Here is a 48,253-nt window from a genome sequence, read left to right as displayed (position 1 = left end):
AGTTCTGGTAGAACGCAGGTAATTGAGGCATTCATTCTGTATTGCCCGATATAAATAGGCGTTTAAAGACGTGTGAATATCTATCTCTTCCCGCTTTTCCCAGAAACGGAGGAAGACGTTCTGTAAAATATCTTTAGCGTCTTCCGGGTTGGGGATAAATTTCCGGCAGTGTATATAGAGTTGGAGGTAAACAGACTTAAACAGGGCATTAAAGGTGGCTATATCTCCTTGTTTGATCAATTCGATTATTTTATTATCAGATGCCATTTTATTCCCATGTATGTTTTAAAAGGGTGGAGCGTATAAGCGAGGAGAACACTCCTAGAGCTTATACGCCTACTACCTGTTGATTAATGCTAATCCCTATTATAAAATCTCATTTGTAATTTTATTAAAATATTGTATGCATTCTCTTATATCTGGAACGGAGTTTTCCCAATTATATTCATACTCGATAGAGAATACTCCTTTGAAATCCTGGGCTTTTAGTTCTTTCAACATACCTTTTACATCAAGGATACCTGTACCCCAGATTACGTCGTGTTGTTCTTTCTCCCCTGATTCCTTCAGAGCTATATCCTTGAAATGCAGGGAGATGATCCGGCCTTTGAGTTGCTTTAAACAATCAATCTGATTTAATCCTTCCCGGCGCCAGTGTCCCACATCGGAACAAGAACCTAATAAGTGGCTACGTCCGGAGATGGCTTTCAATAGATTCTCAGGTTTCCAATATTCGGAAGGTTGTGGATGGTTGTGTACGGAGATCTTGATATTGTATTGTTTAGACAATTTTTCTACCAAGTCCCAATCACTTAAAGCCGGTTCGCAAGTAATGAATTCCATATCCATCGCTTTGGCGAACTTGAACATCTTTTCCCAATCAGAAGATTTTTCGGCTACATACACTCCGGTTCCTATAATCTTGATGCCTTTTGAGGCAGCTAGTTCCTTGATCTCTTTTTGGGTTTGTGTGTCAAGGTTGAAGTCGAATACCTTATCTCCCCATTTTCCACCGAGTTTATGACCGGGGTAAATCTCTATATATTTTAATCCGAGTTCTTGTGTCTTATCAAGAGCTACCGTTAAAGGATATAAGTGGAAACTATAGGATTGCATGCCCAGACGCCATCCATTCTTCTCTGCTTTCGTTTGTGCCTCGGTTGGAATAACCAGCAGGCAGCAAGCAAGGGCTATCATTATTTTATAGATATATTTTATCATATTCGAATTCTATTAAAAAGGTTTATCTTGGCATATCCGGTAAAGAGAAACCATTGTTATATGTATGCTTGATCCATTCATTGGCCATCTCTGCGGCATTAAATTCGGCAAAGCGACGATCGAAACGGGGATCTCCATCGATTACTTTGAAATCATCCACTGTAACGATCTTGATCTTATCGTTCGGGGAGATATTCGTAAACCGCATATTCTCTCCATCCCATTTTAACTCACGATGCAAGCCTTGCAATCCGGAGAGGCGAACGGCTAAAACTCCCATTACCACCATCTCGTTGAAGGGGCCAGAGAACTGGAAATTGGAAGAGGCTTCTTTACGGTTTTCCGGAGATTCCTTGCAAGCGCGTATCCAGTCTTGTTCATGGGCGTTAGTAGACCATATGTCGCCATTTCCACCTTTCACTCTTGGAATTGTCGGTTTAGGCTGGTTGAAATGCTCCATATCGGAAACAGGTAATAAGGTCGGATTCATTCCGTAACAGCCCGTCATGATCTTTCCTTTCGTACCGATGAAGATGATACCACCATTCTCATCACCCATCATCTGCCCATCTTTCAATTCTTCCGGGCGGGGAGGCATCAGGCCTCCATCATACCAATATACTTTTACTTCCGGCATTTTGACATTTCCTTTTGGTGGACGTGCAGGGAATCTATACGTTACGATCTGTGCATGAGGAGGCGAGTACAGATTACTCAGGGTGGAGCTCCCGATTACGCTGGTCGGATATTTCAGGTCGAGTGCCCAATACAGAGGGTCCATAATATGGCAGGCCATATCCCCCAAAGCTCCGGTTCCGAAATCCCACCATCCGCGCCAGTTCCAAGGTGTGTAGACCGGATTATATGGTCGCTTTTGGGCCGGTCCGATCCACAAATCCCAATCCAATGTTTTGGGGCATTTCGGGGCATCACTCGGTTTCATCAAGCCTTGGGGCCAGATAGGACGGTCTGTCCAACAATGTACCTCATATACGTCGCCGATTACTCCAGACTGTATCCACTCTGAGATTTGCCGACACCAGTCGAATGAGTTTCCTTGGTTACCCATCTGGGTAGCTACTTTGTATTTCTTCGCCAGTTTGGTAAGTAAACGTGATTCGTAAACGGAATGGGTAAGCGGTTTCTGTGTATAGCAATGCTTACCTAGGGTAATCGCATGGGCGGTTACGCCGGCATGTGTATGGTCTGGGGTGGCTACCATGATTGCATCAATGGATTTTCCCATTTCATCGAACATGACACGCCAGTCTTTAAAACGTTTAGCCTTTGGATAATCCTTGAAGGTTTTATCTGCATAATGCCAATCTACGTCACATAAGGCTACGATATTCTCTGTGCTCATATTGGCCAGATTTCGACGTCCCATACCTCCGACACCGATACCCGCTATATTTAGTTTGTCACTAGGCGCAGTATAACCGAAGGATTTACCGAGTACGGAACCCGGAACAATTGTCAGTCCGGCTGCCGCTACGGCTCCGGTCTTCAGGAAACTTCTTCTCGAAATGTTTTTCATAACTATTAAATTTTAAGAAAACGATATGCTATAATGTTCTTAAATGGAGATTGCGCCAAAGAACCTTGATGCCTCCACCATCATGTATTTGTAATGCGATACGTCCTTGTCCGGCTCCGATTTTCTCGTCCCGTATGTTTACCATCTCTTCTCCGTTGAGCCAAGTCTGTACACTATCTCCTTGTACCCGGATACGCATTATATTCCATTCTCCTTGTTTCAATATATTCTCTTTCTCGTCCGGGATCTGTATCAACCATCCTCGGCCATACGATTCATAGATACCGCCTGTATCAAAACCCTTGGGGGCAACTTCTACTTGCCAGCCGTTTACTTTTACATCTTTTTCTTCTACAAAGGAACGAATAAATACACCTGAATTGCCATCCGCTTCTTGCTTAAATTCTACGGTAAGGTCAAAATCATCGTAATATTCCCGGGTGGCTAGATATCCGTATTGCTTATCCGGACCACTTTCGCAAATTAACAAACCGTCTTTTACATACCATAATTCTGTTCCGTATTTATCCCAGTTTGTAATGTCCTCACCGTTGAATAAATGAACCTCTCGTGATTTACGGGGGAGTTCCTTTATCTTAATATTGCGGAACCATGCGGGGTAACCATGATCTTGCAGGCAGATCAAACCTTTATGAGCCAATCCGTATTCGGGTGCGTCAGCCCATTTGCCACTGTTCTTGCGGGCAAACCAATCATCGGACCATGTGTCGAACTCAATGGTTTTATGCCCGTTCATAAAATAGGAAACATGCCCGTTGTCGAAAATAATCTTAGAATTGTTCCATTCTCCGGCTGGATGTACTTTTATCGTGTTGAAGTCCGGTAAATACATTGCGTAATCCACTCCGCAACGTTGCCAATCTTCCAATGGCTCTGCGAAATTGATATCATCGATCAATTGATACTCTGGACCGGTAATGTAGGGAACCGGGAATTGAGGACGTTCCACTACATGATACAATAAGCCGCTATTACCCCCTTTTGAGATTTTCCAGTCCCACGAAAGTTCGAAATTCTCATAGGCTTTATCGGTGACGATGTATCCGCTGGCATCACTGCCTCGCCCGTCTGCTTGGATGGTTCCGTTCACGACTTCCCAAGGTCCGGTTAATGCGGTTCCGTTATAGTCTCGCCATCCATTCAAGGTTTCCCCATCGAATAGTAATTCCCAGCCTTCTGCTTTTTCTTGTTCGGTCAATGTGTTATGCTTCGTATTATCACAGGCGATCAAACCGAAAACAGTAGCCATTGCGAACGATACGATTGTTATTTTCATGTACGTATAGCTTTATTGTTAATACAAATTTGTCGGTGTTTTTATATGAGACAACCAAAAGGCGAGGTTTACGTAAGCCCTTTCCCCTTATTTTATTTATTTTAACGGAAATACAGGATAATCGAAGTTATACTTTCAAGTGTAGAAACTTTTTGGTGATTTCAAGTGGTATTTATCTTCATTGAAGAGAATATGCTGGAAAGTGATAGCAAAAGGCTTTTGGGTACCTTGATGAATTTACTACCACTATTCTATATCTGCGCTGTAAGTCAGTGCTATATATGGAATAGTGGTAGTAATGGAATAAATGAGAGTAAAAATGTTAGTTGTTTTTTGCCTGCTTATTTGATTTGCTTAAACGCTTTTCCCAGCATATCCGTGATATCGCTAGCTATCATGCTTTCTTCAGAGTGGAAGGTGGCGGCTAAATCACCGGCTGTACCGTGCAAGAACACTCCGACTGCGGCAGCGGTTTCCGGGGAATAGCCTTGTGCTAATAAGCCGAGGATGATACCTGTCAGTACATCTCCGCTACCTGCGGTCGCCATGCCTGGATTTCCGCAACTATTAAAATAGATGTTTCCCGTAGGGGAACAGATAGCGGTATAAGCACCTTTCAATACAATGCAAATCTTATGTTCGACAGCGAAAGATTGCGCTTTCATCAAACGATCGTATGAGTTCGTGCTCTCACCCGCGATACGATCGAATTCTTTCGGATGGGGAGTAAGGATACTTCGTGGTGGTATCTTATTGAATAAATCCTTGTTTGATGCCATTATATTAATAGCATCCGCATCGATAACGACCGGTTTTGCGCTGGATTGCAGGATACGCTCGATTGCGGCGGCAGATTCCAAGTGCTGTCCGAGGCCCGGCCCCATACCTACAGCGGAATAATTACCGATCTCTGGAACCGTAGAGAAGTAATCCTGATTTGCGTCTAAACTTATCATTGCTTCCGGGAAAGCGGTCTGAAAGATTGATTCGCCCCGGGTCGGGATATGTACGGTCAATAATCCGGCTCCGCTACGTAAACAAGCCCTAGCTGATAATAGGGCGGCTCCCATCTTTCCTTTGCTTCCCGCAATTAGTAAGGCATGCCCGAAGGTTCCTTTATGAGAGAAACGTTCACGAGGCATAAGAGACATGGATATGTCTTCCTCTGTGACTAATGAATAAGGAGAAGCTGTCTCGTAAATCGCGTCTGGATGGATTCCGATGTCTAGTATTTTCCATTCGCCTACGTATTTCCCGTTCTCAGGAAAAAGAAACGCCAGCTTAGGGAAACCGAATGTCAAGGTTAGGTTTGCCCTAATGATTGCTCCGGAGTCATTCTTACGATTATCTTCCCCGAACAAGCCGGAAGGGATATCGATCGCTACGACTTCCGCTTCAGACTGGTTGATGTAATTGACCATAGCGGCGAAACCTCCGGTAAGAGGACGGTTTAATCCCGAACCGAACAATCCGTCGATCACTACGTCCCGGTCTGTTAACGTTGGTGGCTCAAAGTCGTGGACGACTTCTGTAAACTCGATCCGTTCCATATTAAGCAGTCGCTGTTTGTTTTGCTCACATTCCACGGACAAATGCTCTGTCGGATTGAACAAATATGTCTCTACCCGGTATGATTCCTCGTTTAGAAGGCGAGCGATAGCCAGAGCGTCAGCGCCGTTGTTGCCTTGACCGGCAAAAATCACGATACGGATCTGTTTAGAGTAGCGTCGACAAAACTCATGGACGAACATCGTAGCGGCACGTTCCACTAGGTCGATCGAACTAATTGGCTCGTGTTGAATCGTATACTGGTCGAGCTCCTTTACCTTGTCTGTAGCGAATATCTTAATCATAATTCTAGATATCTGAGGGTTTATTCTGCTTACAAATGTATAACAAACTTTGGTATGTTACTACACTTTTTTGTGCATCGCCGAAAAAGTTGTACATTTGTCCCTTCGAAAACCGAAAGATTTATGGACAGGATTCGTCTAAAAGACAAAGAATTTGAGCTGTTTATTCCGGAGTCGGATATTCAGGCGGCTATCGCTAGAATGGCCGTTCAGATTAAAGCGGATGTGGAGGGGAAGAATCCGCTATTCGTGGGTGTGCTAAACGGAGCTTTTATGTTTGTCGCGGAACTGATGCGTGAGCTGGATGCGCCGTATGAGCTGACATTCGCTCGTTATTCCTCCTATCAAGGGACTTCCAGTACGGGTATATTGAATGAGATCATGCCTGTGCAGGCCGGTTTTCGAGGACGTATGGTGATCTTGCTGGAAGATATTATCGATACGGGCTTTACGATGAGTTACGTGATGGAGAAGCTTCGGAGCGAGGGGGCTGCCGATGTGAGATTGGCAACGATGCTTTTCAAACCGGAATCCTTGAAATGTGAGCTGGCTCCGGATTATGTGGGCTTACGGATTCCTGCTGATTTTATCGTAGGGCATGGTTTGGATTATGATGAATTGGGGCGTTCGTATAAAGATATTTATAAGGTCGTTGAGAATTTATAGGGTGAGATTGGTTGTTTATTTTTGATATATATATATTTAATGTATAATGATACTGGTAGTTGATGAGTGATAGATGATGGGAAATAACTGTCGGCTGTCAATTATCGGCTATCAACTAAAAATGAAGTTTTATGTTGAACGTGGTTATTTTTGGTGCTCCCGGTTCAGGAAAGGGAACACAAAGTGAGTTGATTATTAAAGAATACGGTTTGGATCATATCTCTACAGGCGATGTTTTGCGTGGAGAGATGAAGGCTGAGACCGAGCTAGGTAAGATCGCTAAGGATTATATTGAGAAAGGGCAATTAGTACCGGACGAATTGATCGTTGATATGTTGGCGAATGTGTTGGATAGCAAGAAACCGGCTAAAGGTGTAATCTTCGATGGTTTCCCTCGTACGATCCCTCAAGCGAAGGCTTTGAAAAAGATGTTGAACGAGCGCGGCACAGACGTTTCCGTTATGTTAAACCTTCAAGTGGAAGAAGAGGAGTTGATCAAACGTCTATTGGAACGTGGTAAAGTGTCCGGACGTTCAGATGATAATTTGGAGACCATCAAATCGAGACTAGATGTTTACCATACTCAAACAGCTCCTTTGGCCGACTATTATGTAGGTGAGGGTAAGCATGTAGCCATCAAAGGTATGGGAACAATCGAGGAAATCTTCGATCGTGTCAAGGAAGCGATTAATAACGTAAAATAATTGAAATAAACCAATATGGCTGAATCGAACTTTGTAGATTATGTCAAGATCTATTGCCGCTCGGGAAAGGGTGGAAGAGGATCTTCTCATTTCCGTCGTGAGAAATACATTCCGAAAGGAGGTCCTGACGGAGGCGATGGAGGGAGAGGAGGTCATGTGTATCTCCGTGGAAACCGGAATTACTGGACTCTCCTTCACCTGAAATACGAGCGTCATATCATGGCTACCAATGGAGAGAGTGGTGGAGCGAAGCGTAGCTCGGGTAAAGATGGGGAAGATCGGGTAATCGAGGTTCCTTGCGGTACGGTTGTTTACGATGCGGAGACCGGTGAGTTCATTTGCGATGTTACGGAAGACGGGCAGCAGGTGATGTTGCTGAAAGGTGGTCGCGGCGGTCTGGGTAATTTCAATTTCAAGACAGCCACTAACCAAGCGCCCCGTTATTCGCAACCGGGTGAGCCGGCTGTGGAACGTACGGTGATTCTTCAATTGAAGTTGCTGGCCGATGTTGGCTTGGTAGGTTTCCCGAACGCTGGTAAATCTACTTTGCTGTCTGTCGTATCTGCCGCTAAACCTAAGATCGCCAACTATCCTTTTACCACGCTGGAACCTAATTTAGGTATCGTGAGTTATCGGGATAACCGTTCTTTCGTGATGGCCGATATTCCGGGTATTATTGAAGGGGCGAGCGAGGGTAAAGGACTGGGGCTTCGTTTCTTGCGTCATATCGAACGTAATTCGTTGTTATTGTTTATGGTTCCTTCCGATGCGGATGATATCAAGAAAGAGTACGAGATCTTGCATAATGAGTTGGTGAAGTATAATCCGGAGCTACTGGATAAGCGCCGTGTGTTGGCGATCACCAAAAGCGATATGTTGGATGAGGAATTAATCGAGGCTTTGTCGCAAGACCTGCCGGAAGGAATACCGTATGTCTTTATATCTTCCATCACGGGGCAAGGAATCGTCGAGCTGAAAGATCTTTTGTGGAAGGAATTGAATAAAGAGAATTTCCATGAGGCAGAACGAATTGTCCACAAGAATATAGATGTAAGTACGTTGGACTTTGAGGAGGACGATGATGAATATATTTTCCCTGTGGATGAAGACGAGGATGACCCGGACGAGGAATATGAGGAATACTGGGACGATGATGATACCGAAAAATAAACAAATAGAGGTGTCGCGGTTCTCTGGATTAAGCGGATACCGCGGCATTTCTCATTTTATGACAACACGCCATGGTGGTGTAAGTTCGGGGGCATTCGCTTCTATGAATCCGGGTATTTATACCGAGGATAATCCGGATTCCATCCGGAAAAACCTCCAGCTTCTCTCGGATGCGGTTGGAATTTCCTTAATGAATATTGTTATGCCTCACCAGACCCACGAAGATAGGGTGTTGACGATCGATGCGCCTTTTTTCTCGCTGGATGATAAAGAGCGAAAAGCACGCTTAGAAGGTGTAGACGCTTTGGTGACGGATGTGCCGGACGTATGTGTGGCGATATCTACGGCCGATTGTGTTCCGATCTTATTATATGCGCCGGATCGTAGGGTGGTCGCCGCGGTTCATGCTGGTTGGCGGGGGACGGTTTTACGTATAGCCCATAAAGTAGCAAGTCTGATGGTTGATACATACAATTGTGATCCCGCTCAATTAACTGCCGGAATAGGCCCTTCGATCAGCAAGGCAGCGTTCGAGGTAGGCGAGGAAGTCGTAGAAGCTTTTCAAGCAGCGGGTTTACCAATGGAACGGATACTTTCGCATAATGTAGAGACCCGGAAAGCGCATATAGATCTATGGGAAGCCAATCGTTTGCAATTGTTGGACGCAGGATTACTTGCGGAGCATATAGAAGTTGCCGGTATTTGTACTTATATGCGGCATGAGGATTATTTTTCCACCCGTCGCCTCGGTGTTAAAAGTGGCCGGATTCTTACCGGGATATGCTTGATAAATTCTTAGTTATATTTCTCAAACTCATAATAAACATGATTTCAATCACTCTTTCATCTGATATATCGGAGGTTTGCCCCGATCTTCATGTGTTGGCCATCGCTTGTCGAGTAAAAAATACGGAATCCGACGAGCGCCTTTGGGAAGAAATAGCCCGTATCGAGGAAGACATCCGTTCTACCGTTAAGATAGAAGATATTAATAAGTGGACTCCAATTTTCGCGACCCGCCAAGCTTATAAACGGTTGGGAAAAGATCCGAACCGGTATCGCCCTTCTGCCGAAGCGTTAAGACGGAGAATACTTCGAGGGCTTCCTTTATACAAGATAGATACCTTGGTGGATATTATTAATCTGGTTTCTATCCGTAGCGGTTATTCCATCGGAGGGTTCGATGCGGATAAGATAGTCGGAGGATTGGAACTTGGTGTCGGGAAAGAGGGAGAGATTTATCACGGTATCGGACGAGGTGAGTTGAATATAGCGGGGCTTCCTGTCTACCGGGATGAGGTTGCGGGTGTCGGTACACCCACCAGCGATGAGGAACGTACCAAGATTGAAATGTCGACCGCTTCATTGTTAATGATCCTGAACGGTTATTCCGGTAAAGAGGGGTTATTGGAGGCGGGTGGTTATTCTGTCGATTTATTAAGAAGATATGTTTCAGCGATAAACGTGGAGGCAGAGTTGATTTGCCGGGAAGGTAGAGAGGAAATAACATTATAGCTATGTTAATTTTGTTTATAAAGCAAAAAATGCCTTCTTCTTATGCTAAAAAACATCTATAATCTTTTGTTTTAATCATTTAATCTATAAATTTGTCCCCTGTAATCAAATGTTATCATAAAATGATCGAATTAATTGGTACAAACGCCGGCCTTGTGTGGAATGTATTAAATGAAGGCGGTAAAATGAGTTTTAAGGCAGTGAAGAAAGCCACGAAGATTAAAGCGGAAAAAGATATGTATGCCGCTTTTGGCTGGTTGGCAAAAGAAGGTAAATTAGCTTTCGAGGAGATTGAAGGTGAAATGTATGTTTCTTTAGTGTAAACGAGAGAAGCGTTTACATGAATTAGGGAGGGCTGTTCGATTTTTTTTGGACGGCCTTTTATTTATCCGTACGTTTTCTATCAAAATAATTAAGTCTACAGTTGGTTAATTCAATTCTAAAACTTACTTTTGTATAGAATTTGGTGTGAAATGACCGAAGATCATAAGAGATTGTTAGCTGTATTTGAGGTTAGAGTTCGTGATTTGATGGCGTTATGCGATCAGCAAAGACGTAGGATAGACGAACTTACAGATGTTTTGAGCCTAAAAGACGAGGAGTTGCGGCAGGCGAAAGAGATGATCGACGGACTGAATGCCAAATGTGATAACATGTTGACGGCGCGCATTGTTTCCACGAACGAGGAAGAGATGAAGAACGCCCGGATGCGGTTATCGAAATTAGTGCGGGAAGTAGATAAGTGCATCGCACTTTTAAATGAATAGAAGCGATGGACGAAGATTTTCTTATAAATATAGTAATAGCCGGAAAGAAATATCCGCTTACGATCAAACGTCATGAGGAAGAGTTGGCACGTGCTGCCGCTGAACAGATTAACAGCAAGATTCTTCAGTATAGGCAGCATTTCGCGATCGAGGTAGATACAAAAGATTTGTTAGCGATGGTGGCTTTTCAGCTCTCGATGCATAATCTGGAGTTGGAGAAACGGAATGATACAAATCCTTTTACGGATAAGATACAGGAACTTACAACCGAGTTGGAAGGATATCTGAGGAAATAACATACAATATTGTAAGAGAGAGAGTTTCCGCACTGCTTCGCACGGAATGACCGTGTGGTGGTAGTGCTTTTTTTGTATATATATAAATGAATCTTAAATTATTTGTTAAATGGTTGGAATGTATATAATCATACCGATAGTAACCTTCATCATTGGTGGGTTGCTTGCGTGGCTGGGCATGCGTTTCCTTCTGAAGTCGAAGTACGATTCCGTGCTTCAAGAGGCAGAGAAGGAGGCCGAGGTGATAAAGAAGAACAAGATGTTGGAAGTGAAGGAGAAATTCCTTCATTTAAAAGCGGACTTGGAAAAGCAAGTATCACAGCGTAACGCTAAGATCCAGTCTGTCGAGGCAAAATTGAAACAAAGAGAACTGACGATGAATCAACGTCAGGAGGAGTTACAGCGTAAAAACAACGAGGTAGAAGCTGTAAAGGAGAATTTATCTTCTCAATTGGAGTTGGTAGAGAAGAAGAAACAAGATTTGGATAAGCTTCACCAAAAAGAGGTGGAGCATTTGGAGGCAATCTCCGGATTGTCTGCGGAAGAGGCAAAAGAGCGCTTGATCGAGTCCTTGAAGGATGAGGCAAAAACTCAGGCTGCTTCTTACATCAACGAGATCGTCGAGGAGGCGAAGATGACGGCCAATAAGGAAGCGAAGAAGATCGTGATCCAATCTATCCAACGGGTAGCTACAGAGACGGCAATCGAGAATTCCATTACCGTGTTCCATATAGAATCGGACGAGATCAAAGGCCGTATTATTGGTCGTGAGGGACGTAATATCCGTGCGTTGGAGGCCGCTACCGGTATAGAGATCGTGGTGGATGATACGCCAGAGGCTATCGTTCTTTCCGGATTCGACCCGGTTCGCCGTGAGATCGCTCGTTTGGCCTTGCATCAATTGGTACAAGACGGACGTATTCACCCGGCTCGTATCGAGGAGGTGGTAACGAAGGTGAAGAAACAAGTGGAAGACGAGGTGGTAGAGACCGGTAAGCGTACCGTGATCGATTTGGGTGTACATGGTTTGCATCCGGAATTGATCCGTATGATCGGTAAGATGAAATACCGTTCTTCTTATGGACAGAACTTATTGCAACACGCCCGTGAGACGGCCAATCTTTGTGCTGTGATGGCTTCTGAGCTAGGCTTGAATCCGAAGAAGGCGAAACGTGCCGGATTGTTGCACGATATAGGTAAAGTACCTGATGATGAGCCGGAATTGCCACACGCAATCTTGGGTATGAAGCTTTGTGAGAAATATAAGGAGAAACCGGATATTTGCAACGCTGTAGGCGCCCACCACGATGAGGTGGAGATGCAGACGTTGCTGGCTCCGATCGTACAGGTTTGCGATGCTATATCCGGCGCTCGTCCGGGCGCACGCCGTGAGATCGTAGAGGCTTATATCAAACGTTTGAATGATTTGGAACAATTGGCTTTATCGTATCCGGGTGTTGTCAAGACTTACGCTATCCAAGCGGGTAGAGAGTTGCGCGTAATTGTTGGCGCTGATAAGATTGACGATAAAGACACAGAGAGCTTGTCTGTGGAGATCGCCAAGAAGATTCAGGATGAGATGACTTACCCGGGACAGGTTAAGATCACGGTGATCCGTGAGACACGTGCGGTAAGCTACGCTAAGTAAAACATATTCTTGAAATGTAAATAAAAAGGCCGGCTTATGCGAGTCGGCCTTTTATTATTATGTGGTTATCGATTACCCAGATCATCGTATAAAGTTTGCAGCAGTACTTTTCCTTTCTCTAGCCGGGTTTCATTTCCGTTTTGGGGCTCTTCCACTAAGATATTGTTCCCTTCATTGTCGTATACGGAAACACCGGATTCATCGATGAAGCCGAAGCCGTTGTTGAACGTATAAAAGGCGTAATGCGGGACACAAGGATTCAAGATATCTTTGCTGAACAAGAACTCATCTGCCGAAAGGTCCATTTGATTTAATAAGGTAGCTGCCAGATCCGTCTGGTTCGCGTACGTATCGATTACCATAGGCTTGGCGATCGCACCGCCTATCCATAACATAGGTATGTGAAAACGAAGAGGGCCATACTCCTGCATATTTTCAGGATAGCGGTATCCGTGGTCGGACACCAAGATGACTACCGTATTTTTCCATGCCGGCAGTTCCTTGAACTTATCGATGAAATTGCCGATACAGCTATCCGTAAACGCGACGGAGTTTAGATAAGGATGTTCCAAATGATGAAACGGAACCTCGAATGGCTCATGACTGCTCAGGGTCAGGAATGTGCTTAACCAAGGTTTACCGTCGGCAGGTCTTTGTTTGATATCCTCGTAAAGATGCGAGAAAGTGATATCGTCGTTTGCTCCCCATTTACTCAGACGGCTACTCAGCGGAAAATCACGGTCTGCCGTTATCTTGCTATAGCCGGAACTATAGAAATAACTTTGCATATTCGTGAAATTGATATCACCTCCATAGAGCATATCCGCTGTATATCCTTCTTTGTTGAGGCTCTTCGCTATGGATGGAAGAGTCTGGCTTTTTACCGGATATTTCATGATGGAGGTGGTAGGTTGGGCCAGATAGCCATTCAATACGGATACCAGGCCTCGGTCGGTACGGAACGAGTTGGCGTATAGGTTCGTGAATAATACGCCTTCTTTGCTCAGTCGGTTCAAGTTCGGGGTGATTCCCGGTTCGCCACCAACGGTTTCGATAGCGTTTGCCGTGAAACTCTCCATGAGAATGATGAGAATATTGGGACGAGTCGTTGTTAATAGCTTGACAGGCTCTGCCGGGATGGAATCTTCCGGACATAAAGAGCTTTGGGCTTGAATGAGCGTATCGAATAAGGCTTTTCGCTTTTCCTCTGGATAAAAGTCGAACTGGGAGGCAAAATCCTGTTGTTTGCTCAATGAGGCTACCAGACTGAAACACGGGTTGATCGCCGAATGGTTCAAGAACTGGTTCTGGCTGAAATAAACCATGCCGACATTCGCCGTAGACGTGGTCACGCCTCCCCGAATCGGTATAAACAATATTCCCCCTGCTAAGAGGATAGCGAATGTATTTCCCAACTGTTCCAGTCCCGTGGGAGGAAAACTGGGCTTTACGGGTACGAAGCGTAAGATACGGCTGAACCAAGCGTAGATACCGAGCGTATATGCCACGAATACCAACAATTGGATGAAAAGCATTCCGAGCGGGACACTCGCCATCGCGTTGGCAGGCGATTGCAAGTAGAAGAATAAGGTAGCGTCTAACCTAAATCCCCAAAAGCAATATAAAGCTACATCTACGGAGAAGATCGCGGATACCAGGATTCCCATGATCAGAAAATAACCTCTCAATGCCTTCTTCAACCAAACTCCCGGAAGCCAGACAGATACTAGAGTCAATAGGAGAGGAATGGCCGTGAGATATCCCGCTATCGTACAATCCAGTTTCAATCCATGAAGCATGACTTGAAGGAAGTCCGTGAAGGTACAAGCCTCGGACAGCGTATGCTGATAAAACATAAATACCGGTTTTTGGATAACAAAAACCGGTAGCCATGCGATAAAAACGATTAATATGAATAATAGTCTTTTCTTCATTTCGAATATAACTTTTCCCGTAACTCAGCGATAGCCGGATCTGTGATGTAATCATCGTAATCCATCATCTTATCGATGATACCGTTAGGAGTCAACTCAATGATACGGTTCGCCACGGTCTGTATGAACTCGTGGTCATGGCTGGAGAATAAGATATTTCCCTTGAATGTCTTCAGCGTATTATTGAACGCTTGAATGGATTCCAAATCCAGGTGGTTGGTCGGGGTATCCAAAATCAAGCAGTTTGCGTCGATAAGCATCATGCGTGAAATCATGCAACGCATCTTCTCTCCTCCGGACAGCACGCAGACTTTTTTCGAAAGCTCCTCGCCCGAGAACAACATACGTCCGAGGAAACCTTTCAAGAATACTTCATTGGTATCTGGCGAGAATTGGCATAACCAATCAAGCAGATTGAGGTCGGAGTTGAAATATTTCGTGTTGTCTAGCGGAAGGTAAGAGGTCGTGATGGTCTGTCCCCATTGGTAAGAACCAGCGTCGGCATTCTCTTCTCCGTTAATGATCTGGAAAAGAGCGGTCATCGCACGAGGGTCGCGGCTGATGAATACGATCTTATCTTCTTTCTCGACATTGAAGTTTAAGTCTTGGAATAAGACTTGCCCGTCAATACTTTTCGATAATCCCTTTACCTCGAGGATCTGGTTACCCGGCTCGCGGTTAGGCGTGAACAAGATTCCCGGATAGCGGCGCGAAGACGGCTTGATTTCCTCGATATTCAGTTTCTCCAACATCTTCTTGCGACTGGTGGTCTGTTTAGATTTCGCTACGTTGGCGCTGAAACGGCGGATAAATTCTTCCAGCTCTTTCTTCTTCTCCTCGGCCTTCTTATTCTGGTTCTGTTGTTGACGGAGCGCTAACTGGCTAGACTCGTACCAGAAGCTGTAATTCCCGGCGAATAGCTGCAATTTGCCAAAGTCGATATCCACGGTATGCGTACAAACGGAGTCGAGGAAGTGACGGTCGTGACTAACGACTAGTACGGTATGCTCGAAGTTAGAGAGATAATTCTCCAACCAAGAAACCGTCTCAAGGTCCAAGTCATTTGTCGGCTCGTCCAGTAATAGATTGTCTGGCTGTCCGAACAAGGCACGGGCCAGTAAGACACGGACTTTTTGCTTACCGCTCAAGTCCTTCATATACATATAGTGTAAATCTTCCTTGATACCTAATCCGCTCAATAGGTTGGCGGCGTCGCTCTCTGCGTTCCAGCCTTCCATCTCGGCGAATTTCTCTTCCAGTTCTGATACGCGGATACCGTCGGCGTCGCTGAAATCAGGTTTCTCGTAAAGGGCGTTTTTTTCGCTCATCACTTCCCACAAGGTCGTGTGTCCCATCAATACGGTATCCATTACCGTATATTCATCGAATGCGAAGTGATCTTGGCTCAATACGGAAAGACGCTCGCCCGGCCCAAGGTTAACGCTACCTCTGGTAGGGTCCAATTGCTTGCTGATTACACGGAGAAACGTAGATTTTCCGGCCCCGTTAGCACCGATAATACCGTAGCAATTGCCCGGTGTAAACTTCATGTTCACATCCTGAAAAAGGATGCGTTTTCCAAACTGTACGTCCAGATTGTTAACTGTTATCATATTTCGTATACCTATTAAATTGCGATTGAGGATGCAAAGGTACGAAAAATATTGTTTATCTTTACATTATACATTAATATCCGGTTATGTTATGAATAAGCGATCTGTCATGTCTCTTCTCAGGAAAGAGAAGGGGTCTTCGTGGTGGAGAATTGTGGTGTACAATATGGCGGGTATGAGGGATTGGTTGATTCATGATTATAATGGGTGTTAATTATCGGGCTTTCAGTGTTCATGATTTAGTAGGCAGTCTGTTATTGTCTGAGAATATCTTGCTGGCTTTTAGTGGACTGTGTCTTGTTGGTATCAATCTGGCTGCGATGCGCAAAATAATTCGGAAGATAGGCCGGTGAATTTATTGTTTCTTGAGGCCTATTTGTCGGTCAAAGAAACCTATCCATGACAATTTGATCAAGATACCCCCTTTGTGCTGACACTCTCCTCTGACGGGAAGTGCCGGATAGTACGGTCGCAGGGGTGAAAAGCCCCGATTAAAGGTGTTTTCGGGTATAAAAAGGTGAGTTTTGCCACACATATATAGGCATTGCTAGATGCTTACGGTAGTGTTATAGCTTACTTACGGTAGTATTGTTAGTTACTTACGGAAGTGATCGGCGTTAAATACGGATAAAGAGCCTCTCGTTTCCCAATGAAAAACGTGATTCTGCGTGTTCGGAAGCGAAAAAGAAGGGTAATCTCGTCTGGAATAAAAGCCTGAAAAACGATATCTCTTTGTAATATAGCTTATTGCTGATTTTTATTCTCAAATTTGGAAGCCACCTGTACTTGGGTGCGAGATATTTGATCCTTTGGGGCTTTAGAATACAAAATGTCAGAATGTCAAATTGAGCGATCTTCCATATTAACCAAGGAAATCTCTTTTATCTTCAAGCAATTTTATTATGTTGTAGAGACGGGGCGTGCCCCGTCTCATCCCCTCAAAATAGTAACTTTAAAAAAATATCATCAGTCAAAAAGAACATACATCATGCTAGATCTAAATCTTCTCAAAATAGCAATTTAGGGTTACTTCTTGTCTGTGGGGAGACGGGGCACGCCCCGTCTCTACAACGTGTACAATGGATTCGTATTTGTTTAGCAATGGATTCATATTTGTCTAGTTATCGATTCGTGTTTGTTTAGTAATGGATTCGTATTTGCTTAATTATGGATTCATATTTGTGTAATTATGAATTCATGTTTATTTAGCTATGGATGAAATTTGGTATGATTACCCTGTTTTTATCTGAATAATAAGGATGATTTGGAAATAAATATCTACTTTTGTGCTCTAAAACATTAAAGTAAACGAAGAATAAGAAGATGGCTGCAACGAAACGAATGAAACGTGCCTTGGTCTCTGTGTTCCACAAAGACGGGCTGGACGAAATCTTAAAAAAATTGCATAGCGAAGGTGTGAGCTTTGTGTCAACAGGTGGAACTCAGTCATTTATCGAGTCGTTGGGTTTGCCTTGCGATGCGGTGGAAGACTTGACTTCTTACCCCTCTATCTTGGGTGGTCGTGTGAAGACACTTCATCCGAAGGTATTCGGTGGCATCTTGGCTCGCCGTGAGAACGAAAATGACCAGAAGCAATTAGCTGAATATGAAATCCCGGAAATCGACTTGGTTATCGTTGACCTGTATCCTTTTGAGGAAACCGTCGCTTCCGGCGCTGATGAACAAGCGATTATTGAGAAAATAGATATAGGCGGTATTTCTTTGATACGTGCCGCCGCGAAGAACTTCAAGGATGTGGTAATCGTAGCTTCCAAGGCTCAATATCAACCGTTGATGGATCTTTTGAACGAGAAGGGCGCTGAGACAACTATCGAGGACCGTAAATGGTTCGCTAAAGAGGCATTCGCCGTTTCCTCGGGTTACGACTCCGCTATCTTCAATTATTTTGATGGTCGCGAAGGTTCCCATTTCCGTGCCACGGTGGATAGCCCTATGCATTTGCGTTATGGAGAGAATCCTCATCAGGCCGCTAAGTTCTATGGCAAGTTCAACGATATGTTCGAGCAAATCCATGGAAAAGAGATTTCTTACAACAACTTGTTAGATATCGACGCAGCCGTAAACTTGATCGATGAGTTCGACGAATTGACGTTCGCTATCTTGAAGCATAATAACGCTTGCGGTATCGCTTCCCGCGGCAACGTGGTTGAGGCTTGGAAAGAGGCTTTGGCCGGTGACCCTGTTTCTGCTTTCGGTGGAATCTTGATCACGAATACTACGATTAACAAGGAGGTGGCCGAGGAGATCCATAAGATTTTCTTCGAGGTGATCATTGCCCCGGCTTACGACGCTGACGCGTTGGAAGTACTTCAACAGAAGAAGAACCGTATCATCTTGATCCGTAAAGATTGCAAGACTTGCCCGATGCAGTTCCGTTCCTTGTTGAATGGTGTCTTGATGCAAGAGAAAGACTTGAGCATCCAAGCTGAGGCGGATTTGGAGCCTATGACAGATAAGCAGCCGACAGCCTCGGAGGTGGAGGATTTATTGTTCGCCAACAAGATCGTGAAGAACAGTAAGTCTAACGCGATCACTTTGGTGAAGAACAAGCAGCTTTGCGCTAGCGGTATCGGACAGACCTCTCGCGTAGACTCTTTGAGACAAGCTATAGAGAAGGCAAAGTCGTTCGGTTTCGACTTGAACGGCGCGGTGATGGCTTCCGATGCTTTCTTCCCCTTCCCCGATTGTGTTGAGATCGCTGACCAAGCAGGAGTCACGGCCGTGATCCAGCCGGGAGGCTCTATCAATGATAAGTTGTCTGTCGAGTATTGTAACCAACATGGCTTGGCTATGGTGAAGACAGGTGTTCGTCATTTTAAACATTAATAATTAAGACTAATGGGATTGTTTTCTTTCACACAAGAAGTCGCCATAGATTTGGGTACCGCCAATACCATTATCACGTGTAATGATAAGATGGTGGTAGACGAGCCTTCGGTGATTGCTTTGGATGCCCGCTCGGACAAAGTGCTGGCTGTCGGTAAGGTAGCCCGCGAGATGTACGAGAAGACACATCCGAATATTCGTACCGTACGACCGCTTCGTGAGGGAGTTATCGCGGATTTCTACGCTGCCGAGCAAATGATTCGCGGCTTTATCAAGATGGCGAGCGGAAGGAAGCGCTGGTTCGCTCCATCCTTGCGTATGGTGATCGGTATCCCTTCTGGTAGTACGGAGGTAGAGATACGTGCCGTGCGAGACTCTGCCGAGCATGCCGGTGGACGTGATGTGTACATGGTTTTTGAGCCGATGGCTGCCGCTATCGGTGTCGGTATAGATGTCTTAGCGCCCGAGGGTAATATGATCGTGGATATAGGAGGTGGTACTACCGAGATCGCCGTTATCTCTTTAGGGGGTATCGTGTCGAATAAATCAATCCGTATGGCGGGCGATGATTTGACTGCTGATATCGTGGAATATATGCGTCGGCAACACAACGTGAAGGTGAGTGAGCGCATGGCCGAACGTATCAAGATCAACGTGGGTTCCGCGCTTACGGTATTGGAAGACGCTCCGGAGGATTACGTGGTTCATGGCCCGAATCAGATGACAGCCTTACCTATGGAGGTGCCCGTCTCTTATCAAGAGATCGCCCATTGCCTGGACAAGTCTATCTCGAAGATCGAGGCGGCTATCTTGAGTGCCTTGGAGCAAACCCCTCCCGAGCTATATGCCGATATCGTGAAAAACGGTATCTATTTGGCTGGTGGTGGCGCTATGCTTCGCGGTTTGGATAAGCGCTTGCGGGATAAGATGAATATACAGTTCCATATCGCCGAGGACCCGTTGCATGCCGTCGCTAAAGGTACGGGAGTCGCTTTGAAGAACATTGAGAAGTTTAATTTCTTAATCCGATAAGAGTAAATGATTGAAAACTGAGAATTGAAAACTAGCGAGCCGATAGGTCTGGTTCTTTTCAATTCTCAACTTTCAATTCTCAATTCCTATGCGTAAGTTACTAGAGTTCCTGATCGGGAAGAGGCATTGGTTCTTGTTCATTTTGCTAGAGGCTGTGTCGTTGGTGCTGGTCTATCGTAATAACGCATACCAGCGGAATATCATGTTCAGCTCAGCGAATGTCGTGACAGGGTATATCGCCTCGATATCCGGTTCCGTCACTTCTTATCTGAACCTCCGGGATATCAATAAGGAGCTATTGGAGCGTAACGGGCAGTTGGAATTACAAATGCTGGATCTGCAAGATCAATTAGATGCGTTGATTGCGGATACGGTTAGTTTTAAGGGATTTGCGCCGGATTCTGCGGAGCAATTTCCTTATTCGTTTGTTGTGGCGGATGTGGTGAACAACAGTGTCACGCATTTGTCCAATTATATTACCGTGAATAAGGGGAAGCTAGATGGGATCGTGCCCGATATGGGAGTTGTATCGGAGCGAGGTGTGGTTGGTATCGTATCGACCGTTTCCGATCATTTTTCCGTGATTATCCCACTGCTGAATCCTAAGTTCCGGTTGAGTTGTAAGGTATTAGGTAGTAGTTATTTCGGATCATTAAGCTGGAATGGGCGTAATACATTGTATGCCAACCTGGATGAGTTGCCGCGCCATGTGGAGTTCCAGAAAGGTGATACGATCGTGACGAGTGGTTACTCGGCTGTTTTCCCCTCGGGGATTATCGTGGGTACGGTAGCTGATTTTGAGAAACAGCACGATGATAATTTCTATTCGTTGCAGGTGAAATTGGCTACGGATTTTCAGGCGTTGAACAACGTGCGCATTATCAAGAATTTCCGTCAGGCAGAACAAATAGGTGTAGAACAAGAGGCGAAGAGAAATGATTAATAATTTACTGCGTAGTTTCATATATTTCGTGGTGTTTGTATTGATTCAAGTCTTGATCTTGAACAATATTCATTTCTTACGGATCGCTACTCCGTTTCTGTATCTCTATTTTATTATTAAGATGCCGGTCGGTAGTTCCCGGACGCAAGTTGTTTTCTTCTCCTTCATAGCCGGGGTGGTTATCGATATGTTCAGCAATACGCCGGGTATGCATGCGGCCGCCTGTACGTTGGCGGGATTTTGCCGGGAGCCGTTAATCCGTGTATTCATGGGGAAAGACCTGCCGGAAGGTATTTTCCCTTCTTATAAGACCTTTGGTTTCGGAGGCTTTTTCCGGTATGTGTTATCGTTTGTGTTGATACAACATACGGCTCTTTTCATGATTGAGTCGTTGACTTTATTCGATCCATTGTTTTTGGTTGTCCGTATCCTATCGAGCGTGGTGATGACAACCTTGTTGATTTGTACCGTAGAAGCGTTCAATATAGAGTCTCAGAAAAGTGGAGAATAATACCAAGTATGAGTTTGAGAACAGGCGCTATGTCTTAGGAGGGGCGGTGATCCTGTTGATAATCATCTTTATTATCCGTTTGTTCATCCTTCAGGTGGTCGACAACGATTATAAAGCTTGGGCAGATAGTAACGCTTTCTTGAAAAAAACGCTGTATCCTTCCCGGGGCATGATGTATGATCGTAACGGTAAGTTATTGGTTTATAACCAGCCCGCTTACGACGTGATGTTAATCATGCGTGAGATACAGCCTTTCGATACCCTTGATTTCTGCGAAGTGCTGGGTATCACGAAAGAGCAATTCCTCAAACGTATAGCGGATATTAAGAACCGACGGTTAAATCCCGGCTATTCCTCTTATGTACCTCAGGTTTTTATGAACCAGCTTTCTGCGCAAGAGTATGGCGTGTTGCAGGAGAAGTTATATAAGTTCCCCGGTTTCTACATTCAAAACCGTACGATCCGTCAATATGAATACCCCAATGCCGCCCTTGTGCTGGGAAATATAGGCGAGGTGAACCGGAAGGATATAGAGAATGATTCTTATTATACGCAAGGCGATTATTCCGGCAGGACCGGGATCGAGCAATCGTACGAGAAATATTTGCGGGGCGTGAAAGGTGTCGAGATACTGTTGCGCGACGCTCATGGACGCATCAAAGGACGATACGAGGAAGGTAGGCACGATATCCAGCCGGAGTCTGGCAAGAACTTGAAATTGTCCTTGGATATGGAATTACAGGCTTATGGAGAGAAGTTAATGCAGAATAAATTAGGTGGTATCGTGATGATAGAGCCGGAGACGGGGGAAGTACTTTGCATGGTCTCCGCTCCTACGTATGATCCGAGTATCTTGATCGGTCGTCAGCGGGGAAAGAATTACGTGGCTTTGCAGAAAGACCCGTTGAAACCTCTGTTCAACCGTCCGCTCATGGCGCAATATCCTCCCGGATCTACTTTTAAGCCGACTCAAGGTCTGATTTTCTTGCAAGAAGGGGTGATTACTCCGGAAACTCAATATACCTGTGCGCATGGATACACCTTCCGGGGCGGTAAGCCGGCTTGCCACGGGCATCCGTCTCCCCTTAATCTGGTCGGGGCGCTGGCGACCTCTTGTAACTCTTTCTTCCCTTGGGGGCTGCATGACATGATCGACAGCCGTAAACGGTATCCCACGGTACAAGAGGCCTTCGAGGTCTGGAAAAATCATATGGTTTCTATGGGGTATGGCTATAAGCTGGGAATCGATCTGCCGGGCGAGAAACGGGGCTTCATCCCGAATAGTAAATTTTACGATAAGGTGTACCGGGGACGTTGGAATTCCAGTACGGTTATCTCGATCGCTATCGGTCAAGGTGAGATATTGGCTACGCCTTTGCAGATCTGTAATTTGGCGGCCACTGTCGCCAACCGGGGATATTACGTTACCCCGCATGTCGTGAAAGAGATTCAAGATACTCCGCTGGATACGTTATATAGCCAGAGGCATTATACGTCTGTAGATACTCATTATTATAATTATATTGCCGAGGGTATGCGGGGAGCTGTTACGGGAACCGCTTATGGAGGAACCTGTCGCGGAGCGGCTTTACCGGATATCGAGGTTTGCGGGAAGACGGGGACGTCGGAGAATCCGCATGGTAAGGACCATTCTATCTTTATGGGATTTGCCCCTTATCAGAAGCCCAAGGTCGCCATCGCCGTGTTTGTGGAAAACGCCGGTTTCGGTGCTACCTATGCGGTGCCTATCGGTAAATTGATGTTGGAGAAATATTTGAAAAGAGAGATATCCGAGGCTAACAAGCCAACGGAGGAATATATTATGAATGCCGTAATATTACCGAACAATGCGTTATAGGAAGACGGAAATATGGAGGTCGGTCGACTGGGTTACGATCTTGTTGTACTTGATTATGGTAATTGCTGGTTGGTTTAGTATTTGTGGGGCAAGCTACGAGTTTGATAACGTCGGCTTGTTCGATCCGTCGGGTCGTCCGGGAATGCAGATGATTTGGATCGGCAGCTCGCTCATACTTATTTTCGTTATATTGATGCTGGAGAGCGATTTCTTCGATATATTCGCCTATCTGATCTATGCGTTCGTGATCGTGTTGTTGATCGCCACTATATTTTTAGCGCCAAATATCAAGGGCTCGCATTCTTGGCTCGTATTGGGACCTATCCGTTTGCAGCCTGCGGAGTTGGCTAAATTCGCTACCGCCTTGGCCGTGGCGAAGTTTATGAATAGCTATGGCTTTAAGTTGACGACGGCCAAGAATTTCTCGATCACCTTGTTATTGATCTTCTTTCCGATGGTTTGTATTCTTCTGCAGAGAGAGACGGGATCGGCATTGGTTTATTTGGCATTCTTCCTGATGCTGTACCGGGAAGGAATGACCGGATATATTTTGTTGACAGGAGTTTGCGCGGTCGTCTTTTTCGTTACGGGAATGAAATATTCCGAGGTGATGGTTGGTATTACCCCATTGGGCGAATTAATCGTGTCTTGCCTCGTCTTGTTGATAACCATGGGATTGGTGGGGAGTGTCCGTAAGGATTATATAAGCGTAAAGATCATATTTGGAGGTATCGTTTCGACATTCTTGATCGGATATGTCGTTTCTTTATTTGTCCCGGTCAATTTCGCTTGGATATCGATTGGTTTGGTTGGTGCCGCTTCTGTTTACTTATTTTATTTATCTGTCCGAAACTGGGTATGGCATTATGCGTTAATCGCTTTGTTCGCTTTAGGTTCCATCGGCTTCTTGTTTTCGGTGGATTATGTTTTTAATGACATACTGGAACCTCACCAACAAATTCGTATTAAAGTCTCTTTGGGGTTGGAGGATGATCCGAGCGGGGCGGGTTACAATGTAAATCAATCCAAGATCGCTATCGGTTCCGGTGGATTATTGGGGAAGGGATTCTTGAATGGGACACAGACCAAATTGAAATATGTGCCGGAACAGGATACGGATTTTATCTTTTGTACGGTGGGCGAGGAGCAGGGCTTTTTGGGGGCTTCTGCCGTATTGATCGTATTCGGGCTTTTTATTCTTCGCCTGATTGTATTGGCAGAGCGGCAAGATAATGCTTTCGGGCGAGTCTACGGCTATAGTGTAGCTTCCATATTCTTTTTCCATCTGGCGATTAATGTTGGAATGGTGACGGGATTGACTCCGGTTATCGGTATCCCTTTGCCTTTCTTTAGCTATGGAGGTTCCTCGCTCTGGGGATTTACGATCTTATTGTTTATTTTTCTTCGTTTGGACGCCTCCCGGAAGGAGCGTTGACGGAAGAAGGGAATACCCGTAAGCCGATTTCTTGAATACCCGGGAGCTGGTCGTTACGCATCCCTTGCCGGAAACTAAAGGTATATTGTCCTTTGAAAGGAAAATAATAGCCGGTCCGTACCGGAAAACTGGATTGGAACAGGGAAATCCCGTGCCCATACCATTTTCCGAACTCATCCGCTAGCATACATTCAATCGTATCCCTCTTTAAGGGACCTATTGGAAGTTCCTCGCTACAAAATACCCATAGGTTCTGATACGGATACATATTATTGTTCCGTACTTCCAAGGTAAGGTCGTACGGAACGGATATATCCTCGATCTGGAAAGTGAAATAATACTCCTTATTCTTCTCCCACGAGGTGTTTTGGATAGCTTGATACTGATCGTATACAGCTTGATTCTCGCAAGAGAAGCATAAGAAGCATGCGCAAGCGGCAATGATTTTTTTAAGCTTCAGGCTTTGCCTCTGGCTTGTTCTCCATTTTATCAGGTCTGGCCTGTTTGTTCGGTTGCTGAGGTTTGTCATTATTCGCAGGCTTATCATTGTTGGATTGCTTATCGTTATTGACTCTCGGCCTTTGCTTCGGGCGATTGTTTCGGTTGTTCTCCCGGTTGTTCTCCCGATTATCTCGGTTTTCCCGACTGTTTTCCCGGTTATTATCTTTATTATTCTCCCGGTTGTTATTTCTGTCTCGGTTATTCTCACGATTACCGTTACGATTATTGCCTCCGTTGCGGCGATTGTTTCCACCCGCTCCATTACCTCCGTTGTTCTTATTCTCTGAGGTGGGAACTTCAGGGTTAGTGGTTGTTGCCGCGTTAACAGCTCCGTTTCCACCTCCATTGTTCTCCCCGTTATTCTTGTTGGCGGGACGTTTTTTCTTTTTCTTTTTAACAGAGTCGAAACGTGTGACACTTTCTTGGCCAAGAATATCCTGAGCGTCTCGTTTCGGCGGTTGTGGCTTTGTATCTGCCTCTAGAGATATCGGTTTCATGCCTTTCTTATTCATGTTAATGACATCGAAAGCACGGTTTGCCGGAATCGTAATGAGATTGGCCGCAAATGATTTGTCCGTAGAATAAGTAATTTCCCGTTTGAAAATATCCGTCTTGAAATGATAATAGGTATTATCCTGGGTCTCCAAGACAATCTCCCTGGAAGGAAGGCGTTTTTGAGCTTCCACATACGTATCTACTTCGTAGTTGATGCAACATTTCAATTTAGCGCATTGTCCGGCCAGTTTCTGGGGATTCATGGATATATCTTGATAACGGGCGGCTCCGGTAGCAACTGATACGAAGCTTGTCATCCAACTGGAACAGCAAAGTTCCCTTCCGCACGGTCCGATTCCTCCGATACGTCCAGCTTCTTGGCGAGCGCCGATCTGTTTCATCTCGATACGAACACGAAAGGCCTCTGCCAGTACTTTAATTAGTTGGCGGAAATCTACACGCTCGTCCGCTATATAATAAAAGATCGCCTTATTACCATCACCCTGATATTCGACATCACCGATTTTCATGTTCAACCCTAAGTCGGCTGCGATTTGCCGGGAGCGAATCATTGTGGCATGTTCCTTAGCTTTTGCCTCCTCGTATTTCTCGATGTCAGTCTGTTTTGCCTTCCTGTAAATCCGTTTAGGCTCGGCTTCCGTGCGCACATTGTTCTTCTTCATCTGCAGAAGAACCAGTTTACCCGTTAAAGAAACCGTACCGATATCATGACCGGGACTTGCTTCCACGGCTACTATATCTCCTTTTTCCAAAGGTATTTTAGAACTGTTCAAGTAATACCCCTTGCGAGTATTTTTAAATTGAACCTCTACGAAATCAGTCGAGCCTTCCGCGTCGGGTACATCGCACAACCAATCATAGGTGTTCAGTTTATTGTTTTGCCTTTTGCTGCAACCTTTGCAGCCCATATGGGCACTTCCTTTATCTAATATGAAATCCATTTATTTTTAATTTGTAAGAGGGCCATCGACATAACCGCCCAATTTATCTAAATATGCAAAAATAGTGATTTATTCCCATTCGAAATCATACTTATGACTTTTTCAGTTATAAAAAAAAGCCCGAAGATAGGTGTTATTCCTAACTTCGAGCTTTTATTTTATATATTTATGATATTAGTCTACCAATCCATGACTTTTGAATACCTTATGGATTGTCTCCAAGGCGTAATCAAGTTGCTCTTTTGTGTGGGTAGCCATTAGGGAGAAGCGGATCAGTGTATCCTCGGAAGCTACCGCGGGAGCAACTACGGGATTTACGAAGATTCCGGCCTCGAATAATTCTTTTACGATAAGGAATGTCAAGTCGTTATCACGGATAAACAATGGGATGATCGGGGTAGAAGTATGTCCGATCTCACAACCCATGTTACGGAAACCGTCCAATGCGTAGTGAGTTAAATCCCATAAATGCTGGATACGTTCCGGTTCGCTTAACATGATATCTAACGCAGCATTCGCTGCGGCGGTAGCTGCGGGAGTATTGCTTGCGCTAAAGATGTAAGAACGGGAGTGATGGCGTAAATAATTGATAACCGGCTCGTCGGACGCGATAAAACCACCGATAGAAGCGAAAGACTTACTGAAGGTTCCCATAATCAAATCAACATCGTCCGTAACACCGAAGTGGTTACAAGTACCGCGGCCATGATCTCCGAATACACCGATACCATGTGCCTCGTCAACCATTACGCTTGCGTTGTATTTCTTTGCGAGAGCTACGATTTCCGGCAATTTAGCGACATCTCCTTCCATGCTGAAAACACCGTCAATAACGATAAGTTTCACCTTGTCCGGCTCGCATTTCTGGAGTTGTTTCTCCAAAGAATCCATGTCGTTATGCTTGAATTTCAGTTTTGTGGAGAAAGAAAGACGGTGTCCTTCGATAATGGATGCGTGGTCTAGCTCATCCCAAAGGATATAGTCTTCACGTCCGGTAATACAGGATACAACGCCTAAATTAACTTGGAAACCTGTAGAGTATACGATGGCATCTTCCTTACCAACAAATTCTGCTAAACGTTTTTCCAACTGGAGATGTAAGTCCAACGTCCCATTTAAGAAACGTGAGCCGGCACAACCTGTGCCATACTTCTTGACGGCCTCGATCGCTGCTTCTTTTACTTTAGGATGGTTTGTTAATCCTAAGTATGCGTTAGAGCCAAACATCAAGACTTTCTTCCCGCTGATTAAAACTTCCGTGTCCTGATCACTCTGGATTTCCCGGAAGTAAGGATAGATTCCCATTGCCATGGCTCTTTGAGGAGCGTCGTACTTTGCTAGTTTCTCTTGTAAAAGTTTCATATTATTATAAAAGAGAATGATTTATCTCGCTATTTGTTTATTCTAATAAAGAACACAGGTTCGCCATATACATAATCCTATGTTTCGGCAAATCCAGCCGCAAAAGTAGTAAAAAAATAACTTATAGTAGTCGAAATGCTTTAAAAGTTTTATAAAAGCATTATTTTTGTCCTCTCAAAATAAAAAAGAAGAAGTGAGGATGAGCGAGCGGGATATAAAAGTACAAGCTATCATAAACCCTATATCGGGTGTAGGGTCGAAGCGCAAGATACCCAAGATGATCGAGGGGATCTGTTCGAAAAAGAACTGTTCGTTAAGCATTTCTTTTACAGAATATGCGGGTCATGCCAGCGAGCTGACCCGGCAAGCCCTAAAAGACGGCGCCGAGTATATTTTGGCGGTGGGTGGCGATGGGACGGTGAATGAGATAGCGAGAGCTATGATTCATTCGAATGCGATTTTAGGCATAATCCCGAAAGGCTCGGGTAATGGCTTAGCCAGGGAATTGCATATACCGATGGACGTGAAAAAGGCTATCGATCTGATCGCGAAAGGACATGTTACGACAATAGATTGCTGCCGGGCAAACGGACAGGTCTTTTTCTGTACGTGTGGTGTTGGGTTTGATGCCGCTGTTAGTCAAAAATTCGCGAATGAGAAACGACGCGGGTCTCTCACTTATATAAAGAATACGGTAGAGGAGTATTTGAGTTATAAACCTGAGCCTTACGAGTTGTTAGTGGATAATCAGACGATCAAGGAAAAGGCGTTTTTGGTCGCTTGCGCGAACGCTTCGCAATATGGCAATAATGCGTTTATCGCTCCACATGCGAATATACAGGACGGGAGGATGGACATTACGATCTTATCTCCTTTTACGCCGTTGGATATCGCGCCATTGGCGATTCAATTGTTTACGAAACAGATTGATCGGAATAGTAAGATTAAGACGATGAAAGCCCGGCAAGTCACGATTGTCCGCCAGCATCCGGGCGTGATGCACTTGGATGGAGAGCCGATCATGGCGGATTCCCGCATTGATATTACGGTAGAGCCAAAGGCTTTACATGTGTTGACCCCAGAGGTTGTGTCTTTCACCAAGGAGGTACATAATCTATTTGATGAGGTAACTCGTTTCTTTGATAAAAAGCTTCCTTACATTTTCAGATAAAAGTCTTTAGCCAAAGCGGTGAATTCATCGGTATACCGGTGTCGCTCGATTTCCAAGGTCAGATGGGATAACTGGGGTTCTGCTGCCGGTTCTGTTGAGAGTTCTATTAGTAGGCGTTTGGGGGCGGTGCCTGGTACGGGAGAAACATAGGTTTCTCTCGATGGGTACAAAGACTCTTTTCGGGCGAAGTCTATCAAGGAATCCCGTTGCTCGAAGGGTAGGACCAAAGCGATGTTCCCTTTGGGCACCAGCAATTTGTGGCTGTCGCGTAATAGATCCGGAAGAGATAAGGTATCCGTATGCCGGGCTAGGTTGCGTTTATTATCCGGACATTTCAGGGAATCAATAAAATAGGGTGGATTGGATACGATTAGGTCATACTTGATGTCCCCGTCCGGCACATATTCGGAAAGCGGGGTTTGATAGACATGTATCCGGTTGGCGAAAGGAGATGTGGCGATGTTTTCCCGGGCTTGTAAGCATGCGTCCGGATCTATGTCGATAGCGTCTAGGATCGCCGTGCTACGCTGGGCTAGCATAAGGGCGATCAACCCGGTTCCGGTTCCCACGTCTAGAATCCTTTTACATTTCTCTGTCTTAGCCCATGCGCCAAGCAAAACACCATCCGTTCCGACTTTCATAGCACATTTATCGTGCCATACCGTAAATTTCTTGAATTGAAAATAAGGATTTGACATATCTCTATCGATTGTATGCCGCGAAATTAGTAAGAATTGAATGAAAAGCCGTAACTTTGGCACGTTTATTGTATTAACATATACAATGATGAATTATATGAAAGATAAAACGAGAGTATTTTGCCAGAATTCGTTCGATGACTTGGATGATAATATTGGTATCGTAATGCCAATTCTAACAGAATGCGATGTGGATGAAGATTTCGCTGAGGGAATAGAGAAAGTAGGAGATTCTATTCCCATTCTTCCTTTAAGGAATATGGTACTTTTTCCGGGTGTGGCTATGCCGGTGATTATCGGGCGTCCTAAATCTATGCGCCTGATCAAAGAGGCCATACATAAAAAGTGCCTGATCGGGGTTGTTTGCCAGAAAGAAATGGATACGGAGGATCCTGTTTTAGAGGATTTATATACTACCGGGGTAATCGCGGACATTGTTCGTGTCTTAGAGATGCCAGACGGTAATACTACTGTTATTCTCCAGGGTAAGAAACGCTTTGAGCTGAACGAGTTGTCCGAGACGGACCCCTTTCTTTCCGGAAGGATCACCGTATTAGAGGATACGAAGCCGGATAAGAGCGACCGGGAGTTTGAAGCTTTGATCTCTACGATCAAGGATCTGACGATTAAGATGCTTGGAGCCGTGACGGAACCTCCCCGGGATTTGATCTTCTCGATCAAGAATAATAAGAATGTCTTGTATCTGGTTAATTTCTCGTGCAGTAATATACCGAGCGGATCGGCTGAGAAACAGCAATTGCTGTTGATCGGGGATTTGAAGGAACGTGCGTATCGGTTACTTTTCATATTGAATCGCGAGTACCAGTTGGTGGAGCTAAAAGCTTCCATCCAGATGAAGACACACGAGGATATCAACCAGCAGCAAAAAGAATATTTCCTCCAACAGCAGATCAAGACTATTCAAGAGGAACTTGGTGGAAACATCAACGAGTTGGAGATAAAAGAATTGCGTGAGAAAGCCAGCCATAAGAAATGGTCTGCCGAGGTAGCGCAGATCTTTGAGAAGGAATTGCGGAAACTGGAACGATTGCATCCGCAATCGCCGGATTATTCCGTGCAGACGCAATATGTCCAGACGATCGTCAACTTGCCGTGGAACGAGTATAGCAAGGATAATTTTAACTTGTCGCATGCCCAGAAGGTTTTAGATCGAGACCATTATGGCTTGGAGAAAGTGAAAGAACGTATTATCGAGCATCTGGCCGTATTGAAACTGAAAGGGGACATGAAGTCGCCGATCATCTGTTTGTATGGCCCTCCGGGTGTAGGAAAGACTTCTTTGGGGCGTTCTATCGCTGAGGCCTTGCATCGGAAATATGTCCGTGTCTCTTTAGGTGGATTGCATGATGAGGCAGAGATCCGCGGGCATCGTCGTACCTATATCGGTGCTATGTGTGGACGTATCATCCAGAATATACAGAAGGCGGGAACGTCGAACCCCATTTTTATCTTAGATGAGATCGATAAGATTACGAATGATTTCAAGGGGGACCCTGCGTCTGCTTTGTTGGAGGTATTGGACCCGGAGCAGAACAATGCGTTCCACGATAATTATTTGGATATCGATTACGATTTAAGCAAGGTGATGTTTATCGCTACCGCTAACAATTTGAATACGATTTCCCAACCATTACTGGATCGTATGGAGCTGATCGAGGTGAGTGGCTACATCATGGAGGAAAAGGTAGAGATTGCCGCGAAGCATCTTGTTCCTAAGCAGATGGATATACATGGCTTGAAAAAAGGTTCCGTGAAATTCCCGAAGAAGACCTTGCAAGCGATCGTGGAATCCTATACGCGTGAGAGCGGTGTCCGGGAATTGGATAAGAAAATCGCCAAGATTATGCGCAAGTTGGCCCGTAAGGTCGCTAGCGACGAACCTATCCCGACAAGCATTAAGCCGGAGGATTTGCATGAGTATCTAGGAGCGGTCGAATATACCCGTGATAAATATCAAGGAAATGAGTATGCCGGTGTCGTGACAGGGTTAGCTTGGACGGCTGTTGGCGGTGAGATTCTTTTCGTGGAGTCGAGTTTAAGTAAAGGTAAAGGATCGAAACTTACTTTGACCGGAAATCTGGGAGATGTGATGAAAGAGTCTGCCATGTTGGCACTTGAGTATATTCATGCGCATGCGGCCCAGTTTAATATCAGCGAAGAGTTGTTCGAGAACTGGAATGTGCATGTGCACGTACCGGAAGGGGCGATCCCGAAAGACGGACCGAGTGCCGGAATAACGATGGTGACTTCTCTTGTCTCTGCTTTTACCCAGCGTAAGGTGAAGAAGAACCTGGCTATGACGGGCGAGATCACGTTACGTGGTAAAGTGCTTCCCGTGGGAGGTATCAAGGAGAAGATCTTGGCGGCTAAACGTGCCGGGATTAAAGAATTGATTCTTTGCAAGGAGAATGAGAAAGATATTAACGAGATCAAACCGGAGTATTTGAAAGGTTTGGTATTCCACTATGTGAACGACATTCAACAAGTGGTGGATTTGGCCTTGTTGAGGGAAAAAGTGGATAATCCATTGTTTTAATAACAATCTTTTTATACATATATCGATATGGGTCTATACGTATATACGTGTGGGCCCATATTTGTATCGGCGCAACCCCATGCATATATACACATGGGGTTACGCCGATACAGATGTTTTAAAAAAATGAGTATACTCTTATTTAGAGCATTTCTGCAGGAATTCCAAACTGTTGCGTATCTCTTGGATATCAGATTTGAAATCATCGTACTCAATGGAAATAAGCCCGTTGAAATGTTGACGTTTCAGCTCGTTGACAAATGCTTTTACCGGTAAGATCCCGGTTCCCCATGTGGCATCTTCCATCTTGTCGGTGAGGTCTTTCAAATGTGCGACCTTGATGCGTCCGGATAATTTCTGGAGATTCTTGAGAGGATCTTCGCCCACCCGTTTCCAATGACCGATATCGGCGCATACTCCCATCAGGGGAGAACGGCCTTTCAACGCTTTTTCTACCACTTCGGCGCTTGCGTAAATGCATGGGCTCGGATGGTTATGGATGGCTACTTCCATATCGTATTTCTTGGCGAGAGACTCGATATAGTCCAACTGGTTTAACTCCGGTTCGACTGTCACGATATGCGCGCCTATTTTGTGGGCGAAGGCGAAGAACTTATCCCATTCCTCGTTGGTTCCATAAGAGGCTACACCAAAAGCGATCGGTTTGACTCCTCTTTTCTTGAACTCATGGCGTAATAAGGCACAATTGTCATCGCTTAGGTCGTAATTTAGGTAAGTCTCTTTGGGGAATGGGGTACCCAATTCTTGGAAAAAGAACGCTTCCGCATAGCCCAGTCCTAATTGCTTGGCCTTGTCCAAGGTCTCCATTAAGGTGAGGTTATGGAATGTCCATGTTTGTATGCCCACCTTCCAGTCTGCTTTTTGCGCCGCCAGTTGTACGGCCTGCCCGAGGAGCATGACCGTACATAGTGCTAATATAATATACCGTTTCATACTTATGTCGGCATTTCCGGAAGGCTCCAGCCTTCACGATAAGTATGTTTGATATATTCGGAGGCAGCCTCTAGCGCATTGAACTCTGCGTATTTCGTATCGAAATAGGGGTGACCGTCTATCACTTTGAAATCATCGCTAGTTACGATCTTCAATACGTCGGAAGAGGATATGTTGGTGAAACGCATATTCTGGGCATCCCACATCAATTTCTTGTTCAAACTTTGTAGGCGGATTGCCAATACGCCTAATAATACCATCTCGTTGAACGGCCCGGAATAAGCGAAGTTGGAGGTTCCTTCCACACGGTTCTCCGGAGATTCTTTACAAGCGCGAATCCAGTCTTGCTCATGGAAACCGTCGAAGTATCCGGTTGCGTTCGGGATACGGCGCAAATAAGGGGTTACTTGAGGAACACGACCAGATAATAGTCTGGAGTTGAAACCTCCGCAATCGCAAATCAGCGTATCTTTTGAACCGACAAAGATACATCCACCTAAGCCGTCGCGCATCATATCCACGCCATCTGGTAATAAATCAGGGCGTTGGGGAAGCATACCACCATCGTACCAATAGACCTTTACTTCCGGTAGAGCGACCTTTGGAAGATTATCGCGGGCCGGGAAACGGAATTCTACCACTTCCGATTGAGGTGCGGATTCTGTATTGATCTGGGTAGACCGGCCTTGTACTCGGTCTGGATAACCTAACTTCAAGGATTGGTATACCGGGTCGAGTACGTGGCAAGCCATGTCTCCGAAAGCCCCGGTTCCGAAATCCCACCATCCGCGCCAATTCCAAGGAGTATAGATCTCGTGGAATGGACGCATGGCAGCCGGACCGATAAATAAATCCCAGTTCATTGTCTTCGGGCAACGTTGTTTTTCGGTCGGACGTTGTAACCCTTGCGGCCAGATCGGGCGGTTCGTCCATGCGTGTACTTCCTTTACTTCGCCGATCTCTCCGTTCCAGATCCATTCGCATAATTGACGGACACCGTCACCGGAGTTTCCTTGATTTCCCATCTGGGTAGCTACCTTGTACTTAGCGGCGAGTTTGGTCAACAAACGGCTTTCGTAAATGGAGTGGGTGAGCGGTTTTTGGCAATAGACGTGCTTACCCATTGTCAGGGCAGTGGCGGCTATCGTGGCATGGGTATGGTCTGGGGTGGCTACCATTACACCGTCGATCTGGTCGCCTAATTCATCGAACATCTTTCGCCAATCCCAGTAACGTTTTGCGTCGGGGAATTCCTCGAAGCAGTTCTTTGCGTATTTCCAGTCAATGTCGCAAAGTCCGATGATATTCTCGGTTTTCATACCAACCAGGTTCGGGTGTCCTTTGCCCCCTATACCGATACCGACGATATTCATTGTATCACTTGGAGCCTTATGGCCTAATCCGGCGATCGTTTTAGAGGGGACGATCGTTAGACCGGCTACCGCTACGGCTGTTTTTTTCAGAAAATCTCTTCTTGATTCCATATTGTATAATTTGTTTTTTAGTAGTTACATCATTAGAATTTGAAACAGGAGGTTACCATTCTGTGATCAGAAGGGTAAGGAGAGACTACCACGTCCGAGGTGGTCTCGCTTTCTCCTGTAATAAATGAGTCTGTTACCTCACATCCGGAATATAGCACGAAATCCAGGCGGTCGAGTACTTCTTGTTCGCCGGGGACGGGAGTCCATGTATAACCGGGTGTGGAAACCTCGTCCGGATGGATCGTCCGGTAAGAATCGTTCATCCCGATCTCCGAGAAGGCCCTGGTTGCCGGCCATTCCACCTTGATCTTGTGGATACCGGCATCGGCGGCCTGCTGTGTCCAGTCTAAGAAGGAAGGCTCGTTAAAATCTCCTGTCAAAAAGACAGGATAACCTTCTTTCATGGCTTTCAGTATCTCTTTTTGATAAAGAGTTACTTCCTTACGCCGGGTTTCGTTGGCGAACCGGACTGCTTCTTCCTCGGTATCGATAAATGGATAATCGCCGTAGGGAATCCCATTCAATTGATAGGGTTGATACGGGATATAATATAGGTGGCAATTAAACATCCAGCAGAACTTGTCTTTGTCTACTTGTATCTTTACCCCGTAACGGGAGGCCGTACTATCGACAACCGGATAACGAGATAAGATATAACGCCCCTCTCCCTGATTGAAAAGATGGAAACCTAGAGACTCCGCTATTTCCGGCACATGGTCGTGCCTGATACCGTCTTTCTCATAGATATGTCCCTCTTGGATCCCTACGATGTCTGTCTGGCTCACCTCGATCACTTTCGCGGTCTGGCTGGGAGGAAGCTTTCCTCCTAATGTGTTCAACCAAATATTGAAACTGCCGACTTTAACCGTTGCCGGTTTATCGCTACATGCGCTCAAAACGCAACAAAATACGATTGCGTAGATTAGAATTTTACTTGTTTTTTTCATGTTTCTCTGGTATTTACAGGAACAAATATATTAAATGTCTCGTTCTTCTTACAACGAAGACACCTTAATTTGTTTTACCATCGGCCAAGGAAACTTGGATACAAGTAGGATGCGCTGACCTGTAGCCTGTGATTCTTGGGCAGACTCGATTAGTCAAGAACTTTAATCTTCACGTTCTTAAAATATACTTTACTTCCATGATCCTGGAAACAAAGTTTACCGGTGGTTGAGATTCCGTAATCGGGGAAAGCTTCCCATTTACCGCTATAGCGTCGCATCTTCCAATCTTCGGAACCTTCTTGGAAAGAGAACAGTTTCTCTCCATTCAGCCAGTGCTCGACATATCCGTCTTTATAAAGGACCATCGAGGAATTCCACTCTCCTGCAGGATTTACCTGTTTGCTTTCCGGCACGTACATAGCGTAGTTACAACCAGTTTTCTGCCAGTCTTCCAATCCTTCTTTTCCGGTCTCGCTGACCCAAGGATAATTATCGTCATCGATCAACTGATATTCCGGACCGGTTTCGAAAGGTGCTTTGTACTTGGGCCCTTCCTGTACATGATATAAGAACCCGGAGTTTCCTTGCGCACCGATTTTCCAATCCCATTTGATCTGGAAATTATGATAACTCTTAACAGTAACGATATCGGTGCTTACCTTGATCGTGGTATCCGCTATTACATCGCCGCCATTTCCGTAACCGACGATTACTCCGTCTTCAACCTGCCAGCCTTTGACCTCACCGCCGTTGAACATTTTCCAACCGGTAAAATCTTTTCCGTTGAATAACAAGGTATAACCTTCTGCCTTTTCTTCCTCAGTCAATACATTATCTTTCACGTCCGTAGATGAGGAACGATTTCCACATGCAACCATACACATTCCATAAACGGTTACTAGAAAAATAGATACGATCTTTTTCATATATTAGAATATTTAGTTTAATTATCTCCTTATAATAACGCCATTTGATATGGTCTGTTTGTTCATTGGCAAAAATACTGCACATAAAGGAATCAGATAATAGAGTATATAGCTAAAAAAAATGGATTATCTTTGCGTTATTCCGTAACTCTCTAAAAGTACTGGTTTATGGCGAAAATAAGGCATGGTTTTTCCGGACAGCGGTTAATAGTTTATCCTTTCTACATTATAGAGCAAGCGTTGAATAACCCGTTGGTCGCAGACTTGGTCATACATTCTATGGGATATTTCCCGAAAGCGGAAAATCATTATATAGATCGTGAGTCTGGTTGCGGCGAGTATATTTTGATTTATTGTACGAAAGGGGAGGGATGGTTCGTGCTGGATGGGAAGCGATATGTCGTGCCGGAGAATCATTTTTTCATCCTTCCGGCAGAGAGGCCTCATCAATATGGTTCTAGCGAGCATGAGCCTTGGTATATTTATTGGGCGCATTTTAAAGGGAAAAAAGCTAAATATATCAGTGATCAACTGCAAGGGGTGATCCCGATCGACATGGACGATCATTCCCGTATCGGCGACCGTATTGCCTTCTTCGATGAATTATTGAATGTACTGGAGAGTGGAACGGATGAGACTACGGTCAATTACGTCAATTTAAGCTTCAATCATTTGATAGGCTCCTTCCTGTATGTGAAAACATACCGGGAGGCCAAGTTCTCTAAAAGTAAGGCAGAGAATACTTTTTTTATTAGTCTTGCTACCCATTTCATGACGGAGAATCTGGAGAATAAGTTGACGTTAAAGGAATTGGCTTCTCATTTTGGCTATTCGGAATCTTATATGTATAGGCTTTTCTTCAAGGAAACCGGTTATGCGCCGATGAATTATTTCTTACATATGAAAATGGACCGGGCTTGTCAGTTATTACTACATACGAATATGAAGGTCAATCAGGTCGCCTTGAAGCTGGGCTTTGACGATCCTTACTATTTCAGTCGTATCTTTAAGAAAATAGTAGGGGCGTCGCCCAAGGATTACCGGCAATCGCAACCGAAATAATCCCTTATTTCTTATATTTATTCCGGTCGGCTTCCGTTATTTCCCGGATTACGCGGCAGGGATTGCCGGCAGCTATGACATTGGCCGGGATATCTTTGGTTACGACACTACCTCCGGCGATTACCGTGTTCTCACCGATAGTTACCCCGGGGAGGATACAGGCTTGTGCCCCAATCCATACGTTATCGCCGATCGTCACGGGAAAAGCGTATTCCAGGCCTTCATTGCGTTGGCTTACGTCAAAAGGATGGCCGGCGGTATAGATGCCTACATTCGGGGCTATAAACACGTTGTTGCCGATACGTACTTTTGCTCCGTCCAAGATAACAAGATTCACATTCGCGAAGAAATTATCTCCCACCTCTATATTATAGCCATAATCGCATTGGAAAGGAGATAGGATAACGGTGTTTTTCCCTTTCTTTCCTAGAAAAGATGTTAAGATCCGATCTTTTTCTTCCTCTTGGTCAGGAGGTAATTGGTTGTATTTGAAAAGGATGCATTTCGCTCTTTTCATCTCGTCTTGAAGCTCCTTGTCATAATTTGCGTTGTATAATAGACCTTCCGCAGCTTTTTCTTTTTCAGTTTTCATATGTCTCTTACTAAGATTGATAAAACAATGATTTGCGCAAAGATACTATTTTATCGGGATGTGCTTATCCTCCGATTCGTATTTCTAGCCCCATCTTTTCTCCTGTCTCCTTAAAGGAGAAAAGTTCTTCTTTGGTTAGCATTTGTTGGTGAGGGTACGGATAGACAAGACCTAATTGCTCGTATTTATCTTTCCCTAAAGTATGGTAGGGGAGCAGATGTACATTTTTGATACGATTCTCTATCGCCAACAAGAATATTTCCCGGAGTGTATTCTCATTGAAATTGAAACCGGGGATTACCGGTACGCGGATCGTTACTTTATTTGTGTTCTTACTGGATATATACCGTAAGTTCGTTAGGATCGTATCTAGGTTCGCGCCGGTCTCTTTTTTCAGTAGGTTCTTATCCGTGTGCTTGATATCGAACAAGAACAAGTCGATGAGCGGAAACGCTTGCTTTATCTTGTCAAGGTTTACTTGCCCGCAAGTCTCTACGGCGGTATGTAATTTCTCGTTTTTACACTGGATCAGTAAATCCATCAGTCCCTCGAATTGCATGAATGCTTCTCCCCCGGAGAATGTGATCCCTCCCCCGGAATTCAGGTAATAATCTCGGTCGCGTAGAAGGATTTCCATGATCTCGGATGCGGTAACCGATTCTCCCACAAATTTGATAGCGTTTTGTGGGCATATATTCTCGCAAGTCTTGCATGCCACGCACGCTAGGCGATTAAACACCGGGAAATGATCTTGGATAGAGATATTACCCTGTGGGCAAACCACTTCGCAGCGTCCGCATCCGATACATTTATTCTTGATATGGAGCAGATGAGGCTTCCTTTTCTGGGATTCCGGATTGGAGCACCATGTACAATGTAAGGGACAGCCTTGAAAGAAAACGACAGTCCGGATACCCGGACCGTCGTGAACGGCGAACCGTTCGATTTCCATGATTGATAATCTGTTTTCGCTAGCCTTATATTTATTTATCATACAATACCCTGCTTAAAAGTTCTTGTTGGATGTTGGGGGATAAGTCTACAAATACGGCAGAGAACCCGCTTACCCGGACGATAAGGTCTGGGTAATTTTCCGGGTGCTCTACCGCGTCTTCCAAAACTCCCTTATCTACTACGGTCACCATCAAGTGGCAACCCCCTTTTGCGAAATAGGTCTTGAACAGACTTTTGATGACAGCTCTGTTCTCGTTAAACATGGATGGAGAGAACTTGATGTTTTGTACCGAGCCTCCATGGTATTTGGCATCAAACTTCGCCAAGGAGTTCAGCATGGCCGTAGGGCCACTTTTGTTCGCTCCTCCTTGCGGGTTATTGGCCGGATTCATGTACATACATGATAATCGCCCATCGGGTGAGGCCGCGGTCCGGTTCCCCCATTCCGTATTTAGTTGGTTGTTACTGATAACGATCAAGAAATATTGCATTCCGATGGCGATACCGCGATCGCGCACACCTTTCGCTACGAACTCGTACAAATCGTTGGCCATCGTATCGGCCGTTTCAAGATCGTTACCATATTTATCACAGTTCAGGCAATCTTTTCGTAAGGCCTCATAGCCGTCGAAATTGGCTAACATGGCATCGTGTAGTTGCCGTAACGTATATTTCTTTTGGTTGAATACCAGATCCCGGATCACCCAAAGGGAATCGGAGGTATTGATGTTGCCATAGGTCTCGTTCGTTCCACCTAGGTAACGTACGCCTCCGTCCAGAAGGGCTTTTCCCCGTGCGATGCAATCATCGGTCAGCAGACTGGTAAATAAGAAACTTACGTGTTGGTTCATTACCTCATACGAATGGTATTGGGCCTTGACAGACAGATCCAGGTAATAGTCGAGTAAAGCCTTGTAACCGTCATAAAATTCATCGAATGTCTGATACTCCTCTAATTTCTTTAGAGGTACCGGGCCCGATTTTCGTTTACCGTCAATTGGGTCGATACCATCATTCATATAAATCGTAAGCAGTTTTAGTAAATTGATACAGATATTGGGCGTACCTGTACTTTGTCCTTGTATCACGAACTCGGTACACCCGAAAGGTACGTATTGTTCCGCTGTTTTCTCGTCCACACGCATTCCGTACATCACTGCCGGAACGTTTACATCGTCGTTGTAAAGAGTCGGGTAGGTAGCCCCTGCGCCCAGAGCGTCCAGCGCTTCGTCCCAAATATCCTCGGAGGTATCTTTATCGAAACGCAAGGTAAATTGAGGTTCTACGTATCTGCAATTTTTCGCTACTTTCATGGCGATATGCAGGAAAACATCGGCTTCTTTCGGATGTTTGCGTCCTTTTCCACCTACGATAATACGCCCGTTTACAGTTGTCCGGCGATTCTCTATCATGGTCCAAAGGGAGTGGATATACCGGTATGCCTCTTCTTCGGTTAATCGGCCGGATTCAAGATCGGCTACTAAATATGGGCCTAGATAATCGTCCAGACGACCGTAGTTTATAACACCGGCCAGTAAAGCGAATAACCAAAATAGCTGCATCGCTTCATGAAACGTACTAGGTTTCTTTTCCTTGATATTTTCTAGGGCTTGGCAGATACGCTCTAATTCTTTTTGCCTGTTCGTATCGGCTGAGGCCATTTGCTCTTTTGCGTCTTGCTGAAGATAAGAGGCGCAATCGACGAAAATATCCAGACATTGGATGCCGGCCTTATAAAAATTATTATCCGGTTGTTTTTTGAGTCGTTCCTGTAAATCAGAACGAAGCCCGCCGATACCCTTATCCAATAACTTTGGGTAATCCAACATCATTCCGGATAGACGTGCGGTTGCGATCATCGGGTATTCACAGTCGATGAACATGCCCAGTGTGTCTTCGGTGAGGACTTCTTTGTTGAATTGGGTTTTTAAGTCGTGATCCAACCAATAATCATATAACGCATCCACTCGTTTCCATTCGGTTTTATCCAGTTGTTGCTGGAAGGCACGGAGTTTCTTGAACACGCAATAATGCCCGACACCCCCTAATGAGGTTACGCATCCGAATCCGATCGGAAGGAAGTCCGTACGTCCGGCGATCAGGTCTTGATCCGTGATCTTGCGAAATAGCGTGGGATATAAAACCTTCAAGCATTCTACCTCGCGTATCTCTTTGGGCAGGGTGGCACAAGCTTTGTGGACGGCCGTATACTGCTCCATGATTTCCAATTGTACGATCAACGGTTTCTCGCAAGGTATTTTCTTGCTGATCTCGACGTTTTGCGCCCCTTCTACATTGAAATTTGCCATTATGATCATTGTTGTTAATATTGAATCATCGTATAGATTCTGAATCTTTAATGTTTACTTCTTTCGGCTTCTCGCCAATTATTTTGGTAACCGGTCAATAAATCCGTGAAACGTTTGGTGATCAAGTGCGGGCGAGTGATCGCGCTACCTACTACAACCGAGTGGGCTCCAAGGAAGATACATTTCATGGCATCTTCCGGAGAGTAGATATGTCCTTCCATAATGACACAAGCCTTGTCTTTTAGGTCTCGACACATACGGGCGAATTCCCGCAGGTCTGGTTGCTCGATATGTTTGGTAGCCTCCGTATAACCATATAGGGTCGGACCAACGATGTCTGCTCCCATCTCTACGGCACGTATGGCTTCCTCGTAATTGGATATATCTGCGAAAATGATCGCTTCCGGAATTTCTTTTTTGACGATCGGTAGTAATTCGTATGCCGGGTGTCCCTCATGAGTGATTTGGCTCGTGCAGTCCAAGGCGATGATCTCGGCCCCGGCCTCCCATACGGCTTTAGCGGCTTCTAGGGTAGGGGTGATAAATACGTCCGTATCGTCGTGCCAAATCTTCCAAAGTCCGATGACCGGTAAATCTACCTCCTTCTTGATTGCCTTGATTTGTTCCGGATCGTTCGCTCGAATACCTACGGCACCACCCCATTGGGCGGCTTTTGCCATTTTTACGACAAAGTCTATCGAATAAGTAGGATCATCGTGTTGTACTTGACAGGATACGATCAATCCTCCTTTAAATGAATCTAAAAGTTCTTTTTTTCTGGTTTCCATTATCCATTATTTAATGGTTATACAATATTTATTATTTATTTTTTAGTTCATATTTGTTCTCTTCGCATCGTTTTCTCTAAAAGTGCGGCTCCGATAATTCCTGCGTCATTTCCTAATTCCGCACGGATGACTGGCGGGATACCTATTTCTTCGGCGGCGAAGGTACAAGTGTGTAGTTTCTCGTTTAAAGGCTTTAACAGCAAATCCCCGGCATGTGCGATACCACCTCCTAGGATGATTACTTCCGGACGGAAGATGGTTATGAAGGTGGAGATTCCGGCGGCTAGTCTACTGATATATTCATCCACGATCTGTCTGGCAAGGGAATCCCCTTGTCGGGCGGCCTCGAAAAGGATCTCTCCATTGACTTTGTTCTCATCTCTGTCGCAAAGTTCCCATATTAAGGTATCCTTATTTTCTTGTAAGGCCTTTTTCATGATACGGATTAATGCGGTAGATGAGCAATAAGCCTCCAAGCAGCCCTTTTGTCCACATGTACAACACTCGCCATTGTATACCAGTTTGGTATGTCCAAGTTCGGCTCCCATATTATCGAAACCGGAATAGATTTTCTTATCCATGATGATTCCGCCACCAACTCCCGTTCCTAGCGTTAACATGATTGCGTCGGTATATTGGCTGGCCGATCCTGCCAAGACTTCCCCATAAGTCGCGCAATTGGCATCGTTCGCTATATAGGTTGGTAATGAGATATGCTTTTTTAAATAGTCGTAAATGGGAACATTTTTCCATCCGAAGCAGTTGGCATGTACCAAAAGATTCGTTTTGGGATTTACGTAACTAGGCATACCGATACCCCAGGATGAGATATCTTCCATTTGCAGGCCTGCTTTGCGGACTGCTTTTTTGCTGACTTCTGCCATGTCTGCGGTGATCTCCTCAATCGTGCGTCCGGCTTGTGTCGGTATACTCTCCTTGGCGATAATTTTGTGATTCTCATCCACTACGCCAGCTACCATATTAGTGCCGCCAACGTCTAGACCGAGATAGTACTTGGGACTTTTCATCTTTGCTCTTTTATTTTATGAGGTCAATAGAGTGAATTATTTGTTGGCAAAGATAGAGGAGTTGGCAACCTTAGACAATGTGAGGTTCAGCCTAAAATAATGGACTATTTTTGCATGAGTACTCTCATCTGCTTATAAGAGTACTCTTGCGTTGGCAGGTATAATCGTTTATGCTTACTGGGCTCCAGTGAAAAATATGATTACTCGATCGTTTTAAGAAGTGATTTTATAGAGAGAAGACTTCTGTAATAACCTTCAAATATAGTGTGACTATGTTTCTCTATGTTTAGAGAGTCGTATCGTAAGTCAATTCTGTTATTTTCCTCGATGATGGAGAGAGCCTGTTTTATCATAGGTTTGAAATCTTCTTCTGTCTTATCTCTGTATCCATTGGCTAGATAGACATATAATTCTTTTTCGTCCCGATAGGTTTCCGTGAATGTCCGTAACCTGTCTATCATCATGTTTTTACTGTATTTGTAGTTTGGTGATATGGCTATGATGTAAGGAAATAAATCTGGGTGTTCCATCATCGCATAAGTAACAAATGTTCCTCCCAGCGAATGTCCGACAAGGATCCTGTTATTTCCCACATGATATTTTTCTTGAATGAAAGGAATAATCTCTTTGGTTAATGATGAGAGCATTTCTCTTCCATGTCCAGGGTTATCATATCCTTTTACCGAGATGGAATCTGTAAAAGGCGGAGTTAGCTCACTTTGCCTATTTGAATTGAATATTCCCACAATGACACAAGGTACATCAGGATGCGTCAACTCGAATGTAGAACAGAATAGATTGAAGGTGGGAGGGTATTGTGCGTCTAATATATAAATCGCAAGTAATGAGTCTCTTTTAAGGCTTCCATTTACTCCGCTTAAATAGACCTGCATTTCCCGGGTTTCTTCAAAATAGTCTGAATTATAAATATAGCGATTTCCCAAGGCTTGCATCAAATAAAAATCGGCTTGTGCGTAGAGCTGATATGTTCCTGAGAATAATGCGATAAGAAAGAAAAGAAATGTTTTTGTTTTCATAGATAGTTTTATTTAGAATTAAGTAAATATAGCGAAAGATAAGGAATGTATGGATATTTAGCAAAAAAGACCGAACGATAAGATGGGTATCGAACGGTCTTTCTTTATGCCATATTGTGTTATGTTTATGTTATTCAGCTTCTTTCTCGGCGGCATTCTCTTCAACCGGGGCATCTTCTGGTGTAAAATCCGTGATGCCTGCGTTGATCAAGATATTATACCAAGAAAGTAATTTCTTGATGTCGCTAGGATAAACGCGTTCGCGGTCGAAATTAGGCAATACTTCTGCGAAATATGTACGTAATTCATCTGTTGTCGCTTTTGAGGGCATAAAAGAAGTGGTTTTTCCCTCTTCTTTATTCTTTACGCTTGTTAATACCTCGTGTAAAGGAACTTCCGCTTCATCCGTGTAAATTGCGATATCGCCTAATGAGATTACTTTATCTTTTGCATATGCGGGTACTCTCTTGTTATCAGTCAGCGATTCAACGATCAACATGTTTTTTCCATGGGAAACCAGTTTATACAGACCGGGTTTTCCCGAAATAGACAAAATAGTCTTCAACATAATATTCTTTTCAATTAATGTTAAACTTCAAAGTTGCAAATGTAGCATAACTACGTGAATTAAACGAAACGTTCAGGGTAAAAATATCGTTTTATAAAAGAAGATGTTCGATAAGTTTACGGACTTGCGGAATAAGCGCCTGTTTATTGTCGTTGTAAACAACGTAATCGGAACGTTCTTTCTTTTCCTCGTCTGGCATTTGACTGTTGATCCTACGCTCGATCTCTTCCTTCGATGCGGAGTCTCTTCCCGATACTCTTTCGATGCGGAGCTCTTTGGGTGCATAGACCATCACGCTTACGTCTACAACTTTATAAAAGCCGGATTCGAATAATATAGCGGATTCGATGGCACATAAAGGGGATGTTTGCCTTTCTACCCAAGCCGAGAAATGACGGTTTACCTCGGGATGGATAATTTGGTTGACCTGTTGTAATTGTTCCGGATTATTAAAGATGTGGGAGGCCAACAGTTTTTTGTTCAATCCCTCATCCGTATAAATCTTCGGACCGAAAAGAGCCGTTAATTTCTCATGGATAACCGGAGAGTTATTCGTCAGCCATTTACTTTCCTCGTCCGCTATGTATACGGGTATACCGGATAATGCTAATAATGAGGCTACTACGGATTTTCCACTACCGATTCCTCCTGTAATACCTATTTTAATCATGCTTATTGTTGTGTTCCAAAATGAATTCCACCTTATCTGGCAATAAGGTTGCCGTATGTACCCAATCCGGTTTCTTGGTGAGTTTGACGGGTAGAGCGCCGGATACGTTTTGCTCCAGGTCCTCAAAAGGTATATGGATCGAAAACATATCTTCCGACAGCCCTTTGAATCGGGACAAAGGTACGCTGCAAGTCACTTTTACGACAGCCGGAAACATTCGTACCGTATAATGTGGTGGTATATGGCTGCAATAGACCGGGATTTCCAACGTCTTCTCGGTGTACTCTTCTATTGGAATCGTGATAGACACGCTTTCCGGATCGAAGTTGACTCCATCTACCTTAATTAGTTGTACAGTCCTCATGATATTTTTATTCGCCTTTTTAACTTCGGTGAAAACCGTTTTGACCGCGGTTAATGTGTCCAAAATTTCCGCGGTGGCATAGACGTTAATCTTAGAGGGATTGATTCGGATATCTCCTGATAACTGAAAACCGGCATCCATGTGAATATCCCCATTAAATATAACAGGTATTTCCTTATGAACCCGTTGATTGAAGTCCATATCTATTTGCTGTGGCTCAAAGCTTTGTAACGTCGTGGTCGCTATCAATTGCTTTTGAATATCGTTCTCGATCTGTTTTTTGCTAACTTGAACCGAACCGTTTTTCTCTTTGGTACTCTTCATGTTTACCTCAATCGGAGCAAACGATCTTCCGAACGTATAATTAAGTAAGACACTGCCCTTGTCTTTCACTTTTGCCGTGATCGTTTTCACCTCTGGGCTGTTAAAAGCGATATCGGCGGGTACATTCTTATATTTGACCGGGAAAACAAGCTCTATCTCGTATTCTTGCTGCAAGCTTTGAAGAAGCCAAAAACCAAAAGCCAAAAGTACGAAAGAGAAAAAGACCAAGGCCTCTTTCCATTTATCGCCGTGGAAAAAAGCCTTAGTCTTTACATGAATAGACTTGAAGGAATTTTGTATGTTCTCAAGTCGCGACATATTCTATCGTTCGGTTATTTTTGCTGCTGAGCGTCTTCAGCGGAAGCGAAAATAGAAGTTTTATCTACACGGATACGTACTCCATCCGCTACCTCGATTAACATATAAGTATCACCGATCTCTTTAATCTTTCCATAGATACCTCCGGCGGTAATCACTTTGTCACCGGTTTTCAACGCCTCACGTGCTTTCTGGATTTCTTTTTGTTTCTTTTGTTGCGGACGAATCATGAAAAAATAGAAGATGGCTACGATAACTACCATCATCAAGATTCCGGACCATTGATTTCCTCCAGCGGCTGGAGCTTGAAGTAAAATACTGAGTAAGTTCATACTATAAAAATCGTTTTACAAGTTAATATCAATAATGATATGCACAAATGTAATGATAATAATTAATCTTTGAGCAATAACTTCTCTTTTTTTAATTCATTGACTATTGAATCCAGAATACCGTTGATGAATGTTCCGCTTTTGGGCGTGCTATAGTATTTCGCTGCATCGATATATTCATTCAATGTAACGCTCACGGGGATAGTCGGGAACGATAAGATCTCGGCTAAGGCGACTTGCATAATGATTAAATCCATATTGGCAATACGCTCTGTCTCCCAGTTTTTCATATGTTTGTTGATACGTTCACGATATTCCTGGCCTTTCAATAAGCTTTGGCGGAACAGCTTGATGGCAAAGGCTTTATCCTCCATATCCTTGAACATCGGCAACAAGGCCTGTTTATTTCCCTTCTCCTCCTCGAATTTCTTGATAGTCTTCAGGGCAAAAGTCTCCACGATCTCGATATCATCGTTCCAGTAGATGCTCTTGTCTTCCAGATATTCTTCTATCATCTCATTTCCACAGATTACTTTCTTGAAAGTCTGGCGCCAGAACTCACGGTCTGCCTCATACGAGTCCTCTTGATTTTTCAGGTATTCGGCGTAAATCTCGGAACTTAAGATCAAGTCCAATACATTTTTAACAAACTCCTCGTCGTTGCTCCACGATAAACCTTGCTCGTCTACATACTTTTTCAACATATCGTTTTCCGCTAGTTGAGCGGCGAAGCGATTGTCGATGAAGCGTGTATTCGGGTTTAACTCTTCCTCGGTAGGCATGTATTTACACTTCCGGGTATCAAGTATCCTTCTTTGCAGGTTGGTAACATCGATAATTAAAAGCAAGAAATAGTAATATAAGTCATATGACTTCTGAAGGCTGAAAAGCAATTCGTTTTCCGCAACTTTGAGGTCACCGTTTCCGTTTTGATAGTAAGAATATACTATCTGTAAAACTTTAATGCGGATTAAAATTCTGTTGATCATCGTTTGAAGGAACT

44 protein-coding genes are annotated in these 48,253 nt (G+C 44.5%); 18 read left to right on the top strand and 26 right to left on the bottom strand.

Annotated features, from left to right (window positions below; all coding sequences use genetic code 11):
* The 5 genes from Q0110_RS15655 to Q0110_RS15635 all read right to left on the bottom strand — a co-directional run.
* The coding region (locus Q0110_RS15655) for a sigma-70 family RNA polymerase sigma factor (protein ID WP_297908489.1) at nucleotides 1-267 on the bottom strand (267 nt) is incomplete at its 3' end.
* A 99-nt stretch (nucleotides 268-366) separates the two neighbouring features.
* Complete coding sequence (locus Q0110_RS15650; RefSeq protein WP_297908486.1) at nucleotides 367-1,221, bottom strand: sugar phosphate isomerase/epimerase; 855 nt, start codon at nucleotides 1,219-1,221, stop codon at nucleotides 367-369.
* 22 nt (nucleotides 1,222-1,243) lie between these two features.
* Entirely contained in the window at nucleotides 1,244-2,758 is a 1,515-nt protein-coding gene (locus Q0110_RS15645; protein WP_297908482.1) for a Gfo/Idh/MocA family oxidoreductase, read from the bottom strand.
* Between the two features lie 28 nt (nucleotides 2,759-2,786).
* Entirely contained in the window at nucleotides 2,787-4,055 is a 1,269-nt protein-coding gene (locus tag Q0110_RS15640; protein WP_297908479.1) for a DUF1080 domain-containing protein, read from the bottom strand.
* A 341-nt stretch (nucleotides 4,056-4,396) separates the two neighbouring features.
* A complete protein-coding gene (locus Q0110_RS15635; RefSeq protein ID WP_297908476.1) occupies nucleotides 4,397-5,908 on the bottom strand; it encodes an NAD(P)H-hydrate dehydratase in 1,512 nt (503 codons plus the stop codon).
* Nucleotides 5,909-6,031: 123 nt separating this feature from the next.
* On the opposite strand from Q0110_RS15635, the gene Q0110_RS15630 reads away from it, so the two are divergent.
* From Q0110_RS15630 to rny, 9 genes are all read left to right on the top strand, one after another.
* The gene (locus Q0110_RS15630) at nucleotides 6,032-6,574 is read left to right on the top strand and encodes a phosphoribosyltransferase family protein (RefSeq protein WP_297908473.1); all 543 of its coding nucleotides are present in this window, start codon (nucleotides 6,032-6,034) and stop codon (nucleotides 6,572-6,574) included.
* A 131-nt stretch (nucleotides 6,575-6,705) separates the two neighbouring features.
* Complete coding sequence (locus Q0110_RS15625; protein WP_297908471.1) at nucleotides 6,706-7,278, top strand: adenylate kinase; 573 nt, start codon at nucleotides 6,706-6,708, stop codon at nucleotides 7,276-7,278.
* Between the two features lie 15 nt (nucleotides 7,279-7,293).
* The gene (gene obgE / locus Q0110_RS15620; protein WP_297908468.1) at nucleotides 7,294-8,448 is read left to right on the top strand and encodes a GTPase ObgE; all 1,155 of its coding nucleotides are present in this window, start codon (nucleotides 7,294-7,296) and stop codon (nucleotides 8,446-8,448) included.
* Complete coding sequence (gene pgeF, locus Q0110_RS15615) at nucleotides 8,381-9,247, top strand: peptidoglycan editing factor PgeF (protein ID WP_297908465.1); 867 nt, start codon at nucleotides 8,381-8,383, stop codon at nucleotides 9,245-9,247. Before obgE ends, pgeF begins: the two co-directional genes overlap by 68 nt.
* A 26-nt stretch (nucleotides 9,248-9,273) precedes the next feature.
* On the top strand, nucleotides 9,274-9,963 hold the full coding sequence (locus Q0110_RS15610) for a phenylalanine--tRNA ligase beta subunit-related protein (RefSeq protein ID WP_297908462.1): 690 nt from the start codon (nucleotides 9,274-9,276) through the stop codon (nucleotides 9,961-9,963).
* A 122-nt stretch (nucleotides 9,964-10,085) separates the two neighbouring features.
* A complete protein-coding gene (locus Q0110_RS15605) occupies nucleotides 10,086-10,286 on the top strand; it encodes a winged helix-turn-helix domain-containing protein (RefSeq protein ID WP_005854813.1) in 201 nt (66 codons plus the stop codon).
* A gap of 150 nt (nucleotides 10,287-10,436) precedes the next feature.
* Nucleotides 10,437-10,730 carry a hypothetical protein gene (locus Q0110_RS15600; protein WP_297908456.1) on the top strand — a complete coding sequence of 98 codons (294 nt, stop codon included), beginning with the start codon at nucleotides 10,437-10,439 and terminating at the stop codon, nucleotides 10,728-10,730.
* A gap of 5 nt (nucleotides 10,731-10,735) precedes the next feature.
* On the top strand, nucleotides 10,736-11,026 hold the full coding sequence (locus Q0110_RS15595) for a cell division protein ZapA (protein ID WP_297908453.1): 291 nt from the start codon (nucleotides 10,736-10,738) through the stop codon (nucleotides 11,024-11,026).
* 109 nt (nucleotides 11,027-11,135) lie between these two features.
* Entirely contained in the window at nucleotides 11,136-12,674 is a 1,539-nt protein-coding gene (gene rny, locus Q0110_RS15590) for a ribonuclease Y (RefSeq protein WP_297908451.1), read from the top strand.
* Between the two features lie 65 nt (nucleotides 12,675-12,739).
* On the opposite strand, the gene Q0110_RS15585 is transcribed toward rny, so the two are convergent.
* Nucleotides 12,740-14,608: an LTA synthase family protein gene (locus tag Q0110_RS15585; RefSeq protein ID WP_297908448.1), complete on the bottom strand. Its 1,869-nt coding sequence runs from the start codon at nucleotides 14,606-14,608 to the stop codon at nucleotides 12,740-12,742.
* Nucleotides 14,605-16,221: an ATP-binding cassette domain-containing protein gene (locus Q0110_RS15580; RefSeq protein ID WP_297908444.1), complete on the bottom strand. Its 1,617-nt coding sequence runs from the start codon at nucleotides 16,219-16,221 to the stop codon at nucleotides 14,605-14,607. The genes Q0110_RS15585 and Q0110_RS15580 overlap by 4 nt, the downstream gene beginning before the upstream one ends.
* A 1,323-nt stretch (nucleotides 16,222-17,544) precedes the next feature.
* Here Q0110_RS15580 and purH point away from each other — a divergent pair.
* The 6 genes from purH to rodA all read left to right on the top strand — a co-directional run bounded on the left by purH (nucleotide 17,545) and on the right by rodA (nucleotide 24,847).
* Nucleotides 17,545-19,068, top strand: a complete 1,524-nt coding sequence (purH, locus tag Q0110_RS15575; RefSeq protein ID WP_297908441.1) for a bifunctional phosphoribosylaminoimidazolecarboxamide formyltransferase/IMP cyclohydrolase — start codon at nucleotides 17,545-17,547, stop codon at nucleotides 19,066-19,068.
* A gap of 12 nt (nucleotides 19,069-19,080) precedes the next feature.
* Nucleotides 19,081-20,100 carry a rod shape-determining protein gene (locus tag Q0110_RS15570; RefSeq protein ID WP_005854830.1) on the top strand — a complete coding sequence of 340 codons (1,020 nt, stop codon included), beginning with the start codon at nucleotides 19,081-19,083 and terminating at the stop codon, nucleotides 20,098-20,100.
* Nucleotides 20,101-20,188: 88 nt separating this feature from the next.
* Nucleotides 20,189-21,043 (top strand): rod shape-determining protein MreC, encoded by an 855-nt coding sequence (gene mreC / locus Q0110_RS15565; protein ID WP_297908432.1) that lies wholly within the window; start codon nucleotides 20,189-20,191, stop codon nucleotides 21,041-21,043.
* Complete coding sequence (gene mreD, locus Q0110_RS15560; RefSeq protein ID WP_297908429.1) at nucleotides 21,036-21,554, top strand: rod shape-determining protein MreD; 519 nt, start codon at nucleotides 21,036-21,038, stop codon at nucleotides 21,552-21,554. Before mreC ends, mreD begins: the two co-directional genes overlap by 8 nt.
* On the top strand, nucleotides 21,544-23,412 hold the full coding sequence (gene mrdA / locus Q0110_RS15555) for a penicillin-binding protein 2 (RefSeq protein ID WP_297908427.1): 1,869 nt from the start codon (nucleotides 21,544-21,546) through the stop codon (nucleotides 23,410-23,412). The genes mreD and mrdA overlap by 11 nt, the downstream gene beginning before the upstream one ends.
* On the top strand, nucleotides 23,402-24,847 hold the full coding sequence (gene rodA, locus Q0110_RS15550; protein ID WP_297908424.1) for a rod shape-determining protein RodA: 1,446 nt from the start codon (nucleotides 23,402-23,404) through the stop codon (nucleotides 24,845-24,847). Before mrdA ends, rodA begins: the two co-directional genes overlap by 11 nt.
* Here the strand turns inward: rodA and Q0110_RS15545 are convergent.
* The 3 genes from Q0110_RS15545 to Q0110_RS15535 all read right to left on the bottom strand — a co-directional run bounded on the left by Q0110_RS15545 (nucleotide 24,807) and on the right by Q0110_RS15535 (nucleotide 28,167).
* Nucleotides 24,807-25,376, bottom strand: a complete 570-nt coding sequence (locus Q0110_RS15545) for a gliding motility lipoprotein GldH (protein ID WP_297908421.1) — start codon at nucleotides 25,374-25,376, stop codon at nucleotides 24,807-24,809. The two genes, rodA and Q0110_RS15545, sit on opposite strands and share 41 nt — an antisense overlap.
* Nucleotides 25,297-26,805: a regulatory iron-sulfur-containing complex subunit RicT gene (ricT, locus tag Q0110_RS15540; protein WP_297908418.1), complete on the bottom strand. Its 1,509-nt coding sequence runs from the start codon at nucleotides 26,803-26,805 to the stop codon at nucleotides 25,297-25,299. The genes Q0110_RS15545 and ricT overlap by 80 nt, the downstream gene beginning before the upstream one ends.
* 174 nt (nucleotides 26,806-26,979) lie before the next feature.
* Nucleotides 26,980-28,167 carry an aminotransferase class I/II-fold pyridoxal phosphate-dependent enzyme gene (locus tag Q0110_RS15535; RefSeq protein WP_297908415.1) on the bottom strand — a complete coding sequence of 396 codons (1,188 nt, stop codon included), beginning with the start codon at nucleotides 28,165-28,167 and terminating at the stop codon, nucleotides 26,980-26,982.
* A 199-nt stretch (nucleotides 28,168-28,366) separates the two neighbouring features.
* On the opposite strand from Q0110_RS15535, the gene Q0110_RS15530 reads away from it, so the two are divergent.
* Nucleotides 28,367-29,338, top strand: coding sequence for a diacylglycerol kinase family protein (locus Q0110_RS15530; RefSeq protein WP_297908412.1), 972 nt, complete (start codon nucleotides 28,367-28,369; stop codon nucleotides 29,336-29,338).
* Here Q0110_RS15530 and Q0110_RS15525 read toward each other — a convergent pair.
* A complete protein-coding gene (locus Q0110_RS15525; RefSeq protein WP_297908409.1) occupies nucleotides 29,323-30,036 on the bottom strand; it encodes a methyltransferase in 714 nt (237 codons plus the stop codon). The two genes, Q0110_RS15530 and Q0110_RS15525, sit on opposite strands and share 16 nt — an antisense overlap.
* A gap of 85 nt (nucleotides 30,037-30,121) precedes the next feature.
* Here Q0110_RS15525 and lon point away from each other — a divergent pair, with 85 nt between their 5' ends.
* Nucleotides 30,122-32,593, top strand: coding sequence for an endopeptidase La (gene lon, locus Q0110_RS15520; protein ID WP_297908406.1), 2,472 nt, complete (start codon nucleotides 30,122-30,124; stop codon nucleotides 32,591-32,593).
* Between the two features lie 138 nt (nucleotides 32,594-32,731).
* Here the strand turns inward: lon and Q0110_RS15515 are convergent, their stop codons facing one another.
* The 4 genes from Q0110_RS15515 to Q0110_RS15500 all read right to left on the bottom strand — a co-directional run bounded on the left by Q0110_RS15515 (nucleotide 32,732) and on the right by Q0110_RS15500 (nucleotide 36,904).
* On the bottom strand, nucleotides 32,732-33,547 hold the full coding sequence (locus Q0110_RS15515) for a sugar phosphate isomerase/epimerase (protein WP_297908403.1): 816 nt from the start codon (nucleotides 33,545-33,547) through the stop codon (nucleotides 32,732-32,734).
* 2 nt (nucleotides 33,548-33,549) lie between these two features.
* Nucleotides 33,550-35,031 carry a Gfo/Idh/MocA family oxidoreductase gene (locus Q0110_RS15510; RefSeq protein ID WP_297908400.1) on the bottom strand — a complete coding sequence of 494 codons (1,482 nt, stop codon included), beginning with the start codon at nucleotides 35,029-35,031 and terminating at the stop codon, nucleotides 33,550-33,552.
* A 32-nt stretch (nucleotides 35,032-35,063) separates the two neighbouring features.
* Nucleotides 35,064-35,978 (bottom strand): endonuclease/exonuclease/phosphatase family protein, encoded by a 915-nt coding sequence (locus Q0110_RS15505; RefSeq protein WP_297908397.1) that lies wholly within the window; start codon nucleotides 35,976-35,978, stop codon nucleotides 35,064-35,066.
* A 149-nt stretch (nucleotides 35,979-36,127) separates the two neighbouring features.
* The gene (locus Q0110_RS15500; RefSeq protein ID WP_297908396.1) at nucleotides 36,128-36,904 is read right to left on the bottom strand and encodes a DUF1080 domain-containing protein; all 777 of its coding nucleotides are present in this window, start codon (nucleotides 36,902-36,904) and stop codon (nucleotides 36,128-36,130) included.
* Nucleotides 36,905-37,072: 168 nt separating this feature from the next.
* On the opposite strand from Q0110_RS15500, the gene Q0110_RS15495 reads away from it, so the two are divergent.
* The gene (locus Q0110_RS15495; RefSeq protein WP_297908393.1) at nucleotides 37,073-37,966 is read left to right on the top strand and encodes an AraC family transcriptional regulator; all 894 of its coding nucleotides are present in this window, start codon (nucleotides 37,073-37,075) and stop codon (nucleotides 37,964-37,966) included.
* A 4-nt stretch (nucleotides 37,967-37,970) separates the two neighbouring features.
* Here Q0110_RS15495 and Q0110_RS15490 read toward each other — a convergent pair whose 3' ends face one another.
* From Q0110_RS15490 to nusB, 11 genes are all read right to left on the bottom strand, one after another.
* Nucleotides 37,971-38,558, bottom strand: coding sequence for a sugar O-acetyltransferase (locus tag Q0110_RS15490; protein WP_297908391.1), 588 nt, complete (start codon nucleotides 38,556-38,558; stop codon nucleotides 37,971-37,973).
* Between the two features lie 64 nt (nucleotides 38,559-38,622).
* Nucleotides 38,623-39,510, bottom strand: coding sequence for a glycyl-radical enzyme activating protein (locus Q0110_RS15485; protein WP_297908387.1), 888 nt, complete (start codon nucleotides 39,508-39,510; stop codon nucleotides 38,623-38,625).
* A gap of 31 nt (nucleotides 39,511-39,541) precedes the next feature.
* On the bottom strand, nucleotides 39,542-41,821 hold the full coding sequence (locus tag Q0110_RS15480) for a pyruvate formate lyase family protein (RefSeq protein ID WP_297908384.1): 2,280 nt from the start codon (nucleotides 41,819-41,821) through the stop codon (nucleotides 39,542-39,544).
* A gap of 47 nt (nucleotides 41,822-41,868) precedes the next feature.
* On the bottom strand, nucleotides 41,869-42,609 hold the full coding sequence (locus tag Q0110_RS15475) for an N-acetylmannosamine-6-phosphate 2-epimerase (protein ID WP_297908381.1): 741 nt from the start codon (nucleotides 42,607-42,609) through the stop codon (nucleotides 41,869-41,871).
* A 47-nt stretch (nucleotides 42,610-42,656) separates the two neighbouring features.
* On the bottom strand, nucleotides 42,657-43,637 hold the full coding sequence (locus Q0110_RS15470; RefSeq protein WP_297908377.1) for an ROK family protein: 981 nt from the start codon (nucleotides 43,635-43,637) through the stop codon (nucleotides 42,657-42,659).
* A 200-nt stretch (nucleotides 43,638-43,837) separates the two neighbouring features.
* Complete coding sequence (locus Q0110_RS15465; protein ID WP_297908374.1) at nucleotides 43,838-44,674, bottom strand: alpha/beta fold hydrolase; 837 nt, start codon at nucleotides 44,672-44,674, stop codon at nucleotides 43,838-43,840.
* 130 nt (nucleotides 44,675-44,804) lie between these two features.
* Nucleotides 44,805-45,242 carry a DUF5606 domain-containing protein gene (locus Q0110_RS15460; RefSeq protein WP_297908371.1) on the bottom strand — a complete coding sequence of 146 codons (438 nt, stop codon included), beginning with the start codon at nucleotides 45,240-45,242 and terminating at the stop codon, nucleotides 44,805-44,807.
* A 91-nt stretch (nucleotides 45,243-45,333) separates the two neighbouring features.
* A complete protein-coding gene (gene coaE / locus Q0110_RS15455; RefSeq protein WP_297908368.1) occupies nucleotides 45,334-45,912 on the bottom strand; it encodes a dephospho-CoA kinase in 579 nt (192 codons plus the stop codon).
* Nucleotides 45,905-46,918, bottom strand: coding sequence for a YbbR-like domain-containing protein (locus tag Q0110_RS15450; protein ID WP_297908365.1), 1,014 nt, complete (start codon nucleotides 46,916-46,918; stop codon nucleotides 45,905-45,907). The genes coaE and Q0110_RS15450 overlap by 8 nt, the downstream gene beginning before the upstream one ends.
* 14 nt (nucleotides 46,919-46,932) lie before the next feature.
* Nucleotides 46,933-47,250, bottom strand: coding sequence for a preprotein translocase subunit YajC (gene yajC / locus Q0110_RS15445; protein WP_297908363.1), 318 nt, complete (start codon nucleotides 47,248-47,250; stop codon nucleotides 46,933-46,935).
* Nucleotides 47,251-47,312: 62 nt separating this feature from the next.
* Nucleotides 47,313-48,239 (bottom strand): transcription antitermination factor NusB, encoded by a 927-nt coding sequence (gene nusB, locus Q0110_RS15440; protein WP_297908492.1) that lies wholly within the window; start codon nucleotides 48,237-48,239, stop codon nucleotides 47,313-47,315.
* Nucleotides 48,240-48,253: the final 14 nt, after the last annotated feature.

The sequence above is a fragment of the uncultured Parabacteroides sp. genome (genome assembly GCF_947855115.1).
Lineage (GTDB): Bacteria > Bacteroidota > Bacteroidia > Bacteroidales > Tannerellaceae > Parabacteroides.
Note: the sequence above shows the minus strand (reverse complement) of the source record. Positions and strands in the feature narration are given on the sequence as shown.

Bases quoted from the DNA above. Each gene is read 5' to 3' on its own strand.
- Q0110_RS15650 (WP_297908486.1), bottom strand. From the start codon at position 1,221: ATGATAAAATATATCTATAAAATAATGATAGCCCTTGCTTGCTGCCTG.
- Q0110_RS15645 (WP_297908482.1), bottom strand. From the start codon at position 2,758: ATGAAAAACATTTCGAGAAGAAGTTTCCTGAAGACCGGAGCCGTAGCG.
- Q0110_RS15640 (WP_297908479.1), bottom strand. From the start codon at position 4,055: ATGAAAATAACAATCGTATCGTTCGCAATGGCTACTGTTTTCGGTTTG.
- Q0110_RS15635 (WP_297908476.1), bottom strand. From the start codon at position 5,908: ATGATTAAGATATTCGCTACAGACAAGGTAAAGGAGCTCGACCAGTAT.
- Q0110_RS15630 (WP_297908473.1), top strand. From the start codon at position 6,032: ATGGACAGGATTCGTCTAAAAGACAAAGAATTTGAGCTGTTTATTCCG.
- Q0110_RS15625 (WP_297908471.1), top strand. From the start codon at position 6,706: ATGTTGAACGTGGTTATTTTTGGTGCTCCCGGTTCAGGAAAGGGAACA.
- obgE (WP_297908468.1), top strand. From the start codon at position 7,294: ATGGCTGAATCGAACTTTGTAGATTATGTCAAGATCTATTGCCGCTCG.
- pgeF (WP_297908465.1), top strand. From the start codon at position 8,381: ATGAAGACGAGGATGACCCGGACGAGGAATATGAGGAATACTGGGACG.
- Q0110_RS15610 (WP_297908462.1), top strand. From the start codon at position 9,274: ATGATTTCAATCACTCTTTCATCTGATATATCGGAGGTTTGCCCCGAT.
- Q0110_RS15605 (WP_005854813.1), top strand. From the start codon at position 10,086: ATGATCGAATTAATTGGTACAAACGCCGGCCTTGTGTGGAATGTATTA.
- Q0110_RS15600 (WP_297908456.1), top strand. From the start codon at position 10,437: ATGACCGAAGATCATAAGAGATTGTTAGCTGTATTTGAGGTTAGAGTT.
- Q0110_RS15595 (WP_297908453.1), top strand. From the start codon at position 10,736: ATGGACGAAGATTTTCTTATAAATATAGTAATAGCCGGAAAGAAATAT.
- rny (WP_297908451.1), top strand. From the start codon at position 11,136: ATGGTTGGAATGTATATAATCATACCGATAGTAACCTTCATCATTGGT.
- Q0110_RS15585 (WP_297908448.1), bottom strand. From the start codon at position 14,608: ATGAAGAAAAGACTATTATTCATATTAATCGTTTTTATCGCATGGCTA.
- Q0110_RS15580 (WP_297908444.1), bottom strand. From the start codon at position 16,221: ATGATAACAGTTAACAATCTGGACGTACAGTTTGGAAAACGCATCCTT.
- purH (WP_297908441.1), top strand. From the start codon at position 17,545: ATGGCTGCAACGAAACGAATGAAACGTGCCTTGGTCTCTGTGTTCCAC.
- Q0110_RS15570 (WP_005854830.1), top strand. From the start codon at position 19,081: ATGGGATTGTTTTCTTTCACACAAGAAGTCGCCATAGATTTGGGTACC.
- mreC (WP_297908432.1), top strand. From the start codon at position 20,189: ATGCGTAAGTTACTAGAGTTCCTGATCGGGAAGAGGCATTGGTTCTTG.
- mreD (WP_297908429.1), top strand. From the start codon at position 21,036: ATGATTAATAATTTACTGCGTAGTTTCATATATTTCGTGGTGTTTGTA.
- rodA (WP_297908424.1), top strand. From the start codon at position 23,402: ATGCGTTATAGGAAGACGGAAATATGGAGGTCGGTCGACTGGGTTACG.
- Q0110_RS15545 (WP_297908421.1), bottom strand. From the start codon at position 25,376: ATGACAAACCTCAGCAACCGAACAAACAGGCCAGACCTGATAAAATGG.
- ricT (WP_297908418.1), bottom strand. From the start codon at position 26,805: ATGGATTTCATATTAGATAAAGGAAGTGCCCATATGGGCTGCAAAGGT.
- Q0110_RS15535 (WP_297908415.1), bottom strand. From the start codon at position 28,167: ATGAAACTTTTACAAGAGAAACTAGCAAAGTACGACGCTCCTCAAAGA.
- Q0110_RS15530 (WP_297908412.1), top strand. From the start codon at position 28,367: ATGAGCGAGCGGGATATAAAAGTACAAGCTATCATAAACCCTATATCG.
- Q0110_RS15525 (WP_297908409.1), bottom strand. From the start codon at position 30,036: ATGTCAAATCCTTATTTTCAATTCAAGAAATTTACGGTATGGCACGAT.
- lon (WP_297908406.1), top strand. From the start codon at position 30,122: ATGATGAATTATATGAAAGATAAAACGAGAGTATTTTGCCAGAATTCG.
- Q0110_RS15515 (WP_297908403.1), bottom strand. From the start codon at position 33,547: ATGAAACGGTATATTATATTAGCACTATGTACGGTCATGCTCCTCGGG.
- Q0110_RS15510 (WP_297908400.1), bottom strand. From the start codon at position 35,031: ATGGAATCAAGAAGAGATTTTCTGAAAAAAACAGCCGTAGCGGTAGCC.
- Q0110_RS15505 (WP_297908397.1), bottom strand. From the start codon at position 35,978: ATGAAAAAAACAAGTAAAATTCTAATCTACGCAATCGTATTTTGTTGC.
- Q0110_RS15500 (WP_297908396.1), bottom strand. From the start codon at position 36,904: ATGAAAAAGATCGTATCTATTTTTCTAGTAACCGTTTATGGAATGTGT.
- Q0110_RS15495 (WP_297908393.1), top strand. From the start codon at position 37,073: ATGGCGAAAATAAGGCATGGTTTTTCCGGACAGCGGTTAATAGTTTAT.
- Q0110_RS15490 (WP_297908391.1), bottom strand. From the start codon at position 38,558: ATGAAAACTGAAAAAGAAAAAGCTGCGGAAGGTCTATTATACAACGCA.
- Q0110_RS15485 (WP_297908387.1), bottom strand. From the start codon at position 39,510: ATGGAAATCGAACGGTTCGCCGTTCACGACGGTCCGGGTATCCGGACT.
- Q0110_RS15480 (WP_297908384.1), bottom strand. From the start codon at position 41,821: ATGGCAAATTTCAATGTAGAAGGGGCGCAAAACGTCGAGATCAGCAAG.
- Q0110_RS15475 (WP_297908381.1), bottom strand. From the start codon at position 42,609: ATGGAAACCAGAAAAAAAGAACTTTTAGATTCATTTAAAGGAGGATTG.
- Q0110_RS15470 (WP_297908377.1), bottom strand. From the start codon at position 43,637: ATGAAAAGTCCCAAGTACTATCTCGGTCTAGACGTTGGCGGCACTAAT.
- Q0110_RS15465 (WP_297908374.1), bottom strand. From the start codon at position 44,674: ATGAAAACAAAAACATTTCTTTTCTTTCTTATCGCATTATTCTCAGGA.
- Q0110_RS15460 (WP_297908371.1), bottom strand. From the start codon at position 45,242: ATGTTGAAGACTATTTTGTCTATTTCGGGAAAACCCGGTCTGTATAAA.
- coaE (WP_297908368.1), bottom strand. From the start codon at position 45,912: ATGATTAAAATAGGTATTACAGGAGGAATCGGTAGTGGAAAATCCGTA.
- Q0110_RS15450 (WP_297908365.1), bottom strand. From the start codon at position 46,918: ATGTCGCGACTTGAGAACATACAAAATTCCTTCAAGTCTATTCATGTA.
- yajC (WP_297908363.1), bottom strand. From the start codon at position 47,250: ATGAACTTACTCAGTATTTTACTTCAAGCTCCAGCCGCTGGAGGAAAT.
- nusB (WP_297908492.1), bottom strand. From the start codon at position 48,239: ATGATCAACAGAATTTTAATCCGCATTAAAGTTTTACAGATAGTATAT.